General features: G+C 71.4%; 43 protein-coding genes (1 of these 43 only partly in view). 14 read left to right on the plus strand and 29 right to left on the minus strand.

Features of this window, described 5'->3' with window-relative positions; translation table 11 throughout:
* Positions 1-113: 113 nt before the first annotated feature.
* From AB0N02_RS21820 to AB0N02_RS21840, 5 genes are all read right to left on the minus strand, one after another.
* Complete coding sequence (locus AB0N02_RS21820) at positions 114-362, minus strand: hypothetical protein (protein ID WP_363949333.1); 249 nt, start codon at positions 360-362, stop codon at positions 114-116.
* A 270-nt stretch (positions 363-632) separates the two neighbouring features.
* Complete coding sequence (locus tag AB0N02_RS21825) at positions 633-1,550, minus strand: cation diffusion facilitator family transporter (protein ID WP_363949336.1); 918 nt, start codon at positions 1,548-1,550, stop codon at positions 633-635.
* Entirely contained in the window at positions 1,550-1,936 is a 387-nt protein-coding gene (locus AB0N02_RS21830) for a metalloregulator ArsR/SmtB family transcription factor (RefSeq protein WP_363949338.1), read from the minus strand. Before AB0N02_RS21830 ends, AB0N02_RS21825 begins: the two co-directional genes overlap by 1 nt.
* A gap of 209 nt (positions 1,937-2,145) precedes the next feature.
* On the minus strand, positions 2,146-2,823 hold the full coding sequence (locus tag AB0N02_RS21835; protein ID WP_363949341.1) for a copper resistance protein CopC: 678 nt from the start codon (positions 2,821-2,823) through the stop codon (positions 2,146-2,148).
* A complete protein-coding gene (locus AB0N02_RS21840) occupies positions 2,708-3,469 on the minus strand; it encodes a hypothetical protein (protein WP_363949343.1) in 762 nt (253 codons plus the stop codon). Before AB0N02_RS21840 ends, AB0N02_RS21835 begins: the two co-directional genes overlap by 116 nt.
* A gap of 159 nt (positions 3,470-3,628) precedes the next feature.
* Between AB0N02_RS21840 and AB0N02_RS21845 the strand changes: the two genes are divergently transcribed.
* From AB0N02_RS21845 to AB0N02_RS21855, 3 genes are all read left to right on the plus strand, one after another.
* Positions 3,629-4,066, plus strand: a complete 438-nt coding sequence (locus AB0N02_RS21845; protein ID WP_363949346.1) for a hypothetical protein — start codon at positions 3,629-3,631, stop codon at positions 4,064-4,066.
* A gap of 117 nt (positions 4,067-4,183) precedes the next feature.
* The gene (locus AB0N02_RS21850) at positions 4,184-5,362 is read left to right on the plus strand and encodes a PLP-dependent cysteine synthase family protein (RefSeq protein ID WP_363949349.1); all 1,179 of its coding nucleotides are present in this window, start codon (positions 4,184-4,186) and stop codon (positions 5,360-5,362) included.
* Positions 5,359-6,654, plus strand: coding sequence for an MFS transporter (locus AB0N02_RS21855; protein ID WP_363949352.1), 1,296 nt, complete (start codon positions 5,359-5,361; stop codon positions 6,652-6,654). The genes AB0N02_RS21850 and AB0N02_RS21855 overlap by 4 nt, the downstream gene beginning before the upstream one ends.
* 114 nt (positions 6,655-6,768) lie before the next feature.
* On the opposite strand, the gene AB0N02_RS21860 is transcribed toward AB0N02_RS21855, so the two are convergent.
* The gene (locus tag AB0N02_RS21860) at positions 6,769-8,175 is read right to left on the minus strand and encodes an aminotransferase class V-fold PLP-dependent enzyme (RefSeq protein WP_363949355.1); all 1,407 of its coding nucleotides are present in this window, start codon (positions 8,173-8,175) and stop codon (positions 6,769-6,771) included.
* Positions 8,176-8,350: 175 nt separating this feature from the next.
* On the opposite strand from AB0N02_RS21860, the gene AB0N02_RS21865 reads away from it, so the two are divergent.
* The 4 genes from AB0N02_RS21865 to AB0N02_RS21880 all read left to right on the plus strand — a co-directional run bounded on the left by AB0N02_RS21865 (position 8,351) and on the right by AB0N02_RS21880 (position 10,719).
* A complete protein-coding gene (locus AB0N02_RS21865) occupies positions 8,351-8,506 on the plus strand; it encodes a CopG family transcriptional regulator (RefSeq protein ID WP_363949357.1) in 156 nt (51 codons plus the stop codon).
* A gap of 22 nt (positions 8,507-8,528) precedes the next feature.
* Positions 8,529-8,873 carry a VOC family protein gene (locus tag AB0N02_RS21870; RefSeq protein ID WP_363949360.1) on the plus strand — a complete coding sequence of 115 codons (345 nt, stop codon included), beginning with the start codon at positions 8,529-8,531 and terminating at the stop codon, positions 8,871-8,873.
* Between the two features lie 123 nt (positions 8,874-8,996).
* The gene (locus tag AB0N02_RS21875; RefSeq protein WP_363949363.1) at positions 8,997-9,461 is read left to right on the plus strand and encodes a MarR family transcriptional regulator; all 465 of its coding nucleotides are present in this window, start codon (positions 8,997-8,999) and stop codon (positions 9,459-9,461) included.
* A gap of 28 nt (positions 9,462-9,489) precedes the next feature.
* Positions 9,490-10,719 (plus strand): epoxide hydrolase, encoded by a 1,230-nt coding sequence (locus tag AB0N02_RS21880; protein ID WP_363949366.1) that lies wholly within the window; start codon positions 9,490-9,492, stop codon positions 10,717-10,719.
* A 93-nt stretch (positions 10,720-10,812) separates the two neighbouring features.
* Here the strand turns inward: AB0N02_RS21880 and AB0N02_RS21885 are convergent, their stop codons facing one another.
* On the minus strand, positions 10,813-12,024 hold the full coding sequence (locus AB0N02_RS21885; protein ID WP_363949369.1) for an FAD-dependent monooxygenase: 1,212 nt from the start codon (positions 12,022-12,024) through the stop codon (positions 10,813-10,815).
* 235 nt (positions 12,025-12,259) lie between these two features.
* Here AB0N02_RS21885 and AB0N02_RS21890 point away from each other — a divergent pair, with 235 nt between their 5' ends.
* Positions 12,260-12,904 (plus strand): hypothetical protein, encoded by a 645-nt coding sequence (locus AB0N02_RS21890; RefSeq protein ID WP_363949372.1) that lies wholly within the window; start codon positions 12,260-12,262, stop codon positions 12,902-12,904.
* Positions 12,905-12,948: 44 nt separating this feature from the next.
* On the opposite strand, the gene AB0N02_RS21895 is transcribed toward AB0N02_RS21890, so the two are convergent.
* The 10 genes from AB0N02_RS21895 to AB0N02_RS21940 all read right to left on the minus strand — a co-directional run bounded on the left by AB0N02_RS21895 (position 12,949) and on the right by AB0N02_RS21940 (position 23,992).
* A complete protein-coding gene (locus AB0N02_RS21895; protein WP_363949375.1) occupies positions 12,949-13,686 on the minus strand; it encodes an SDR family NAD(P)-dependent oxidoreductase in 738 nt (245 codons plus the stop codon).
* Entirely contained in the window at positions 13,683-14,900 is a 1,218-nt protein-coding gene (locus tag AB0N02_RS21900; protein WP_363949378.1) for an acetyl-CoA C-acetyltransferase, read from the minus strand. Before AB0N02_RS21900 ends, AB0N02_RS21895 begins: the two co-directional genes overlap by 4 nt.
* A 105-nt stretch (positions 14,901-15,005) precedes the next feature.
* Positions 15,006-15,968, minus strand: coding sequence for an amidohydrolase family protein (locus AB0N02_RS21905; protein ID WP_363949381.1), 963 nt, complete (start codon positions 15,966-15,968; stop codon positions 15,006-15,008).
* Positions 15,969-16,007: 39 nt separating this feature from the next.
* Positions 16,008-17,081, minus strand: a complete 1,074-nt coding sequence (locus AB0N02_RS21910) for an ABC transporter permease (protein ID WP_363949383.1) — start codon at positions 17,079-17,081, stop codon at positions 16,008-16,010.
* A gap of 3 nt (positions 17,082-17,084) precedes the next feature.
* Positions 17,085-18,644, minus strand: a complete 1,560-nt coding sequence (locus tag AB0N02_RS21915) for a sugar ABC transporter ATP-binding protein (protein WP_363949386.1) — start codon at positions 18,642-18,644, stop codon at positions 17,085-17,087.
* A complete protein-coding gene (locus AB0N02_RS21920; protein WP_363949388.1) occupies positions 18,641-19,840 on the minus strand; it encodes a substrate-binding domain-containing protein in 1,200 nt (399 codons plus the stop codon). Before AB0N02_RS21920 ends, AB0N02_RS21915 begins: the two co-directional genes overlap by 4 nt.
* Before the next feature lie 17 nt (positions 19,841-19,857).
* The gene (locus AB0N02_RS21925; RefSeq protein ID WP_363949390.1) at positions 19,858-20,691 is read right to left on the minus strand and encodes an SMP-30/gluconolactonase/LRE family protein; all 834 of its coding nucleotides are present in this window, start codon (positions 20,689-20,691) and stop codon (positions 19,858-19,860) included.
* On the minus strand, positions 20,688-22,187 hold the full coding sequence (locus AB0N02_RS21930) for a bifunctional 3-(3-hydroxy-phenyl)propionate/3-hydroxycinnamic acid hydroxylase (protein WP_363949392.1): 1,500 nt from the start codon (positions 22,185-22,187) through the stop codon (positions 20,688-20,690). Before AB0N02_RS21930 ends, AB0N02_RS21925 begins: the two co-directional genes overlap by 4 nt.
* Positions 22,188-22,208: 21 nt before the next feature.
* Entirely contained in the window at positions 22,209-23,138 is a 930-nt protein-coding gene (locus AB0N02_RS21935) for a VOC family protein (protein ID WP_363949394.1), read from the minus strand.
* Between the two features lie 8 nt (positions 23,139-23,146).
* Positions 23,147-23,992, minus strand: a complete 846-nt coding sequence (locus tag AB0N02_RS21940) for a fumarylacetoacetate hydrolase family protein (protein WP_363949397.1) — start codon at positions 23,990-23,992, stop codon at positions 23,147-23,149.
* A gap of 117 nt (positions 23,993-24,109) precedes the next feature.
* Between AB0N02_RS21940 and AB0N02_RS21945 the strand changes: the two genes are divergently transcribed.
* From AB0N02_RS21945 to AB0N02_RS21955, 3 genes are all read left to right on the plus strand, one after another.
* Positions 24,110-24,808: an FCD domain-containing protein gene (locus AB0N02_RS21945; protein ID WP_363949400.1), complete on the plus strand. Its 699-nt coding sequence runs from the start codon at positions 24,110-24,112 to the stop codon at positions 24,806-24,808.
* 32 nt (positions 24,809-24,840) lie between these two features.
* Positions 24,841-26,802 carry an acetoacetate--CoA ligase gene (locus AB0N02_RS21950; RefSeq protein WP_363949403.1) on the plus strand — a complete coding sequence of 654 codons (1,962 nt, stop codon included), beginning with the start codon at positions 24,841-24,843 and terminating at the stop codon, positions 26,800-26,802.
* 75 nt (positions 26,803-26,877) lie between these two features.
* Positions 26,878-27,639, plus strand: coding sequence for an SDR family oxidoreductase (locus tag AB0N02_RS21955; RefSeq protein WP_363949405.1), 762 nt, complete (start codon positions 26,878-26,880; stop codon positions 27,637-27,639).
* Between the two features lie 679 nt (positions 27,640-28,318).
* Here AB0N02_RS21955 and AB0N02_RS21960 read toward each other — a convergent pair.
* On the minus strand, positions 28,319-28,522 hold the full coding sequence (locus tag AB0N02_RS21960) for a hypothetical protein (RefSeq protein WP_363949407.1): 204 nt from the start codon (positions 28,520-28,522) through the stop codon (positions 28,319-28,321).
* Positions 28,523-28,938: 416 nt separating this feature from the next.
* Positions 28,939-29,373 (minus strand): MarR family transcriptional regulator, encoded by a 435-nt coding sequence (locus AB0N02_RS21965; RefSeq protein ID WP_363949410.1) that lies wholly within the window; start codon positions 29,371-29,373, stop codon positions 28,939-28,941.
* 279 nt (positions 29,374-29,652) lie between these two features.
* On the opposite strand from AB0N02_RS21965, the gene AB0N02_RS21970 reads away from it, so the two are divergent.
* Positions 29,653-35,133 carry a carboxyl transferase domain-containing protein gene (locus AB0N02_RS21970; RefSeq protein ID WP_363949412.1) on the plus strand — a complete coding sequence of 1,827 codons (5,481 nt, stop codon included), beginning with the start codon at positions 29,653-29,655 and terminating at the stop codon, positions 35,131-35,133.
* 153 nt (positions 35,134-35,286) lie between these two features.
* Here AB0N02_RS21970 and AB0N02_RS21975 read toward each other — a convergent pair whose 3' ends face one another.
* Genes AB0N02_RS21975 through AB0N02_RS21990 form a run of 4 tightly spaced genes read right to left on the minus strand, consistent with a single transcriptional unit; the run spans position 35,287 to position 41,645 of the window.
* Positions 35,287-36,336 carry a glucose 1-dehydrogenase gene (locus tag AB0N02_RS21975; protein WP_363949414.1) on the minus strand — a complete coding sequence of 350 codons (1,050 nt, stop codon included), beginning with the start codon at positions 36,334-36,336 and terminating at the stop codon, positions 35,287-35,289.
* A gap of 60 nt (positions 36,337-36,396) precedes the next feature.
* Positions 36,397-36,903: a MarR family transcriptional regulator gene (locus AB0N02_RS21980; RefSeq protein WP_363949417.1), complete on the minus strand. Its 507-nt coding sequence runs from the start codon at positions 36,901-36,903 to the stop codon at positions 36,397-36,399.
* The gene (locus AB0N02_RS21985; protein ID WP_363949419.1) at positions 36,900-39,872 is read right to left on the minus strand and encodes an FAD-binding and (Fe-S)-binding domain-containing protein; all 2,973 of its coding nucleotides are present in this window, start codon (positions 39,870-39,872) and stop codon (positions 36,900-36,902) included. Before AB0N02_RS21985 ends, AB0N02_RS21980 begins: the two co-directional genes overlap by 4 nt.
* Positions 39,873-39,878: 6 nt before the next feature.
* Positions 39,879-41,645, minus strand: coding sequence for a thiamine pyrophosphate-binding protein (locus AB0N02_RS21990; protein WP_363949422.1), 1,767 nt, complete (start codon positions 41,643-41,645; stop codon positions 39,879-39,881).
* A 144-nt stretch (positions 41,646-41,789) separates the two neighbouring features.
* On the opposite strand from AB0N02_RS21990, the gene AB0N02_RS21995 reads away from it, so the two are divergent.
* Together AB0N02_RS21995 and AB0N02_RS22000 are read left to right on the plus strand one after the other, a co-directional pair.
* Positions 41,790-42,887: an enolase C-terminal domain-like protein gene (locus AB0N02_RS21995; RefSeq protein WP_363949425.1), complete on the plus strand. Its 1,098-nt coding sequence runs from the start codon at positions 41,790-41,792 to the stop codon at positions 42,885-42,887.
* 44 nt (positions 42,888-42,931) lie between these two features.
* Positions 42,932-44,740 (plus strand): glycoside hydrolase family 15 protein, encoded by a 1,809-nt coding sequence (locus AB0N02_RS22000; protein WP_363949428.1) that lies wholly within the window; start codon positions 42,932-42,934, stop codon positions 44,738-44,740.
* A gap of 94 nt (positions 44,741-44,834) precedes the next feature.
* On the opposite strand, the gene AB0N02_RS22005 is transcribed toward AB0N02_RS22000, so the two are convergent.
* The 6 genes in view from AB0N02_RS22005 to AB0N02_RS22030 are tightly spaced (at most 35 nt apart) and all read right to left on the minus strand, a layout consistent with a single transcriptional unit that may run on beyond the window.
* A complete protein-coding gene (locus AB0N02_RS22005) occupies positions 44,835-46,133 on the minus strand; it encodes a PLP-dependent aminotransferase family protein (RefSeq protein WP_363949431.1) in 1,299 nt (432 codons plus the stop codon).
* Positions 46,130-47,242, minus strand: coding sequence for an alpha-hydroxy acid oxidase (locus AB0N02_RS22010; protein WP_363949434.1), 1,113 nt, complete (start codon positions 47,240-47,242; stop codon positions 46,130-46,132). The genes AB0N02_RS22005 and AB0N02_RS22010 overlap by 4 nt, the downstream gene beginning before the upstream one ends.
* Positions 47,239-48,303: a 4-hydroxyphenylpyruvate dioxygenase gene (gene hppD, locus AB0N02_RS22015; protein ID WP_363949436.1), complete on the minus strand. Its 1,065-nt coding sequence runs from the start codon at positions 48,301-48,303 to the stop codon at positions 47,239-47,241. The genes AB0N02_RS22010 and hppD overlap by 4 nt, the downstream gene beginning before the upstream one ends.
* A gap of 35 nt (positions 48,304-48,338) precedes the next feature.
* Positions 48,339-49,328, minus strand: a complete 990-nt coding sequence (locus AB0N02_RS22020; RefSeq protein WP_363949438.1) for an aminotransferase class I/II-fold pyridoxal phosphate-dependent enzyme — start codon at positions 49,326-49,328, stop codon at positions 48,339-48,341.
* Positions 49,329-49,330: 2 nt separating this feature from the next.
* Positions 49,331-50,356, minus strand: coding sequence for a hypothetical protein (locus AB0N02_RS22025; RefSeq protein ID WP_363949441.1), 1,026 nt, complete (start codon positions 50,354-50,356; stop codon positions 49,331-49,333).
* Between the two features lie 25 nt (positions 50,357-50,381).
* A protein-coding gene (locus tag AB0N02_RS22030) for an amino acid adenylation domain-containing protein (RefSeq protein ID WP_363949444.1) crosses the window boundary here: on the minus strand, positions 50,382-57,671 show its 3' portion. The gene runs 6,075 nt beyond the window's last position; 7,290 of the gene's 13,365 nt are visible here — the last part of the coding sequence; the start codon falls outside the window, past its right edge; the stop codon is at positions 50,382-50,384.

The following is a 57,671-nucleotide window of genomic DNA, read 5'->3' on the forward strand; positions in this document are numbered from 1 at the left end:
GACCCTGCCCCGGCGCACTCAGCGTCGGTGAGGGGGGGCGTGGCGGGGTCGGGCCGCATGCAGGCCCCCCCCCCCCCCCACGGCCGCGAGCCACATGCGTTGCCGGAGCGTGTTCACCGCCGGGCCCGCAGCAGTTCAAGACGCTGCTTGTACTCCTCCGAGTCGATCTCACCGCGGGCCAGCCGTTCGGCCAGTATCTCGTCCGGCCGCGTCCGGCCGCCCGCCGTGAACCAGCCTGGCTGCCGCCCGCCGCCGATGTAGCGGAGCAGAGCGACGATCCCAGCGATGATCAGCCCCCACAGCAGGATCGTCGTTATGCCCATGACCAGCCAGGAGCCGATCCCGTAGCCCCACATCATCATCTGGCCCCCTTCCCTGAGAGGTCACTTCAGCCTCTCCCCGTCGGCCCCGGCCGGAAGAGGGCCATTGGTCCTGCGGCGTGTGCCGATGGTCCTGCGGCGAAGCCGGGCAGTTCCTCCGGGGTGTGCAGCACGTACACACCGAACGGCGGCGGGAACGGCCGGGCGGTGTGCGCGTCGGGGACCTCCGGCAGGCGGGCTGGACGAACGGAGGCGGAAGAGGGCGTCACGAACTCCGGTCGGCACGAGTGAGGGGGCGGGAGACGGGAGCCACTACCAGCCGAGCTCGTCACAGCCCTGGTGGTCGGCCGGTTCAACCTGCAAGGTGGCGTGGGCGACGCCGTAGCGGGTGCTCAGCAGATGACGGGCGCGATCCAGTACGGCGTGGTTGTCTGCGAGGTCGGTGGCCACCAGATGGGCGGTGGCCACGTTCATGCCGGAGGTCAGCGTCCACAGGTGCAGGTCGTGCACACCGCGCACGCCGTCGATGGCGGCCAGGTCGGCCGCCACCGCGGCGGCGTCCATGCCCTCGGGCACGTGCTGGCCCAGTACGGCGAAGACCTGACGGCCCAGCCCCAGGGCGCGCACCGCGACGAAGGCGCCGATGGCCAGCGCGACGACCGTGTCCCACAGCGCCTGGCCGGTGGCCGCCACCAGCCAGCCGGCGACGATGACGCCGACCGATCCGGCGGTGTCGGCCACGACCTCCAGGTAGGCGCCCTTGACGTTGAGGCTCTCACCGGCGCCCGAGCGCAACAGCAGCAGCGCGGCCAGGTTGACGAGCAGGCCGAGGGCGCCGACGACGAGCATCGGCCCGGAGGAGACCTCGGCGGTCTCGCCGATGCGGCCGATCGCCTCGGCCACCACGTACACCGCCACCCCCAGCATCAGCAGCACGGCCAGCAGGGAGGCGAACACCTCGGCCCGGTAGGAGCCGTAGCTGCGCCGGCCGGTGGTGTCGGGGCGGGCGGCGATTTTCGTGGCCACCAGCGCCGCTCCCAGGGTGACCACGTCGGCGGCCATGTGCCCGGCGTCCGACATCAGCGCCAGCGATCCGGAGATCAGCCCGTAGCCGAGCTCGACGACGAAGAAGGAGCCGATCAGGACGAAGGAGACGGCCAGCCGCCAGCGGTGACGGCCGCCCGCGTGCCCCTGTGCCTGTCCGTGACCGTGCCCGTGTCCGGTGCCCATCACCAGACTCCACCGTGCTCGGCGGGGTGCGGGACCCGGGGGTGCCCGATGTGCGTCGGCGCCACGTCGAGCAGCATCCGCACGTGCGGGTCGGCCGGCCGGTAGTGGACCATCCGGCCTGCGCGCCGGGTGGTCACGACGCGGTGGGCGCGCAGCAGCCGTAGCGCGTGTGAGGCGGCCGACTCGCTCTGCCCGGTCACCGCGGCCGGATCGCACACGCACATCTCACCTTCCAGCAGGGCGGCCAGCAGCCCCAGCCGGTTGGTGTCCGACAGCAGGCCGAAGACGTCGGCGGCGCCGGAGAGGTCACCGGGTGCGGGCATGCGCTCGCGTACGGCGGCGACCCGGCCGGGGTCGACCTCTCTGACGGCACAACCGTCTACCAACACATGATTATCTGAATAAGTATTCATATGAGCAGGTTAGTGGGTGATGGTGTCGAGGTGTCAACCGGCCCCGCGTTCTCCGGCCCCGCCGTACCGGCCGGCGGGTTTCCCGGCTTCCCGGCGCGTCGTCAGCGGCGGGGTGGCCCGCCGGTGTGATGGTCCGTACCGGGCGGCGAGGCCTTCACGAGCGCGGTAAGGACACGGCGGTCCTATCCGCGCTCGCCGGAAGTTCCTTTACGGCGCGTGGCCAGCCAGGTGGCCGCACCGGCGAGCACGGCGGCCGCGCCGAGCAGCCACAGCCACCCGGGCAGGCCGGAGGTGCCGCTTTGCGCGGGCGCGGCGGCCGAGGGGGCGGCGGCGGGCACGGCCGGTGCGCTCGAGGTCGTCTCGGTGGGAACCGGCTGCGCGTCGGACGAGGACGAGGACGAGGACGACGGCGAAGGCGATGGTGAAGCCGGGGCCGGGCTGGGATCGGTGCTGTCGGGACCGGCGGTGTCTGCGGCGGTGACGGTGAAGGGGATCTGGCCGGTGATGGGATGACCGTCGGAGGAGAGCACCCGCCAGGCGATCCGGTAGCGGCCCGGGGCCAGCGGAGCGGGCACCTCGGCGCGCACTGTGCGCCCCTCGCTGGGCGTCCCGAGCTTGACCGGCTTGTCGCCGGGACCGGTCAGGACGACCTTGGCGAAGCGCATGCGTGAGGTGAATTCCAGGGTTATGGCCTGCAGGTCGGTCACCTTGGCGTCGGCGGCCGGTGAACTGCTCTCGAGGCGGTCATGGGCCAGTGCGGGCGAGGCGGTGCAGATCAGCGCCAGCAGGCAGCCGACGACGGCCCCCAGGGCGGTACCGACGGCTCGCGGCAGTGATATCGATGAGGTCGGGGATGTCAAGATACGGGCTCCCGAAGACGGCCCGGCGGTGGCCGGGACAGAGGCGATGCCCGAGCGTGCGGGCATCGACGACACCGGTGTGCCGCTCCCCGGTGGGGGCGGCGCCGTCTGCGGGAGGTCCGCGGCGGTGGATCGCGAAAGCGAGCCACCGCTGGGTGTGGCAGGAAGAAGGCCGCGGTGCCGGGGTCGGCGGCCGGGGCGTCGGCAGGTCGTCGGGGGCGGCGGTCGGCGGCCAGGGCAGGCGGGGCCGCGAGGGCCGCAGCAGGTGCAGCATGAGCCAGAAGGCGTTTTCGCCCCGGTGCAGCCACCAGCCGCTCACCGCCCCCACCGCGAGATGGATCAGCGCCATGCCCAGTGCCCGGTGTCCGTGGCCGTCCTGGGCGGCGAACCCGTCGGAGGTGCGGGCGAACAGCTCGTGCAGCAGCGTCTGGGCGCCGATCGTGGTGCCGACCACCACCGCCGGTGAGTGTTCACGGCCGACGAGCGGAAACACCACGGCCAGAAGGCCTGCCGCGCCGGCCGCCAGGGCCGTCGCGGGAAGGGATTCCCCCGCGCTGAAGGCGTGCCCGCCGGCCGAGATCACCAGACAGACCGTGGTGAACGCCAGTGCCCGCAGCAGGCGCAACGTCATCGGCAAAGGCGGCACATGCACCATCTTGCCCGTCGACACCCCACAGTGGGAAAACCTGTAAAAACCGCCGCCGTAAGACGCGGGCGTTCATCCCGGCGCGCCCGCAGCGGCCCCGCCCGCCGAAACAACTCCCCGCAATCAGGCAATAACACAGGGTGATGTACGGTTGTGGGTGTGATCGCACCGATGCGACGAGCCGTACAGCGCGCGGGCTTCTGCCTCGTGCTGTGCCTGGCCGTGCTCGCCCACCTGGTGCTGTCCGCCGCTCACGCTCAGGCGGCACACCATCATCACGGGGTCGGCCTGTGGCCGGGCACCTCCATCGCCGCCGGGCCCCTTGCCGGGCGCCAGGCCGGCCCACGGCAGGAACGGGTGCCGCAGCGCTGTCCCGTCCCCACCCCTCCGGAACACGATCATCGCCTGTGCGGGGCGGCGACGGCGCCGCCCGGCACCGAGGCGCGGCCGCTGTCGCCGCCGGGCCCCCTCACCGGCCTGTCGGCCACCACGACGTCGTCGTCGGCCGCATCGGCGCAGACGACGCACCACGTGCAGCCGGCCCGCGCCCTGCCCGGCACCACCGTGCTGATCTCCAAATCCGTCTGCCGCATATAGGCCGCCCCGTGCGGGCGCGCCCGCCGACGACTCATCCTCCGGCATGGACCGGCCTGAGCCGTGGCTTTGGCGTGCCCGAAAACGAGCCGATCACCTCACGACCACGGGAAACGGATCATGACAGACACACTCAGCGCACCACAGACCATCACCCCCGTCCTCAGCCGGTTGATCACCGGCGGTACCTGCCACACCCCCGAGCACGTGGTCGGCAACACGCCGACGCTGTGGATACCGGACATCACCGCCGACACCGACCGCGGATTCTGGGCCAAGCTGGAAGGCCGCAACCCCGGTGGCATCAAGGACCGCTCCGCCCTGTACATCGTCGAGCGCGCCCGCGAACGCGCACAGCTGACTCCCGGCAGGCCCATCATCGAGTCCACCAGCGGAACCTTCGGACTGGGGCTGGCCCTGGCCGGCATCGTCCACGGCCACCCGGTCACCCTGGTCACCGACCCGGGCATGGAGGCGCCGATGCGCCACCTGCTGGCCGCCTACGGCGCCCGCGTGATCACCGTCACCCAGCCCGATCCGGTGGGCGGCTGGCAGCAGGCCCGCCGCAGTCGCGTCCGGGAACTGCTGGCCGAATCCCCCGGCGCCTACTGCCCCGACCAGTACGCCAACCCCGACAACGTCGCCGCCTACGCCACACTGGCCACCGAGCTGGCCGGGCAACTGGGCCGCATCGACGTCCTGGTCTGCGCGGTGGGCACCGGCGGCCACAGCGCCGGAACCTTCCACGCGCTGCGGCGCTTCTACCCCGACCTGCGCCTGGTCGGCGTCGACTCCATCGGCTCGACCATCTTCGGCCAGCCCGCCCGAGGCCGCCTCATGCGCGGCCTGGGCAGCAGCATCCACCCGCGCAACGTCGACTACGCGGCCTTCGGCGAGGTCCACTGGGTCGCCCCCGCCGAGGCCGTGTGGGCCTGCCGGCGCCTGGCCGCGATGCGGTACGCCACCGGTGGCTGGAGCGTCGGCGCGGTGGCCCTGGTGGCCTCCTGGCTGGCGCGCACCCTGCCCGGCCACACCCGGATCGCGGCCGTCTTCCCCGACGGCCCCCACCGCTACGCCGAGACCGTCTTCAGCGACGACTACTGCGCCGCCCACGGCCTGCACGGCGCACCCGCGACCACCCCCGACCGGATCGGCCATCCGGCCGAGCGGGAGGTGACGCGCTGGACCCGGTGCACGAGCGTGCTCGACCCCGCCGGCGCCCCCGTCGGCACCCCGACCGGTGCCTCCGTCGGCGCCTTCGCCGGACCGGCGCGCCCGGCCGAGGGAGCCCGGCGATGAGGACCACCTTGGCGCTGGCCCGCTCCTTCGACCGTCCGGTGCGGCTTCTGCTGGTCAACCAGCTCACCATCAACACCGGCTTCTACATGCTGATGCCATATCTGGCAGGCCACCTGTCGACCACCCTGGCCCTGCCCGCGGCGCTGGTCGGCCTGATCCTGGGCGTGCGCAACCTCAGCCAGCAGGGCATGTTCCTCATCGGCGGCACCCTGGCCGACCGGCTGGGCTGCAAGCCCCCCATCGTCGCCGGCTGCGCTCTTCGCACCGTGGCCTTCGCCCTGCTGGGCGTCGCCGACTCCCTGCCCGTGCTGCTGATCGCCTCGGGATTGACCGGGCTGGCCGGCGCATTGTTCAACCCCGCCGTGCGCGCCTACCTCGCCGCCGAGGCCGGTCCCCGCAAGGTCGAGGCCTTCGCCGCCTTCAACGCCTTCTACCAGCTGGGCATCCTGATCGGACCGCTGATCGGCCTGTTGCTGAACGCGATGGCCTTCAGCCTGGTGTGCCTGACCGCGGCGGCGATGTTCGCCGCCCTGACCGTCGCCCAGGTGCGGGCCCTGCCCGCGCGGGCGCCGTCCTGCCCCGACCGGCGGCGGCAACGGCCCGGCGTGCTGCACGGCTGGCGCACCGCGCTGACCAACCGGCCCTTCCTGCTGTTCTCCCTGGCCATGACCGGCTCCTACGTGCTGGGTTTTCAGGTCTACCTGGGCCTGCCGCTGGAGATCCGCCGGGTGAGCGCGAGCGAACTCGGCGTCACCGGCGTCTTCGTGGTCTCGGCGGTGCTGACCGTCACCCTGCAGGCCCGCCTGACCGCCTGGGCACAGGCACGCCGGCGGCCGTCCCAGGCCATCGCCCTGGGCCTTGCCCTGATGGGCGCCTCCTTCGTACCCGTCGCCCTGAGCGCGCCCTGGCTGAAAGGCGTGACCACGGTGCCCGGTCCCGCGGTGTGGGTGCTCACCCTGGCGCCGGCCCTGGCGACGGCGGCCCTGCTGAGTGTGGCCACCATGATCATCTATCCGTTCGAGATGACGACCATCGCCGCCTTCGGCGGCCACCACGCCGTGGGCACCTACTACGGCCTCTACAGCACCCTGGCCGGCATCGGCATCGCCGCGGGCAACCTGCTCACCGGATGGGCCCTGGACGCCGGTGCGCGCACCGGTCTGCCCGCCCTGCCCTGGCTGGCCCTGACAGTGATCGGCCTCCTCTGCGCCGCGGCCGTGGCCGCCCTCGACCGGGCGGCAGGCCTGCCCCATCCCGCCCAGGCCGCGGTGGCACCGGCAGGCGCGCCGTAGGAACAGCGGCAGGAACACCGGTGTGGGGCGCATGCCACGATCGTGCGCCCCACACCGGGCTCCGGATCGGCCGAGGGGCCGGAACCGGCCGGCATCCGGCCGGGCCGTACGCGCTCAGATCCGCATCCGGTGCGCCAGGTCGCGCACCGCCCGGGCCAGCAGGTCCACCTCCTCGCATGCGGTGAACAGCGCCGGGGTCACCCGCACGCAGTCGCCCCGGGCCAGTCCGCCGCGGTGCACCGTGAAGATCCGGTACCGCTCCATCAACTCGGTGGTGATCGCCGTGTTGTCCGCCTCGGAGGTGCGGCCGGTGATCCGGAAGGCGGTGATGGCACCGTACATGCCGCTCTCCTCGGGGGTGAGAACCTCCACGTTGGGCACCTCCAGCACCTGGTGCACCCAGCGGTCCCGCAGAAAACGCAACCGCGCCTGCTTGACCGCGGCGCCCAGCCGGTCATGGAAGTCCAGGGCGGCGCCCACCGTCAAGGCAGGGGCGACGTCCTGAGTGCCGGAGTGCACCCGGGAACGGATGTCGCCGGCCGGATAGGTCTCGTCGCAGAAGGCCGGGTCGATGTCGGCCAGACGGTCCTTGCGGATGTAGAGGAAACCCGCACCCAGCGGCACGCCCATCCACTTGTGCAGGGAGAACACCCCGAAGTCGGCCCCCAGGTCGGCCATGGTGAAATCCAGCTGCCCCCAGGAGTGGGCGGCGTCCACGATCACGTCCACGCCGCGCTCGCGCGCCATCGCGACGATTTCCGCGACCGGCGTCACCAGGCCGGTGCGGTTGTTCATGTGACTGAGCAGCAGCAACCTGACCCGCGCATGCTCCTTCAGCGCCGTGGCGTAGGCCTCCAGCACCGCCTGGCGGGTCGCCGGTTCCGGTATCGTCAGCCGCTCCACCCGCACTCCCCGCCGCTGCCGCAGCCAGTTCATGGCGTACTGCCCGCTGTGGTAGTCCAGGTCGGAGTACATCACCGCATCCCCCGGCCGCAGCCGCCGATACCCGGCGATCAGCAACTGCAGGGCCTCCGTGCCGCCCCGGGTCAGGGCGATCTCCCCGGCCTCCACCCCCACAACGGCCGCCACACGCCGCCTGACCCGCTCGGCCTCGCTCTTGTAGGCCGTGCGCAGCAGGTGGGAATTGTACTCGTTGAGATGATCGGTGGCCCGGTGGTAGGCCCGGCGCACCGGCTCAGGCATGATCCCGTAGTAGCCGTTCTCCAGATTCACGAAGTCGGCGCTCACCCGGTACTGCCGCGCCACCGACCGCCAGAAACCCTCCTCCCGGGCGAGCCGTCCGGGAGCGACACCGGCCGGAGCGACCGGCGGCTCACCGGACGGCGGCTCGTCGACCGGTGACACCCGGGCCGCCGGGACCGGGGTGCCGTTCCGGCGGCCGGTGGAGGACACGGCGAAAGGCGCGGTGAGGGGTGCGGCGAGAGGTACGGCGACGGGCGCCGCCAGCGCGCCCAGACCGGCGATCATCCGCCGCCTCGACAGGCTCCCCGACAGGCTCATCGCCACCTCCGCACCGACCGGTCCACGCCGGACCGCTTCAGGCCAACCCCGCACCCCCACTGTGCAACCGACTTCCCCCGCAGCCGAGCACCCGCGCCGCACGGGCGTGGCGTGGACGCCAAGGAGCCGCCGGTCAGGTTTTCTCGCTAGTGGGCTAGAATGCTAGTATCGAGCCATGGGTGACGAGGATGTCAAGCAGTTCAACGTGTACTTGCCGATAGGGCTGATCAAGCAGGTCAAGCACCACGCCATCGAGTCGGACATGTCTCTGTCGGCGTTGGTCGCCGCCGCGTTGCGCGCCTACCTCGACGCCCAGGAACAGCGACAGTGATCGTCTGGGAAGGGAACCTGACATGACGACAGAGGGCATCGAGGGTGTGTACCTGGAGACCCACAACTGGGGCAGGGCGGCCGGGTTCTTTCGGACACTGGGCTTCGAAGTGGAGTTCTCGACCGACCACGGCTCCGGCGTGCTCCGCAACGGCGACGGCCCCTACCTCGTCCTCTCCGAGATTCCCGAGGGCCGGGAACCCCGGGTGCAGATCCTTCTGAAGGTCGCCGACGCGGACGCCTTCCACCCCGATCCCGCCGTCGACGTGGTCACGCCGTTCGAGGACACCCACTACGGGGCCAAGGAGATGACCGTCCGCGACCCCGACGGGCGCCTCTGGAGTCTCCAGGCCCCGGCCAAGGGCTGAGGACGGCGGGGACTTCGCGGTCTCCCGGAGTCCGCCCCGGCGCGCCGGCCGCCGTGGTTCCACGGCGGCCGTTTCGCCAAAATACATAAGCAACTTAAATAAGTTGCTGATACAGTTTGGCCCATGTCCTCCCAGGAGTCGCCTGACGGTCTCGATGTGGAAGCCCTCGCCCTCGCCGTGGAAAGGTTCACCGGGATCTTCATCCGCCTGGCATCGGTGGAGAAGATGGGCTTCACCACGCTGGGAGTGCTGCACACCCTGGCCGGCAGGGGCCCGCTGCGCCTGTCGGAGCTGACGGCGAGCGAACAGGTCACCCAGCCGGCGATCACCCAGCTCGTCACCCGCCTCGAACGCGACGGCCTGGTCCGGCGGCGGCCCGACCCCACGGACGGCCGGGCCGTGCTGGTGCACCTCACTCCCGAGGGCGCCCAGGTGGTCGACAGGCGTCGCAGGGACCGCATCGACCGTCTGTCCGCGCTGACCCGGCACCTGAACACCTCTCAGCGGCAGGCCATCGCCGCGGCGCTGCCCGCGCTGTCGGAGATGGCCGCCCTCGGCACCCGGTTCCTGGACGAGCCGCCCTCGTAGTCTCTCCTCCCCGGTAAGGAATCAAGGCATGGCCACCGACGCCTTCCCCCTGGAGCCCACCCCGATCCACGTGCCCGACCAGGTCCTGGACGACCTGCGGACACGCCTGAGCCTGACCCGCCCGCCACTGGACGAGGCCAACGAGGACTGGTCCTACGGCGTCCCCCGCGCCTACGTGCACGAGCTGATCACCTACTGGCGTCAGGAGTACGACTGGCGCAAGGCCGAGGCCGCCATCAACGCCTACGAGCACTACCGGGTGACCGTCGACGGCACGCCGGTGCACTTCATGCGCAAAGCCGGGGTGGGGCCCCGCCCGGTCCCGCTGATCCTCACCCACGGCTGGCCGTGGACGTTCTGGCACTGGTCGAAGGTCGTCGATCCGCTCGCCGACCCGGGCGCCTTCGGCGGCGACCCCGCGGACGCCTTCGACGTCATCGTTCCCTCCCTGCCCGGTTTCGGATTCCCCGGACCGCTCACCGGCCGTCCGGACATCAACTTCTGGAAGGTCGCCGACCTGTGGCACACCCTCATGACCGACACCCTCGGCTACTCCAGGTACGCCGCGGGCGGATGTGACATCGGCGCCCTGATCTGCGGGCAGCTCGGCCACAAGTACGCCGGCGAACTGCACGCCGTCCACATCGGCTCCGGCCAGAAGCTCACCCTCTTCAACGGCGAGCGGGCCTGGGACCTCGCCCAGGGCAATCCCATTCCCGACGACCTGCCCGCTCCCGTCCGCGAACGGATCATCGCCCTGGACCGGCGCTTCGCGGTCCACCTGGCCGCGCACGTCCTGGACTCCGCCACCCTCGCCCACGCGTTGAGCGACTCACCGGCCGGCCTGCTGGCCTGGCTGCTGGAGCGCTGGGCCGCCTGGAGCGACAACGGCGGTGACGTCGAGACCGTCTTCAGCAAGGACGATCTGATCACCCACACGATGATCTACTGGGTCAACAACGCCATCGGCACCTCGATGCGCTACTACGCCAACGCCAACCGCTATCCCTGGACCCCCTCCCACGATCGCCGGCCCGTCATCGAGGCCCCCACCGGCATCACCTTCGTCGGCTACGAGAACCCTCCTGGCGTCAGCACCGACCGGCGCGTACAGAGCTTCCTCGACAGCGACAGGGCCGGCTGGTACAACCACGTCAACCTCACCGCCCACGACCGCGGCGGCCACTTCATCCCCTGGGAGATCCCCGACGCCTGGGTTCGGGATCTTCGCCGGACCCTCCGCGACCATCGATCCTGAAGCCCACCGGCATGAGACAGGCGGGACGGGCTCCCCGGCGGAGCTCCGCCAGGCGGCCAGGACGGTGACCGAAGCCGGTCATTCCGTCCTGGGCTACCGGTGTGCGTGCTTCCGCGTGGCCTTCGAGCCCAGCCACTGCTTGAACTCGCGCAGTGCGTTGAACCGATCGGCCGTTCGGTAGTACAGCCGCGGCGGGACGTGCGGGAGCAGCGAGGAGTGCCGCTGGCAGAGCAGCGCGAACATCTGCCGCGGTGGAAGGTCGATGTAGCGCGGAAGGTTCTCGTACCACCGGGCGCTGTTGCGGGCCGAGCGCTGGAAGGACAGGATCAAGGACTTGCGTTCCCGCTCGTAGCGGGCGAGGGCGGGCTGGAGCTGCACGTCCCCGCGCAGCGCGTCGGCCAGGAAGGCGGCGTCCCCCAGCGCGAGGGCGGTGCCCGTGCCGATGGAGTAGTGCGTGGTGTGCGCGGCGTCCCCGATGAGGACGAGGTTGTCGCGGTACCACGTCCGGTTGGTCAGGGTGCGAAAGTGCAGCCAGTGGGCGCTGCCGTCGGTGTGCGCCCGGCCGATCAGCGGGTGCCCGTCCAGCATGACGGTGAAGAGCTTCTCCAGGAGGGCCAGGCTGTCGGCCTCGTTCGCCTGGTGGAACCCGAGTCCCCGCCAGGTCTCGGGGGAGCACTCGATGACGCAGGTGCTGTGCTCCTCGCTGAATCCGTAGCCGTAACACCAGATCCAGCCGTGCTCGGTCTCCACGAAGGAGAAGGTGAAGGAGTCGAAGGTCTTGGTGGTGCCAAGCCAGATGTAGATGTTTCGCCCGGTCACGAACTCGGTGCCGAAGTGGTCGGCGTGGCGCTCGCGCAGCACGCTGTTGACGCCGTCGCCGGCGACGACGAGGTCGGCGTCGGCCAGCTCGTCCTCGTCGGCGATCTCGCGCTCGAACTCGATGCGCACACCGAGGGAACGGGCCCGCTCGGTGAGGATGTCGAGCAACCGGTGCCGGCCGATGCCGAAGCCCCTGCCTTCCTCCCCGTGATGCAGCATCACCGTCGTGCGGTCGCGAATGTGCGCGACCTCGCTGTCCCAGTGGACCGAGTTCTCGCTGATGACACGCGCGGACTCGGGGTCGGCAGCATGGAGACTGCCGAACAGTTCATCCCAGTAGGTCACCCCCCAGCCATATGTCGACCCGGCCGGGTTGCGCTCGTAGACGGTGATGTCATGGGACGGATCCACCCGCTTCATCAGGATCGAGAAGTACAGGTTGGCGGGTCCGCCGCCGACGCAGGCGACCTTCACGCGAACTCCCACTGTCACTCAGTGTAATTAATATGTCGCATACGGTAGCAGATGGAGTGTATGGCGGGGCTATCTCAGCTAGTTGAGTCATTGGTCAGGAGATGGCCAATTGGTCGAAGCGGCTCCGGTTTCGGGGAGGCACCGAACCGGCGGGCCCGGACCGGTCCGGGGCACACGGTTGTCGGTGTTTGGGTAAAACCCGTGGGCGTTTTGAGTTTTTCCGAAACGACGTGCCTACGGTGGAGGCGTGGCGGAGACAAACACTGCCGAGCCGTCCGAGCAGGCACCTCGGCCCTGTGGCTACTCCCGCTGCGGGCGCACCGTCACCCGCACGGGGTCGAGCCGGCCTCGCGAGTACTGCGGTCCGCCGGACCGGGTGTGGGAGGACGGAAGGACCTGCCGGCAGAAGGCCGCCGAGGAGCGGCGTGCCAAGGCGGGCGCCGGGGTCGAGGAGGCGCTGTCGGCGTATGCCACGGCCGGTGCGCCGGTACTGGCCGCCACCGCCGCTCTCGGCGAGAACCTGGCGGCCCTGCGCGAGGCCTTGACCGCGCACGCCGACCGCGTCGAGGATGTGCGCGCCGCCGCCGTGGCCCGCGTCCGGACCGCCGAGACGGAGGTGGCCGACGCCCTGCGGCGGGTCACGGACGCGGAGCGGCGCGCCGCCGAGCGAACGGCCGCCGCCGACCACGCCCTGGCCATGCAGCGACTCGAAGCCGAGCGCGCCGAAGCGCTGGCCACGGCCAACAGGGAACTGGAGAGGAACAACCGGGGCCTGGAACGGGATCTGGCCGCCGCACGGGCCGAGGCCGACGCGACAGGCGAGGCCCTGGCCCACGAGCGGACCCAGCGGGCCGCCGCCGAGGCCGCGCTGCGCGCCATGGGGAGGCGGTAGGCCGTGACACGGCCCCGTGCTGTCCGGTCTTCACGGCGGGGTCGTCACATCGACATCCCTCCGTCCACGGTGAGCACCGTACCGGTGATGTAGCCGGCCTCGGGGGAGGCCAGGAACCCTATGGCGGCGCACATCTCGGTGGGGTCCGCGAAGCGGCCCATGGGGATGGCGGCCGTCATCTCCTCCCGCTTCGGCCGCGGTATGGAGGCGATCATGCGGGTCTCGGCGTTCGGTGAGATGGCGTTGACCGTGATCCCGAAGCGGGCCGTCTCCTTGGCCGCGGTCTTGGTGAAGCCGACGATGCCCGCCTTGGCCGTGGCGTAGTTCGCCTGCCCGACGTTTCCACGCAGCCCGGAGTAGGAGGTGACGTTCACGACCCTGCCGTAGTGGCGTGCCCGCATATGGGGCACGCACGCCCGGGTCATGCGGAAGGTACCGCCGGCGTGGACGGTCATCACCTGATCCCAGTCGTCGTCGGTGAGCTTCCACAGCACCGCGTCCCTGAGGATTCCCGCGTTGTTGACCAGGACGTCCAGCCGCCCGTCCCGTTCCACCACCGATTCGACGGCGGCGTTCACCGAGGCGGTGTCGCCGACGTCGCAGCGGGTCCACCGTGCGCCGAGCTCGGCCGCCGTCGCGGCGACGTGGTCGCCGTCGAAGTCGAGTAGGTGGACGTTCGCACCGGCCTCGACGAAGAACCGGCCGATCGCGCGGCCGATTCCCCGTGCTCCACCGGTCACCAGGACCACCTGTCCGGTGTAGTCGAAGGAGAGTACGGTCACGAGAGACGCTCCAGGATCATCGCCATTCCCTGTCCTCCGCCGACGCACATGGTCTCCAGGCCGATCTCCTTGTCGTGGAACCGCAGGGAGTTGATGAGCGTGGTCGTGATCCGGGCCCCCGTCATTCCGAAGGGATGCCCGAGGGCGATGGCTCCGCCGTTCACGTTCAGTTTGTCCTCGCCGATTCCGAGGGCCCGCGCGGAGGGGACCACCTGGGCGGCGAACGCCTCGTTGATCTCGACGAGGTCGATGTCGTCGATTCCCATGCCGGCCAGGGCGAGCGCCCTGCGACTGGCCTCGACGGGACCGAGCCCCATGATCTCCGGCGAAAGGGCCGACACGGCGGTGGCGACCACCCGGGCCAGCGGGGTCAGGCCCAGCTCGGCGGCCTTGACGTCGCTCATGACGACCACCGCGGCCGCGCCGTCGTTGAGCGGGCAGCAGTTGCCCGCGGTGACGGTGCCGTCAGGGCGGAAGACCGGCTTCAGCGCGCCCACCGCCTCCAGGGTGACGCCGGATCGCGGCCCGTCGTCGGTGCTCACCACGGTGCCGTCGGGAAGCGTGACCGGGCTGATCTCCCGCTGGAAGAACCCGTCGCCGATCGCCTTCTCGGCGAGGTTCTGGCTGCGGACGGCGAACTCGTCCTGGTCGCGCCGCGACACCCCGGCGTACCGGGCGACGTTTTCGGCGGTCTGTCCCATGGCGATGTAGAGGTCGGGCAGCCCGCCGGTCTCGCGGGGGTCGCTCCAGGGCGCCGCGGCGCCGATGCGCTCCCGGGTACGGCGTTCGGCGTCGTCCACGCACGGGTTGTGCGTGCCGGGAAGGTCGTCGGCCATGCCGAGCCCGTAGCGGCTGACCGTCTCCACGCCCGCGGAGATGAAGACGTCGCCTTCACCGGCCTTGATCGCGTGCATCGCCATCCGGGTGGTCTGCAGGCTCGATGAGCAGTAGCGGTTGACCGTGACCCCGGGAAGATGGTCCATGCCCGCCAGGACGGCCACCGCGCGTGCGAGGTTGTGACCCGACTCGCCGGCCGGCTGGGCGCACCCCAGGACCAGGTCGTCGATCTGACGCCGGTCGAGCTCGGGAATCTTCGCCAGCGCCGCGTCGACCATCTGGACGGTGAGATCGTCGGGACGCATCGTGGCCAGCGACCCCTTACGAGCGCGTCCGATCGGCGACCGGGCGGTCGCGACGATCACTGCTTCGGGCATGGGCGTTCCTCCTGGGAGTCGGTGAGAGCTGGAAGTCGGTGAGAGGCCGCCGGGGCGGCCGGAGGCCGGGCGAGCGGGTGCGCGTCGGCGGCGGCTGCGGTGGGGTCAGATGCCGAGCAGGCGGCGGGCGTTGCGGTGGGCGATCTGTTCCTTGACCTCGCGGGGCAGGCCGGTCTTCTCGATCGAGGCGACCGCGGCGGCGGTGTCCTCGTAGGGGTAGTCGATGGAGAACATGACCGCGTCGGCGCCGGCGGTGAGCACCGCCGCCTCGATCGCCTCCGGCGCGAGCACGCCGCTGGTGGTCAGCACGATGTTGGTGCCGATGTACTCCGACGGCATGCGCCGTAGCGGAGCCTCCACCCGCAGCGTCCGGTAGCGGGAGTCCAGGCGGGAGCGCTGGAAGGGCAGGAACTCGCCCAGGTGACCCAGGATGAGCCTCGCGCGTGGGTGCCGGTCGAACACGCCCGCGTAGACCAGCCGCATCGCGTGACCGCCGGTCTCGGCCTGCCAGCTCCAGCTCGCGCCGTACATCTCGGGCCGCCCCCGCATGACGTGCCAGTCGTCGGCGGGGATCGAGCCCGGGTGCAGGTAGAGCGGCACCCCGAGATCCTCCAGCGCGCCCCACACCTCCTCGTAGGCCGGGTCGTCCAGGTAGCGGCCCTGGGTGTGGTCGTTGACCAGGGCGCCCACGAAACCGAGCTGCCGTACGCAGCGTTCGAGTTCGGCCACCGCGGCCCGGGGATCCTGCATCGGGAGGGCGGCGAACCCGCGGAACCTGGCCGGGTGCCGGCTCACGGCCTCGGCGAGGAAGTCGTTGGCGAACACGGCGTTGTCCACGGCTTTTCGCGGGTCGGTGTCAGCCTGGATGCCGGGAACCGTCAGCGACAGCACCTGGATGTCGATGCCGTGAGCGTCCATCTCGGGAAGGCGGTGGTTCTCGAAGTCGACGAGTCTGCGGCCGCACATCTCGGCGTACTCGCCGGTGACGCGGATGCGCATCGGGGTGGTGGGCTGGCGTTCGGCCAGTTCGGGGATGGCGAACGCCTCTTCGAGAGCGATGTAACGCACTGTGGTGCTCTTTTCTCAGGTGTGGCTCGTGCGGTCTTCTCAGGTGGAGGCCGTGCGGCGGCGGACGACGGTGGCGACGGACACGGCGATGATGAGCGCGGTGCCGTAGAAGACGTTCTCGATCCACCCGGTGTAGCCGAGCATCTGCAGCCCGAGGATCCCGGTGGCCAGGAAGTAGATCGCCACCAGTGTGCCGATCGGGTTGAACCGGCCGGGCCGGATCACGGCGGTGCCGAGGAAGGTCGCGGCGAAGGCCGGCAGGAGATAGGTCGGGGAGACGGTGGAGTCGTAGCCGCCGACCGAGGCGACCAGCAGGACCCCGCCGATCCCGGCCAGCGTACTGCCGGCGACGAACGCGCCGAGCCGGATGCGGTCCACGGCGACGCCGGCCAGCCGGGCGACCTCCCGGTTGGCGCCGACGAAGGTCATGTGCCGGCCGAGCGGGGTGAAGGTGAGCACGTAGCCGATCGCCAGTGCCAGGGCCAGCCCGTAGAAGAAGCTGATCGGCAGACCGGCCACCTCGTACAGGGCGATGTCGGCGAAGCCGGAGGACAGACCCGAGACGGTCGTCTGGTGGGAGACCAGCGAGGCGATCCCGAGCAGGAGGGTGGAGCTGCCCAGGGTCACGATGAGCGCCGGGACGCCGACCTTCACCACCAGGAAACCGTTGACCAGCCCGCCCAGGGCGGCGGCGAGCACGGCGGCCAGGCAGGCCAGTGCCAGGTTCCAGCCGTGCAGGATGGCCAGGACCGGTACCAGGGTTGCCGACAGGCCCAGCGCCGAGGCGATCGACAGGTCGAACTCACCGACGACGAAGGTCATCATCGCGGCCAGGGCCAGGAACACCAGGGCCTGCTGCGAGGCGAAGACGCTGCGCAGCGTCGAGCCCTGGAGGAACGTGCCGGGCATCAGCACGGCGTACAGGCCGCACATGAGGATCCAGATCCCGACGATGGCGTAACGGCTGGCGAACCGCTGCCAGTCGAGACCGCCGCCGGTGGCGGGGGAGGGCCGGGCCTCCGCTTTCCGGGCGTCCCGCTGTCCGGGTGTCTGCTCGGGGGGCGGCTGGCGGTTCGGTGCCGCGACGCCGCTCGGCGGTTTCGTCTGGGACACGGGTCAGCCCTTTCTACGCGGGGAGGAAGAGGAGGAGGCGAGGGTGGCGGCGTACACCGCCTCGACGATGGCGTCCTCGGTGGGGGCGGTGATCTCGCCGGTGATCCGGCCGTCGCGGAAGATCAGCACCCGGTCGCAGACCGCGGCCAGATCGGCCGGCTGGATGGAGGCGACGAGGACGGCGACGCCGCGCTGGGCCGTCTCGGAGATGGCCCGCAGGATGTCCTCGCGGGCGCCGACGTCGACCGCCTGCGTGGGCTCGTGCAGGATCAGCACCCGCGGCCGGCCCGCCAGCCACTTGCCGAGCATCACCTTCTGCTGGTTACCGCCGCTGAGCTGCCCGACGGGGACCTCGGGGCGGCGTGGCCGTACATCGAGCTCGTCGAGGACCGTGGTGATCTCGGCCCGCTGCCAGTCGTGGCCGATGTTCCACCATCGGCCCCGGCGCCGTACCCGGGGCAGGGTGATGTTCTCGCCCACCGGCAGGGTGAGCGCCAGGCCGTCGTCGATGCGGTGCTCGGGCAGCAGCGCGACACCGGCCGCGATGCAGTCGGAGCTCCGGGCACGGGCGAGGTCGACGGTGGCGGTGCCGGTCGTGATGGAGCCGCGGGCGGGGCGGCGGGCGCCGGAGATCAGGTAGGGCACCTCGTCCCAGCCCGCCCCCGCCACTCCGGTGAGCCCGACGACCTCACCGGGACGGATCTCCATCGACACCTCCCGAACCGTGCGGCCGGTCAGGTCGCCGACCGTGACCGATGCGCCGGATCGGGCTGTGTCGTCGCGGGTGTGAACGCGCTGTTCCACGATCCGGCCGAGCATCCGGCGGGCGATCTCCTGTTCCGAGGTGTCGGCCGTGCGCATGCTGCCCTCGACGACGGCGCCGTCGCGCAGCACGGTCACCCGGTCGGTGACCTGTCTGACCTCCTCCAGGTTGTGCGAGACCATGAGCGCGGCACCGCCCTGGCGCACCACGCCGCGCAGGACCCGGTAGAAGTCCTCCAGCCCGTCCTTCGGCAGTGCCCGGGTCGACTCGTCCAGCACGATCAGCCCCTGGCCGGGACGCTGGATGCGCAGCGCGCGGGCGATGGCGACGATCGAGCGGTCGGCCGGGCCGAGCGCCCCCACCGGCCGGCCTGGATCGATCCAGGTGGCCTCGAGACGTTCCAGGAGCTCGGCCGCACGCCTCTCCTCGGCGCGCCAGTCGACCCGCCGAGTCCACCGGGTGGTGGTGAACGATCCGACGGCGATGTTCTCGGCGACCGATTTCTCGTGCACCAGGCCGAAGTCCTGGTGCACGATGGCGATCCCGGCCGCGCGCAGATCACGCAGCCGGATCGGGGTGGCCGGCGCCCGGCCGTCGATGAGGATCCGGCCGCCGCGGTCCGGCGTGTGGTACCCGGCGAGGATCTTGACCAGGGTGGACTTGCCGCAGCCGTTCTGGCCGACCAGGCCGTGGATCTCACCGGGGGCGACGGTCAGGTCCACCTCACGCAGCGCGCGGAACGCGCCGAAGGACTTCGACAGGCCCACCAGTTCCAGGCGTGGGGGTGGTGCGGGGGTCACTTCGCGCCCCACAGGCCGGTGAAGGCCTTCTGGTAGGCGGCCGGGTCACCGAACCACGCCCCGCTGACCTCGGCCTGCGGCGTCAGGTCGAGCCGGCCGATGTTGTCCTTGGTGAAGGCCCGCACCAGCGGCGGATACTCCGCGGGCGGCCGCTGGGCGGCCAGCATCCGCAGCACCGAGTCGGCCATGGTCCAGGCCAGGTAGGGCGGGTTGACGCCGACCACCGCGATCAGCTGGTCGTTGGTCTTGACCTGCTGTACCGCGGCCAGGGTCGCGCCACTGGTGGCGATCTTGACGCTGCGGGCCTTGCCGCTGGACTGCAGACCGGTGGTGGCCGCCGCCAGGTAGGTGTCGTACTGCGGGAGCACGTAACCGATGGACGGGTCGGTCAGCAGCGCGCTGCTCACCAGGGAGGGCACGTCCTTCATCCGGCTCAGGCTCACCTCCTTGACGGTGAGCTTGCAGCCGGGGCAGGCCTGCTTGAGGTGCTCGACGGCGCGGGCGCCCGCACGGCGGGTGCTGGAGCTGTCGGTCACCGACAGGAAGAGGATGTTCGCCTTGCCGCCGGAGTCGGCGATGGCCGCGTCACCGATCCCGTCCATCAGGACGAACGCCTGCGGGTCGGGGTCGCCGAAGGCGAAGGCGGCCGACTGCTCGGTGCCCTCCGGGGCCGCGGTGCCCGCGAGAAACACCGGGAGGCCGTTCTTGCGCACCCGCTCGATGGCGGTCGGCACCATCTCGTAGGGGATGTAGTCGGTGACGACGGCCGCGGGCTTGGCCGCGATCGCCTGGTCGAGACAGGAACTGATCCCGGACGGGTTGCCCTGCCCGTCGCAGACGTAGAGCTTGACCCCGGCGCGGCCGAGGGCGTCGGTGAGGTTCTTCTCCACGAGCGGGAAGTGACCGACCTTGAGCGCGATCGGTATGTAGTAAACCGTCTTGCCCGCCAGCGCGGCGGTGTCGAAGGGCGTGCCGAGCGTGGGCACCTGCCCGAAGGGCTGCACCAGCTTGGTGAGTGCGGTCTTCGCGGCCGTGCCCTCCCGCGACGCCGGTCCGGCCGGCTTCGAGGTCGTGGTGCTGTCGCCGCCGCACGCCGCGAGCCCGGTCATGAGGGCCGCGGTGAGGCCGACGCCCGCCAGGCCGCGACGGAACGAGGAGAGGGTGACGGCCGTTCGGTTGATGGCAGTGGTGTTCATGCGGGACTTCCAAGGATTCAGCGTCGGGGGGTGGGGGGAACGAGAACAGCCGTGGTGGTGACCGCTCTGCGGGCGAGCGCGTCGAACAGGGGTGCTCCTTCGGTGTGCGCGACGGTCACCAGGAGGCGGCCGCGGTCGTCGAGGCAGCACGCGATCGGATAGCCGGGCGAGGTGTCCACCGACTCGGCGAGCTCGCCTTCGCGGAGCCGTGCGACCACCTGCCCCGTCGTGGTGGCCACCCAGATGCCGTCATCGGTCGGCCAGATGCCGTCGGGCCTGGCCTCGTGACCGACCAGGGTGGCGACGTCGGCATAGGTGCGCCGGTCGTGCAGGGTGCCGTCCGCCGCGACCCGGAACGCCGTGAGCCGCTGCCGGGAGGTCTCGGCGACGACGAGGGTGGCGCCCCCGTCGACGAACGCGAGCCCGTTGGGGAACTCGACGTCCTCGGCCGCGACCGCGGCGGTCCCGTCCGCGCGGACGAGGATGATGCGCCCCGGGCGGGGTGACTCCCCGCGGGCGGCGGCGAAGGCGACGTCGTCGACGTAGAGGTTGCCCTCGGAGTCACCGACGATGTCGCCGAGCGGGCCGACCCCGAGCTCGGCGAGGTCGGCGTAGGTCTCCCAGCGCTCGCCGTTCCACACGCCGATCCGCTTCTCCTCCATCATGGCGCCGGCCAGGCGGCCGTCCGGCAGGAACCACAGACCGTTGGACACCGACTCCAGCGGCGTCGCGGTCCACGCGCCACCGGCGTCGGTCCACAGCAGGCGCCCCTGGGTGTCGGACAGCCACAGCGCGCCGTCGTGCCACCGCGGTCCCTCTCCCCAGGTCATCCCGGCGGCGTAGGTCTTCATGCCGCCGCCCGGACGGGAAGAAGCCACTCGCTCAGCTCGAGCGTCGCCTCATCCAGCGCCGCGGAGCCGGAAACGGCGGCGTGGGTGTACCGGTCGGGCCGGATGATCACGGCGTCGGCGCCGTGGGAGGACAGCCAGGCGGCCATCTCCGCGGGTGGATCGTCGAGTACGGCGAATCCCAGCCGTGACCACGTCGCGCGGGTCGCGTCCGACACCCCGCCGATCGTCGGCTCGTTACCGGCGACGAGGAACCGGTAGCCGACCAGGTCGTCGAGGAGCGTTCCATCGGCGGTGCGCGGCTGGGGGCTGAGCTGCCCGACGGGTTCGGCCGGCTCGGGCGCGAGACCGCGTCCGAGCAGCGGGCGGTGGCGCACCAGGACCTGCGCCGGTCCGGGAGCGGGACGCGCCGCGGGATCGGCGAACGCCTCGATCATGTTCGCCTGCCGCGCCGACTCCACGATGTAGGGGCGCACGTGCGGCGAGCGCTCGCTCTCGTAGGTGTCGAGGAGCGCCTGATCCGCCCCGGCGAGGACGGCACTGAGCTTCCACGCCAGGTTCGTCGCGTCCCGCAGGCCGGAGCACATCCCCTGGCCGAGCATCGGCGGCATCTCGTGGGCGGCGTCGCCGGCCAGCAGTACGCGCCCCTGACGCCAGCCGTGCACCAGCCGGGCGTGCCACTCGTAGACGTCGGTGCGCAGGATCCGGTAGGAACCCGGCGTCAGCCACCGCGAGAGCAGGTCGTAGGTCCGGGCGGGGTGCTCGAACGCGCGGGCGTCGTCGCCGTCCTTCAGCATGAACTCGAACCGCAGCTTCGGCGGGAAGGTCGGCACGTAGGTGACGGGCCGCTCGTCCTCGCAGATGATGAAACCGCTCCTGTCGGGCAGGCTCCGCGGGTGCTCGTAGGGGTGGATGTCGATGATGAGCGAGCGCTGGGTGCCCTGGAGGTCCTCCACCTCGACGCCGGTCGACCGGCGGACGAACGAGTTCGCCCCGTCGCTGCCGATCATGTACGCCGCCTCGATGAGACGCTCCTCACCGCTGAACCGGTCGAGCAGCCGTATCGACACGGCGTCGTCGGTCTGGGTGAAGCCGGTCAGCTCGGTTCCGAGCAGCAGATCGACGTGCTCGTCGACCAGCAGGCCCCGCAGCCGGGACTCGAAGTCGGGCTGGTGGAACTGGTAGTCCGCGAGCCAGCCCTGGTCGGACTCGTCGCCGGGCATCGCGAACTCGAGGAACACCGAGCCGTCGGCCGATCGCAGTTGCCAGCCTTCCTGACGCAGGAAGCGCGGCTCGAGGTCGGCGGCGCCGAGCGTCTGCAGGGCGCGCATCGTCTCGTCGTCGAGGTGGGTGGCCCGCGGGTGCTGGCACACGATGCGGTTGGGGTCGACGAGCGCGACACGGTGACGCCTCATCGCCAGCAACCGGGTCAGGGCCAGTCCGACCGGCCCGGCACCGACGACGACGACGTCGTAGCTCGCAGCGGTGCGGTGAGTCATGGCAGCTCCTCCTGGGGCTGATCAGGGGGTTTGGTGGGCGCCGGCCATCAACGCGGCGAGGTCGTCGGGGTCGATGAAGGACGGGGGCGGCGGCGGCCCCCAGCTGTAGAGGCTGTGCGCGGCGTCCCACACCTCGGGCTTCCAGAGCGCGTCGTCGATGATGCAGTCGAGGTCGGAGTAGTACTCCGCGAAGTTCCCGGCGGGGTCCTTGAGGTACCAGAAGAAGTTCGACCCGATGTGGTGTCTGCCAAGGCCCCAGACGTGGCGTTCCGGGTGCTCCCGGAGCATCGCGGTGGCGCCGCGGCCGATCTCGTCGATGTCGTCGACCTGCCAGGAGGTGTGGTGCAGGAAGTTGACCGGGGCCCGGGTGACCAGAACGTTGTGGTGGTCGCTCGAGCAGCGCATGAAGGCCGCCGTCCCGGGCACCACGTCGCTGACCTTGAGGCCGACGCCGTCGGTGAAGAAGCGTTCGGTGGCGGGCTGGTCGACCGAGCCGATGACGACGTGGCCGAGCTTGCGGGGACGGACCGGTGTCTCGCGGAGGATCCCGGGAGCCCGCGTCGAGCCGCGCGCCGGGTCACCGGGCGTGTTGTACGGCGGGGCGGGGACACGGGGCTGGACGAGCCGGCCGGTCACCCGGGCCGCGACGCGCACGCCGCTGATCGGCTCCAGGACGGACAGCCGGTCCTCGCCCGCGTCCACGTCGAGGTCGAGGTCGAGAGCCAGCAGACGTCGCGCCATCCGCCCGATGTCGTCGGGGTCGTCCACCCCGATCTCGAGCTCGACGAGCCGGCGTGTCGGCGTCGCGACCAGGCGGAGCTGACGGCCGCCGTCGCGGGTGGACAGCCACCCGCCGGTCTCCGGCAGCAGGCCGAAGTCCCGGTAGTACTCCACCGTCGGGGCGAGGTCCGGGACGCCGACGGTGATGGAGTTGAGCCGGTGAAGTGCCATGTCCTCTCCTAGGCGGAGACGAAGGTCTGGGTGAGCCGGCCGACGTTCTCCACGTAGGACACGAGCGTGTCCCCGGGCGCGAGGAACCGCGGCGGCCTGCGGGCGCCTCCGACACCGGAGGGCGTGCCGCTGAAGACGACGTCGCCGGGCAGCAGGGGCGCGACGGCCGACAGCTTGGCCAGGAGCACCGGCACCGAGAAGATCATGTGACGGGTGCGTGACCCCTGGACCGTCTCGCCGTTGATCGAGCAGCCGATGACCAGGTCGTCGGGATCCTCGAGCTCGTCGACGGTCACCAGGAACGGTCCGGTCGGGCCGAATCCAGGATAGGACTTGGCCAGGCTGAACTGTGGCAGCTGGCCGACGTGCTGGAGCCTGCGCTCGGAGAGGTCCTGGCCGACGGTCACGCCCGCGACGTACTCCCAGGCGTCCTCCCGCGAGACGTTCCGCGCCTCGCGGCCGATCACCACCACGAGCTCGACCTCCCAGTCCACGTTGCCCTCGGGCAGGGTGACCTCGGTGACCGGCCCCGTCAGCGAGGTGGGGAACTTCGTGAACACCGCCGGCTCCTCGGGAACGGCGATGCCCGACTCACCCGCGTGCTCGGCGTAGTTGAGCCCGATCGCGAAGACCTGCCGCGGCGAGGGGGCCGGGGCGTCGAGCTCCTCCGCGGTGAAGTGGCGCACTCCGGTGTCCAGCGGCGCACGCTCCGCCCAGGCGCGGAACTCCGTCCACCGGTCGTAGAGCGTCTGCATGGACGGGCCGAAGGCGCCTTCGCTGGCAGTGGCGATGTCGATCCCGGTGTCGTCCTCAGTGATCAACAGCGCTCGTCCCCCGACGTTTCCGATGCGCATCGGTGCTTCCTCTCGTCCTCAACGGCCTAGGTCACACACCATGCGTACTGAGTTTCGTAAATGTCAAGAGAGATTCGAATGTTGTGTGCTGTTTCGTATCCAGCTAGGCTTCGCTCCATGCCTCAGCAGAACGGCGCCAAGAAGACACGGACCGACCGGGTGTACGAGCAGATCCGGGCCGACATCTTCGCGGCACGCCTCCAGCCCGGTGCCCGTCTGAAGTTCCCGGCCCTCTGCGCGACCTATGACACCAGCGTCGGGGTCGCCCGCGAGGCGCTGGCCCGGCTCGCCTCGGAGCGCCTGGTGCGGCCACAGCCCCACCAGGGCTACACCGTCGCCGAACTCTCGCGGGACGAGCTGACCGACCTCACCGTGGCGCGGGTCGAGATCGAGGCGACGACGTTCCGCCAGGCCGTCGCGCACGGCGACATGGCCTGGGAGGGCGACGTCGTGGCTGCCCACCACGTCCTGTCCCGGATCGACACCCAGGAGTTCACCGCCTCCGCGGAGGTGCTGGAGGAGTGGTACACCGCCCACGAGGCCTTCCACCGCGTGCTCCTCCAGGGCTGCCCCAGCCGGCGCATGGTCGACATCGCGCTGGGCCTGCGCGACGAGGCCGAGCTCTACCGCAGATGGGCGGGGCCGCTGGGCAACGAGAAGGACCGGGACGTCGCCGGCGAGCACCGTGCCATCCTCGAGGCGGCGCTCGCGCGGGACGCCGACCGGGCCGCGCGACTGCTGCGCGACCACATCGCACACACCACCCGGATACTGATCTCCGGTGTCGAGTCCTCCGACGCGCTCGCTCGTGAGTGAACGCCTCATCCGCCCGGGAAGGAGCCACCGCCATGCCCCCCGTCCTTCCGGACTGGTCCCCCTCCGAGGAAGTCGTCGCCGGCGCCCGCATCACCGAGTTCGCCGCGCACGCCTCCGCGCTGGCCGGGCGTGACCTGACCACCGGCTACCGCGACCTGTGGCGCTGGTCGGTGGAGGACCTCGACGGCTTCTGGTCCGCCGTATGGGACCACTTCGACATGCCGCCCCGCCCCGCCGGGGCGCCGGCGCTGTCCCAGGAGCACATGCCCGGGGCCGTGTGGTTCCCCGGCGCCACGCTGAACTACACCCGCGAGGTGTTCCGCGGCCGGCCCGACCACGACGTCGCCGTCATCGCCGTCGAGGAGTCGGGCCACACCCGCGAGGTCACCTGGGCCCGGCTGCGCGCCCAGGTGGCCTCCCTCGCGGCCACGCTCACCGAGCTCGGTGTACGCCCGGGGGACCGGGTCGTCGGCTACCTGCCCAACGGCGTCGAGGCGGTGGTCGGCTTCCTCGCCACGGCGAGCCTCGGTGCCGTCTGGGCGATGTGCGGACTCGACTACGGCTCGGCGGCGGCGATCGCGCGCCTGTCCCAGCTGGAGCCGGCCGTGCTCGTCGCGGCCGCCGCCTGCGATTCGGCGGGCCGGCGCATCGACCGGCGTCGCGAGTTCGACGAGCTGCGCACCGGTCTGCCCGGACTGACGGCGACGGTGTTCGTCGGCGACGGGGAGGTCCCGGGCACCCTGCCGTGGGCCGAGGCCGCCGGGCGTACGGATGTCACGCTGACCCCGGCCGACGTGCCGTTCGACCATCCGCTGTGGGTGCTCTTCTCCTCCGGCACCACCGGGCGCCCGAAGGGCATCGTGCACGGCCACGGCGGCGTCGTGCTCGAACACCGCAAGCACGCGGCCCTCCACCTCGACCTGCGTGCCGGTGACCGCATGTTCTGGTACACCAGCCCCAGCTGGATGATGTGGAACTTCCTGGTCGGCGGCCTCCTGCTCGGCGTCACCATCGTCTGCTACGACGGCAGCCCGGCCTATCCCGAGCCCGACCGGCTCTGGCGCATCGCCGCGAGCACCGGCGTCCGGGTGCTCGGCACCAGTCCCGGTTACCTGGCGGCGTGCCACAAGGCCGGGGCCGACCCCGGCGCCCACGACCTGGGCGGCCTCCGCTGCCTGGCGGTCACCGGCTCGACCTTCCCGGCCGACCTCCACCGATGGGCCGCCCGGAGTGTTCCCCCGGGGGTCCCGGTGATCTCCACCAGCGGGGGCACCGACGTGGTGACCGCGTTCGCCGGTGGGGTGCCGACGGTGCCGGTGTGGGCGGGCGAGCTGTCGGCGCCGTGCCTGGGCGTGGCGCTCGGCGCCTTCGACGCCCTCGGGGCGCCGGTGGAGGAGGTCGTCGGAGAACTCGTCGTACGACGGCCGATGCCGTCGATGCCACTCCGGTTCTGGAACGATCCCGACGGCGCGCGGCTGCGCGACGCCTACTTCGAGACCTTCCCGGGGGTCTGGCGGCACGGCGACTGGATCACGGTCACCGAACGCGGATCGGTCGTCATCCACGGGCGCTCCGACGCCACCCTCAACCGCCGCGGTGTCCGGATGGGCAGCGGCGACATCTACGCCCCCGTCGAGGAGCTTCCGCAGGTGGCCGAGGCACTTGTCGTCGGGCTCGAAGAAGCCGACGGGGGGTACTGGATGCCCCTGTTCGTCACCACGGTTCCCGGTGTGGAGATGGATGACGAACTCCGCGACGCCATCCGGGCCGCCATCAGGACCCACGCCTCACCCCGGCACGTTCCCGACGACATCATCGCCGCCCCCGGCATTCCGCACACCCGCACGGGCAAGAAGCTGGAGGTGCCGGTCAAGCGCCTCCTGCGCGGCGACGACCCCGCGAACGTGGTGGACCCCGCGAGCATCGACCGGCCGGACCTCCTCGCGTGGTACCAGGAGGTCGGTGCCCGGCGCCGGCGGCACGCGACCGTCTGAGCCGCGCCCTCCCGATCCGTGCCCTCCCGAACGCCCGCCGGGCCCCGGCACCGGCACCTTTCCCCTGGAGTCACCGTGAGCATTCTCGACAGGTTCCGTCTCGACGATCGCGTCGTCCTGGTGACCGGGGCCTCGTCCGGGCTGGGCGTCGGGTTCGCCCGCGCCTTCGCCGAGGCCGGCGCCGACGTCGCGATCGCCGGACGGCGTGCCGACCGGCTGGAGCGTACGGCGGAGCTCGTGCGCCAGGCCGGACGCCGGGCGTTGCCGGTCACCGCCGACGTGTCCGACCCGGAGCAGGCCTACGCCCTCGTCGAGGAGGTCGTCGCCGAGTTCGGGCGGGTCGACGTGCTGGTGAACAACGCCGGTGTCGCCAGCGCGCACCCGGCGCTCAGGGAGACCCCCGAGCAGTTCCGCCGTGTCGTCGACACCAACCTCAACGGCTGTTACTGGGTCGCCCAGGGGTGTGGACGCGTCATGCGGCCCGGTTCCTCCATCATCAACGTCTCGAGCATCCTCGGCGTGACCACGGCCGGTCTGCCGCAGGCGGCGTACTCGGCCAGCAAGGCCGCGCTGATCGGTCTGACCCGGGATCTCGCGCAGCAGTGGAGCGGCCGCAGGGGCATCCGTGTCAACGCCGTCGCGCCGGGGTTCTTCGCCTCCGAGATGACCGAGCAGTACGCCCCCGGTTATCTCGAGGACATCATGCCGCGCGTGTTGCTTCGCCGTATGGGCCGTGTCGACGAGCTGGCCGCCACCCTCGTGTGGATGGCGTCCGAGGCCGGCGGGTATCTGACGGGGCAGACGGTGGTGGTGGACGGCGGGTTCACGGTGACCTGACATCCTGCCCGGCCGGAGAACCGGAGCCCCAGCCGGCCGAGCCCCGCCGCATCGGCATCGCCGAGGAGCACCGGCCGCCGGGCAGGCGCCGCCCGGTTCCCCGGCGAGGGGCCGGTCGAGTACCGCGGCCGGTCCGTCGACTGATTCGCCGCCGCACCGGCGCTACGGGCCGTGCCACTCGCCGCGGCCCGTAGTGCGGTCCACCGGTGGCGGCCTGCCCTAACCATGACATTCCGTCAATTCTTCAAATAAAGTACAGATATTTCTTGCTGTTCACCTAACAATCAGCAAGAGCGATCTAAAGGCGCAAACCGCCACTGTTCCTGGTTGGGTGTCGCCCTTTCCTTCGTTGCCGCGTGCCGGCAGGCCCGGAGGTCCCGCACCAGACTCCGCCCACCGGTAGTGGTCACCGGGAAAGAAGGTGAATCCCATGAGGAAGCCGTTGCGCCGGGTTACCGGCCGCCGGGCCAACCGGCAGGCATGGCACGTCTGGTAAGTCTTCCCCCACCGGCCGCGCCGGGCCCGAGGGTCCGGTGCGGCCCCCGAATTCAGACCCGGCTGACAAAGATGCCTCTGTGGGAGGCTGTCTCCCTGTTCTGCGAAGACATCGGGTTCGCGGTCGGCGACGTGTTCCCTGACGGCACCCCGAGGTGTTCGGAATGCGACTTCTCATCCTTTCTCATCCACTACGGGCACTGCCGCTACTGCCGTTGGCCGCGCCGTTGGCGCTGCCGCCGTCGCTTCGGACGATGAGAGTGGATGCGGCGGCGGTGGTCCCGGCCACGGTGTCGGCGCCGGCGGACTGAGCCGCCACCGTCACGGGCGCGATGAGGGCGAGAACCGCCACTGTTCCGGCTGCGAGAGCGTTCTTCAGATTGATCATTGAGATCACTTCGGATCGGTTGTGCCCCGGGCCAGGCCCGGGCTCGTTTCTCGGCATTGTCCGGACATGTGGTGCCACAACCTTCAATCATCCGGAGCTATTCCGTGACTTCCGCCGATTTCCGATAGAGGGACATGCGCATACCTTTCTTTGGCGTGGGCGCCGTTTCCGAGAAGGGATCGATCGGCGCGCAGATGAACAACGGCGCACCTGTGCGACCGCTGCCCGCGAAACAGAACAGGCATTCGTCTCTTCGTGCCGGGAGGGGCGCGCCGACGCCGTCAGCCCGTCGATCGTTCTCGCCCGCCGAGCGGCGCCCGATCCGCGTCACCGAGAAACCCGGTCGGGGCTCGCTCGTCCGATCCGGGCGGGCCCGCGGCCGATGCGGCCGGTCCAGCCGGCTCGCGCGTCGCCCGTCATCGGCTCTCCCTGCCGGTCACGTTGGCGCGGACGCGCCTTAGCACGCGCAGCACGACTTCCTGCTCCTGTGCGGTGACACCGTCGAGCAGTCGCCTCTGATACGCCTGGTGCGACCGTTCCAGGTCGGCCGCCACCCGCTCGCCCGCGGGGGTCAGCGCGGCCAGGGTGTAGCGGTTGTCCGCGGGGTCGAGGCGACGACCGGCCAGCCCTTCCGCCTCCAGCTCCTTCACCAGCCGGGTGATGCTCGCACCGTCGACGCCCAGTGCCCGGCGCAGGTCGCTGTGGCTGGTCTCACCCTCACGCCACAGCCGGAGGAGCACCTGCACCCGGTGGGCGCTCGTCCCCACATGCCGGGCGAACGCCTGCCGCAGCTCGGCGCAGGTGCCGCCGAGCTCACGGAAGAACCTGTCCTCGCTCGTCTCTCCATGCACGATCCATTTATAAGCTCAACTATTGATATCATCAAGAAAGTGTGAGTGTTCCTGCTTTGCGGCACCGCCAGAGTGTGGCGAAGCGTGTCGCCGCCCCGTTCGCACATACCCTGGTCAGGCGCGGGCGGCCGATGGCTTTTGGTCGTTTTCCACAGCTGGAGCCGTCCAGCGTGCGCTGTCTGCTACATGGCGCCGCCGGGCCGGTAGACGGAAAGGTGAATACTGCCGGGGTCGTCGTGCCGCGGCGCACATCATTGGTCTACAGGAGGGCTAGGTCGGGTGTTCAGTCGTGTCGCCATCGTCAACCGTGGTGAGGCCGCCATGCGGCTCATCCACGCCGTACGGGACATCGCCGCGGAGACCGGAACACGGATCGAGACCGTCGCCCTGCACACCGACGTCGACCGTACGGCCACCTTCGTTCGCGAAGCGGACCTGTCCTACGACCTCGGTCCGGCCTCCGCGCGCCCGTACCTCGATCTGAAGGTGCTGGAGCGCGCCCTGGTGGAGACCGGGGCCGACGCCGCGTGGGTCGGCTGGGGCTTCGTCGCGGAGGACCCGGCGTTCGCGGAGCTGTGCGAGAGGGTGGGGGTCACCTTCGTCGGGCCGAGCGCGGAGGCCATGCGCAAGCTCGGCGACAAGATCGGCGCGAAGCTGATCGCCGAGGAGGTCGGCGTGCCGGTCGCCCCGTGGAGCCGCGGTGCGGTCGAGACCCTGGACGACGCCTTGGCGTCCGCGGCCGAGATCGGCTACCCGCTGATGCTGAAGGCGACCGCGGGCGGCGGTGGGCGCGGCATCCGCGTGGTCACGAACGAGGCCGAGCTCGCCGACGCCTACGAGCGCACCATCCAGGAGGCCGCACGGGCGTTCGGCAGCGGCATCGTGTTCCTGGAGCGCCTGGTCACCGGTGCCCGGCACGTCGAGGTCCAGGTGATCGCCGACGGCGAGGGCACCGCGTGGGCGCTCGGCGTCCGCGACTGCTCGGTGCAGCGTCGCAACCAGAAGATCATCGAGGAGTCGGCGTCGCCGGTGCTCAGCCCCGCGCAGACCGCCGAGCTCAAGGCGTCGGCCGAGCGGCTGGCCGTCGCGGTCGGGTACCGCGGTGCGGCGACCGTCGAGTTCCTCTACCACCCCGGCGACAAGCTGTTCGCGTTCCTCGAGGTCAACACCCGCCTGCAGGTCGAGCACCCGATCACCGAGTCCACCACCGGATTCGACCTGGTCAGGGCGCAGCTGTGGGTGGCGTCCGGCGGCAGGCTCGAAGGCGAGCCGCCGATGGAACGCGGACACGCCATCGAGGCCCGGCTGAACGCCGAAGACCCCGACCGCGACTTCGCGCCCTCCCCGGGCCGCATCGTGCGGCTGGACCTGCCCGCCGGGCCGGGCATCCGCGTGGACACCGGCGTCAGCGAGGGCGACACCATCCCCGCCGACTTCGACTCGATGATCGCGAAGATCATCGCCTACGGCCGCAACCGCGACGAGGCGCTCGGCAGGCTGCGCCGGGCGATGGCGCAGACCACGGTGATCATCGAGGGCGGCGCGACGAACAAGAGCTTCGTGCTCGACCTGCTCGACCAGCCCGAGGTGATCGACGCCAGCGCGGACACCGGCTGGATCGACCGCGTCCGCGGCGAGGGCAGGCTCGTCTCGCACCGGCACTCCGCCGTCGCGCTGGCGGCCGCCGCCATCGAGGCGTACGAGGAGGAGGAACGAGTCGAGCGGCAGCGGCTGCTGTCGACGGCGTTCGGCGGACGCCCGCAGGTGCAGCACGAGAGCGGCCGGCCGCTTGACCTCAAGCTGCGCGGCGTCGGCTACCGCGTGCGCGTCGCGCGGATCGGCGCGCATCGGTTCCGCGTCGGCGTCGAGGCGGGTGACGACGTACGCACCGCCGACGTCGAGCTCGACCGCTTCGACCGGCACACCGGGCAGATCATCGTCAACGGCACCCGGTACCGCCTGCTCACCGGCACGCACGGGCCGATCCACCTGGTCGAGGTGGACGGCGTGACGCACCGGGTCAGCCGCGACGAGGGCGGCGTCGTCCGCTCGCCCGCGCCCGCGCTGGTCGTCGCCACGCCGCTGGCGATCGGCGCCGAGGTCGAGGCGGGCGCACCGGTGCTGGTGCTGGAGAGCATGAAGATGGAGACGGTGCTGCGGGCGCCGTTCAAGGCGCGCCTGAAGGAGTGCGCCGTGTCCGTGGGCAGCCAGGTGGAGACCGGTGCGCCGCTGCTGCGGCTGGAGCCGCTCGCCGACGACGCCGAGGCCGAGGACACCTCGGCCGCCGGGGCCGTCGAGCTGGACCTGCCCGCCGCGCCCGGGAGGATCCCGGCGCGGGAGCGCACCACGCGCGGCCAGGAGGACCTGCGCAGCCTGCTGCTGGGCTTCGACGTCGACCCGCACGACGAACGCCGTGTGCTCGACGACTATCTCGCCGCGCGCCGGGCGGCCACCGAGGACGGTCACCGGCCGCCGGCCGAGGAGCTCGGACTCGTCGAGGTGTTCGCCGACCTCGCCGAGCTGAGCCGCAACCGCCCGGCGGGTGAGGACGGCGGCGACGGTCACGTGTACAGCGCCCGCGAGTACTTCCACACCTACCTGCAGAGCCTCGACGTCGAACGGGCCGGGCTTCCTGAGACGTTCCAGGCCAAGCTCGCCAAGGCGCTCGGGCACTACGGTGTCACCGAGCTGGAGCGCTCTCCCGAGCTCGAAGCCGCGGTGTTCCGGATCTTCCTCGCCCAGCAGCGCGCGTCCGCCGACGCCACGGTCGTGGCGACGTTGCTGCGCGCGTGGCTGCAGGAGCCGCCGCCGGACGAGACGCTGCGCGAGCCCGCCGGTCTCGCGCTGGAGCGGCTGGTGGCCGCGACGCAGGTCCGCTTCCCCGTGATCTCCGACCTCGCGCGCGGCGTGGTGTTCGCCTGGTTCGCCCAGCCGCTGCTGCGCCGCAACCGCGCCCGCGTCTACGCCGACGTCCGCAAGCACCTGCGTCACCTGGACGCCCACCCGGAGGCGCCGGACCGCGCCGAGCGCGTCGCCGAGATGGTGCGCAGCACCGAGCCGCTGGTACGGCTGCTCGGCCAGCGGCTCACCCGCGACGGCCTGGACAACGCGATCATGCTGGAGGTGCTGACCCGGCGCTACTACGGCAACAAGGGTCTCACCGGCGTCCGCACCCGCGAGGTCGCGGACTGCACCTTCGTGGTCGCCGAGCGCGCGGGCTCGTGCGTGGTCTCCTCCGCGGTGAGTTTCGAGGCGCTGGGCGACGCGCTGAGCGGGCTCGCGGAGCTGGCGAGCGGAGAGGAGGCCATCGACGCCGACATCTATCTCTCCTGGGAGAAGCAGCCCGAGGACTCCGACGCGATGGCGGCCGCGCTGCACGAGGTCGTCAGCGTGCACCCGCTGCCGAAGCAGGTCCGCAGGCTCACCACCACCGTCGCGGGCAGCGGCGGCGCGGTGATGCACCACCACTTCACCTTCCGCCCGTCGGCCACCGGCATGGCCGAGGAGCGGCTGATCCGCGGCCTGCACCCGTACATCGCGCAGCGGATGCAGCTGGAGCGGCTGAGCAAGTTCGACCTCACCCGGCTGTCGTCGTCGGACGAGGAGGTCTATCTCTTCCAGTGCGTGGCGCGGGAGAACCCGTCGGACGAGCGCCTCGTCGCGTTCGCACAGGTGCGTGACCTGACCGAGCTGCGTGAGCACGACGGCAGGCTGGTCGCACTGCCGACGGCCGAGAACACCGTCGCCACCTGCCTCGACTCGATCCGCCGCGCGCAGTCGCGGCGACCGTCGAGGAAGCGCTTCAACACCAACCGCATCGTGATCTACGTCTGGCCGCCGAGCGACCTCACCCGCGCGGAGCTGGAGATGATCGTCGGGCGCGTGCTGCCGACGACCGCGGGCGCCGGGCTGGAGGAGATCCTGTTCATCGCGCGGCAGCGCGACCGGAAGACCGGCGAGCTGAAGAAGATCGTCGTGCGCATCTCCTTCGACGCCACCGGCGGCACCGAGCTGACCGTCGGCGAGCCGTCGGTCGAGCCGGTCGAGCCGCTCGACGACTACCGGCAGAAGGTGCTGCGCGCGAGCAGCCGCAACACGGTGTACCCGTACGAGCTGACCGGGCTGCTCGGCGACTTCGTCGAGCACGACCTCGACGGCGGCCACGCGCTGGTGCCGGTCGACCGGGCGAAGGGGCGCAACACCGCGGCGATCGTCGCGGGCGTGGTCACCACGCCGACCCGGCGGCACCCGCAGGGCGTCACCAGGGTCGTGCTGCTCGGCGACCCGACGAAGTCGCTCGGCGCGCTGTCGGAGCCGGAGTGCCGCCGCGTGATCGCCGCGCTGGACCTGGCCGAGCGGATGCGGGTGCCGCTGGAGTGGTACGCGCTGTCCGCCGGCGCCCGGATCTCCATGGAGTCGGGCACCGAGAACATGGACTGGGTGGCCGCGGCTCTCAAGCGGATCGTCGAGTTCACCCAGGACGGCGGCGAGATCAACATCGTGGTCGCGGGCATCACCGTCGGCGCGCAGCCGTACTGGAACGCCGAGGCGACGATGCTCATGCACACCAAGGGCATCCTGGTGATGACGCCGGACTCGGCGATGGTGCTCACCGGCAAGCAGTCGCTCGACTTCTCCGGTGGCGTGTCGGCCGAGGACAACTTCGGCATCGGCGGCTACGACCGGGTGATGGGCCCGAACGGGCAGGCGCACTACTGGGCGCCGAACCTGGCCGCCGCGCGGGACGTGCTGATGTCGTACTACGACCACACCTACGTCGCCCCCGGCGAGGAGGGGCCGCGGCGGGCGAGGACGTCCGACCCCGTCGACCGCGACGTCTCCGGATTCCCGCATGTCGTGGAGGGCAGCGACTTCACCACCGTCGGTGAGATCTTCTCCGCCGCGGCCAACCCGGACCGCAAGAAGCCGTTCGACATCCGGACCGTGATGCGGGCGCTCTCCGACCAGGACCACCCGGTGCTGGAGCGCTGGGCGGGCATGGCCGACGCGGAGACCTCGGTGGTGCAGGACGTGCATCTCGGCGGCATGCCGGTGTGCCTGCTCGGCATCGAGTCACGGTCGGTGCCGCGGCGCGGTTTCCCGCCCACCGACGGCCCGGACACCTACACCGCGGGCACCCTGTTCCCGAGGTCGTCGAAGAAGGTGGCGCGGGCGATCAACGCGGCCAGCGGCAACCGGCCGCTGGTGGTGCTGGCCAACCTGTCGGGCTTCGACGGCTCACCGGAGTCGATGCGGAAGCTGCAACTGGAGTACGGTGCCGAGATCGGCCGCGCGATCGTGAACTTCCGCGGGCCCATCGTGTTCTGTGTGATCTCGCGCTATCACGGCGGCGCGTTCGTGGTGTTCTCGAAGGCGCTGAACCCGAACATGACCGTGCTCGCGCTGGAGGGCTCGTTCGCCTCGGTGCTCGGCGGAGCCCCCGCCGCCGCGGTGGTGTTCTCCGGTGACGTCAACGCCCGCACCGCGGCCGATCCGCGCGTGCGGGACCTGGAGGCCCGCGTCGCGGCCGCCTCCGGCACCGACCGCGCCGCGCTGGCCGCGGAGCTCGACGAGCTCCGCTCGTCGGTCCGCGCGGAGAAGCTCGGCGAGGTGGCAACGGAGTTCGACCGCGTGCACGACATCCGGCGCGCGGTCGAGGTCGGCTCCGTCGACGCCGTCATCCGCGCCGCGGAACTGCGCCCACGGATCATCGAGGCCATCGAGTCCCGCCTCACCGGCTCCACCCCGGCGTCACGGTGACGACCTCGCCGTAGCGTTCCGAGCCGCCCGCTCGTCCACGAGGCGTCCGGTGCGCGGTGCGGACGCGTTCCGCACCGCGCACCTCGCCGACGGTGGGCGGGCCGACCGGCCTGGCCGCCTTCGGTCCCGTCCACACCGGCCCGCCGGGGGAGGTCAGCCGAAGGTGATGACGAGCTTGACGTCGTCAGGGCCGGGGGTGAAGGCTTCGGCGAATCGTTCGAGCGGCACGCGGCGGGAGATCAGCCGGCCGAGCCACTCCAGGTCGGCCTTGGCCAGTGCCTCGGCGGCGGCGGTGTAGTGACCGAGGTTGGCGTTGACGGAGCCGACCACCACGTCGTTCTCCAGGACGATGTCCCGGTTCAGGATGCCGGCGTCGATCGTGAGCCTGTGACCGGCCGAGGAGACACCGGTCAGGCAGACGACGCCGTAGGAGGCGATGGCGTCGATCGCGTCGAAGATGACCTGGCCCGCTCCGGTGGCCTCGATCACGATGTCGGGCCTGGTGCCGGCGGTCGCGGCGGCGACGTCGCAGCAGTGGTAGGTGGCGCCGAGATCGGTGACGAGGTCCGGTTTGGGGCCCTCGGTGACCCGGTCCAGGACGTGGACGTCCAGGCCGCGCTGTACGCCGAACAGCGCGGCCAGCAGCCCGATCGGGCCGGCGCCGGTGATCAGGGCGGTGCGGGGCTGGAACCACGCCCGTGCGCCGATCCTCTCCACCTGTTCCCAGGCCTTGGCCACCACGCTGGCGGGTTCGACGAGCACGCCGACCTCGGCGAGGGCCGGGTCGAGCCTGACCGCGTATCCGGGTTCGACGCGCCAGAGCGGGCTGGCGTATCCGTCGAGCTCCTTGATGCCGCGTTCGGTGTAGCGGCCGTTGCGGCACATGTCGAACTGCCCGTGCGCGCAGGCGGGGCAGGGCACCGGGTCGGGGCGCCGGACCACGCCGGTGACGAGGTCTCCGGGGGAGAAGCCGCTGTCGTGCGGGGCCCGCCGTACGCGGCCCAGGGACTCGTGGCCGATCACGAGCCTGTCGCGGCCGGGCGGTGCCCAGCCGTAGTCGCCGGAGGCGATCTCCCTGTCGGTTCCGCAGACACCGACGGCGAGTGCCTCGACGAGGAGATCGTCCTCGCTCGCGTCGGGCTCCGGGATGTCGGTCACCGCCAGGGAGTTCTCGTGGCGGGGGACGACGGTCAGCGCGCGCATGGCCGGCACCTTCTTTCCGGGAGACCCGATGGGCGGTGTGGACGGGCGATGTGAGTCGGGTCAGGCCGCCTCCGGGCCGGTGGGGGGAGGGCTCTCGTCGGTCTGCGCGGCGGCGGTGAACTCCAGCAGGGCACGGGCGAGCACCTGCCGGGTGCCGGGCGGCAGCCGTTTCAGGGTGGAGGTGATGTGCCGGCGGCGGGCGGCGCGAAGGCGTCCGATGGCCCGGTGACCGAGGGGGGTGACGTCGATGCTGATCTCGCGGCGGCTGTGCGGCGACAGGAGGCGGGCGAGCAGTCCGGCGGCGTCGAGCCGGGCGACCAGACGGCCGGTCGCGGAGACCGACATGGAGAGGTGAGCGGCCAGGGTGCTGAGGTTGAGCGGGCCGTGCCGGTCGACGGCCAGCAGGACGCGCAGCCGGGTGACCGACAGGTCGCCGTGCTCGGCGGCCGCGTTGAGCGTCATCTCGACCAGGGCGAGCGATGCGGCCTCCACCCGCCAGGCCGCATCGGTGAGGTCGTCGCCCGGGCCGGCCGCGGTGTCGTGATCCTGGATTTCGTCGGTGTTCATCTGCCTGGGATCCGGTGTTCGGGCCGAGGGCCGAGGAGTTCGTCCCGCTGGGCGGCGGCGAGGATCTCGGCCAGGTGCAGCGCCCGGCGGCCGACGCCGGCGTGCTCGATCTGGGTGCGGCAGCTGAACCCGTCGGCCAGGATCAGCGTGTCCGGTGCGGCGGCGCGTACGGCGGGCAGCAACTCGTCCTCGGCGCAGGCCATGGACACCTCCATGTGACCGGCGGTGAAGCCGAAGTCCCCGGCCAGGCCGCAGCAGCCGCCGACCGCCTCCAGGCGGACTCCGGCGCGCTCCAGCAGGTCGCGGTCGGCGTCGTAACCCAGGACGGCGTGCTGGTGGCAGTGCGGCTGGGCCAGCGCGGCCCGGTCGATGCGCGGCGGCTGCCAGCCGTCGGTGCCGGCGAGCAGTTCGGCGAAGGTGCGGGTCTGCTCGGCCAGCCGAGCCACGTCCCGGTCGTGCGGGAACAGGCCGGCGGCGTCGTCGCGGAACACGGCGGTGCAGCTCGGTTCCAGGCCGACGATGGGGACGCCGCGGCGCAGCAGCGGGGCGAGGGTGCGCAGGGTACGGCGCAGCACCCGTTCGGCGATGCCGAGCTGGCCGGTGGAGATCCAGGTCAGGCCGCAGCACAGGGTGCGGGGCGGCAGGATGACGCGGTATCCGGCCCGCTCCAGGACCTCGACCGCGGCCCGGCCGATCCGCGGGGTGAGGTTGTCGGTGAAGGTGTCGGGCCACAGCAGCACCACCCCGCGTCCGCCGTCGCCGTGCGGGCCGCGCCTGCGGTACCAGTCCGTGAAGCGGGTCGGGGCGAAGAGGGGCAGCGGTCTGGCCGGTTCGATGCCGCCCAGCCGTTTGACGAGGCCGCCCAGCCCGGGGGCGTGCGTCAGCGTGTTGACGGTACGAGGGGCGAGTGCGGCCAGGCGCGCCCACAGCGGCAGCCAGCCCAGCGCGTAGTGGGCGGCGGGCCGCAGCCGCCCGGCGTAGTGGTGGGAAAGGAACTCGGCTTTGTAGGTGGCCATGTCGACGTTCATCGGGCAGTCGTGCTTGCATCCCTTGCAGGCCAGGCACAGGTCGAGGGCGTCGTGGACGGCCGTCGACCGCCAGCCGTCGCCGATGGTGGAGTCTGCGTGGCCGTCCAGCATCTCGAACAGCAGCCGGGCGCGGCCCCGGGTCGAGTGCTCCTCCTCGCGGGTGGCGCGGTATGAGGGGCACATGACGCCTCCGGTGTGGCTGCGGCACTTGCCGACGCCGACGCAGCGCATGACGGCGCGCTGGAAGCTGCCCTCGTCGTCGGGGTAGCCGAAGCGGACGGGCGGGTCGGCGGGGGTCCAGGCGCTTCCCAGCCGCAGGTTCTCGTCGATCCCGTAGGGGGCGACGATCTTTCCGGGGTTCATCATGTCGTCGGGGTCGAAGACGGCCTTGACCTGCTCGAAGGCCTCCATGACCGCGGGGCCGAACATCTTGGGCAGCAGCCGCGCGCGTGACTGCCCGTCGCCGTGCTCGCCGGACAGCGATCCGCCGTAGGAGACGACCAGGTCGGACGCGCGCTCCAGGAAGGCCATGAAGGAGGCGATGCCGTCGGCGGTGACGAGGTCGAACGGGATGCGGGTGTGCACGCATCCCTGCCCGAAGTGCCCGTACAGCGAGGCCCCGCCGTAGCCGAACTCGTCGAAGAGCGCGCGCAGGTCCCGCAGGTAGTCGCCGAGCCGTTCCGGCGGGACCGCCGAGTCCTCCCAGCCCTCCCAGGTGTCGTGCATGCCCGGCACGCGCGCGGTCGCCCCGAGGCCGGACTCGCGCAGCTCCCACATGTCCTTTTCGACCTTCTCCTCATCGAAGAAGGCGATGTGCGGCGCGTGCTCGGTGCCCTTGAGCGCCTCGACGAGACTCCGTGCCCGCTCGTCGGCCTCACGCTGGGAGTCGGCGCCGAAGGAGACCATCAGCCAGCCGCCGCCCTCGGGCAGCCTGGCCACGGCCGCGGGGTGCATGCCCTTGCGCCGCTCGAAGTCGACCAGCCTGTCGTCCACGCCCTCCAGCTGGAGCGGGTGGTGGCCGACGATGCGCGGTACCGCGTCGGCCGCGGTGGCGATGTCGTGGTAGCCGAGCAGGACGAGGCTTTCGGCCTTCGGGGCGGGCACCAGGCACAGCTCGGCCCGCAGCACGGTGACCAGCGTGCCCTCCGAGCCGACCAGCGCCCTGGCCAGGTGGAACGGGCCGCCGGGCAGGAGCTGGTCGATGTTGTAGCCGGAGACCCGGCGCGGGATGTCGGGGAAGCGGTCGCGGATCTGCTCGGCGTGGGCGTCGACGATCTCGCGCAGCTCCCGGTAGATCTCCGCGCGCCGCCCTCCGCCCGCGAGGACGCGGTCGTACTCCTGCTCGTCGGTGGCGCCGACCCACATCCGGGTGCCGTCGTAGGTGAGGATCTCCAGCCGGGAGACGTTGTCGGAGGTCTTGCCGTACGCCTGCGCGGTCGACCCGCAGGAGTTGTTGCCGATCATCCCTCCCAGGGTGCACTGGGGGTGGGTCGACGGGCGCGGCCCGAACATCAGCCCCGTCTCCGACAGCCGCCCGTTGAGCACGTCGAGCACGATTCCCGGCTCGACGACGCAGGTCCTGGCCTCGGTGTCGACCGAGACCAGCCGGTCGCAGTACTTCGACCAGTCGATCACCACCGCGACGTTGCAGGTCTGCCCGGCCAGGCTGGTGCCCCCGCCCCGCGAGGTGATCGGGGCTCCGTGCTCGCGGCAGACGGCGATCGCCTCGACGGCCGCCTCGACGTCACGGGGGACGACCACGCCCAGCGGGACCAGCCGGTAGTTGGAGCCGTCGGTGGAGTAGGCGCCGCGGCTGCCGGGGTCGAACCTGACCTCGCCGTCGACCCGCGCGGCCAGGTCGTGCTCCAGGTCGCCCAACCGCACGTACGGCCGGCCAGGCCGGACGGCGGCCGGGGCGGGCGGGGAAACCTGTCGGCTCACCGGAGCTCACCTCCCCAGCTGGGAGATCTTGTCCTTGAACAGGGTCGTGGCGATCGCCACCCGGTGCGGCTGCCCCCTCAGGAAGGCCTCGGCGAAGTTCTTGGCCTGCTCGTAGCCGACCTTGCCGGGCAGCGGGGGCTCGTTGGGGTCGACGTCGACGTCGACCAGAGCCGGGCCGTCGTGGGTCAGCGCCTGGGCGATCGCCATCGGCACGTCGTCGGCCTTGGTCACCTTGGCGCCGTAGCCGTCGCAGGAGCGCGCCCAGGCGGAGAAGTCGGAGGAGGGCTCGCCGAACCGGACGCCGTGCTCGGGATAGCCGAGCACCATCTGCTCCCACAGGATCTGGCCCAGCGCGTTGTTGTTGTTGACCACCACCTTGATCGGCAGCCTGTGGCTGGCGGCGGTGAGGAACTCGGCCATCAGCATCGCGAACCCGCCGTCGCCGACGAAGGCGATCACCTGCCGCCCGGGGAAGGCGTGCTGCATGGCGATCGCGTACGGCAGGCCGGGCGCCATGGTGGCCAGGTTGCCCGACAGGTAGAACCGCCGGTCGCCGCGGATCGTCCAGTGCCGGGCCGCCCAGGTGGCGATGGTGCCGGAGTCGCAGGTGAGGATCGCGTCGTCGGCGGCCTGCTCGTCGATGACCGACATGAGGTACTGCGGGGCGATCGGATCCCGGTCGGGGTTCTCCAGGGACGCCATGTCCGAGCGCCAGGCGGCCATCTTCTCCTGGTACCTGCGCAGGTGGGCGCGGTCGTCGTTGCGGTCCAGCAGGGGCAGCAGCGCCCGCAGGCCCTCCTTGGCGTCGCCGATCATCGGCACCTCGGTGGGCATGCGCACCCCGGCGCGGGTGGGGTCGGCCTCGATCTGCACCACCTTCGCCTTACCCGGTTCGGGCAGGTGCTTGGTGTAGGGGAAGTTCGTGCCGACCATGAACAGCGTGTCGCAGTCCTCGACGAGTTCCTCGCCGGGGCGGGTGCCCAGCAGCCCGATCCCGCCGACCGCGTACGGCGAGTCGTCGGGGATGACGGCCTTGCCGGGCAACGTCTTGATCACCGGCGCCCCCAGGGTCTCCGCGACGGCCAGCACCTCCTCGCGGGCGTGCAGGGCGCCCGCGCCGACCAGGATCGCGACCCGCTCTCCGGCGTTGAGCACCTGGGCCGCGGCCTGCAGGTCCTCGTGCCGGGGAAGGCCCGGGGGAGCCAGATAGATCGGCGCGGTCTCGGGGGGCCTGGCCGGGGCGACGTGCTGGTAGGGGTCGGCGCCCGCCGGGGCGACCTGCACGTCGTTCGGCAGGGACAGGTGGGCGACACCGCGCCGGGCGTAGGCGGTGCGGATCGCGATGTCCACCACTCCGGGCAGCTGAGCGGGGTTGTCGACGACGAGGTTGTAGTCGGCGACGTCGGCGTACAGCCGGTCCAGGTGGACCTCCTGCTGGTAGCCGGTGCCCAGCACGCTGGTCTCCTGCATGCCGGTGATGGCCAGCACGGGCTGGTGGTCGAGCTTGGCGTCGTAGAGGCCGTTGAGCAGGTGGATGCCGCCGGGCCCCGAGGTGGCCAGGCAGACCCCGATCCTTCCGGTGGCCTTGGCGTAGGCGGTCGCCATGAACGCGGCGGCCTCCTCGTGGTGGACCAGGACAAACCTGATCCGGTCGGCGTGCCGGCGCAGTGCCTCCATGATCCCGTTGATGCCGTCACCGGGCAGCCCGAAGACCGTGTCGACCCCCCAGGCGGTCAGCCGTTCGATGAGAAGCTCCGAAGCGATGTCAGTCATACCTGCGAACGTGCCCCGCTATGTACCACTAAATATGCAACAAATGGAAATTATGCACTTTTGAGAATTTTATCCTTTAGGTAAATGTTTGCGGGGTATGGGGGCTTTATTCCTGTCGAGGTGCCTTGATGCGAGGAGGGCATGATGACGGTGATCCGCGCGGTGCGCGCCGCGGCCTACCGTGTGCCGACCGACCGGCCGGAGGCCGACGGCACCCTCGCCTGGGACGCCACGACCCTGGTGACCGCCGAAACGGACGCGGAGGAGGTCACCGGCGTCGGCTGGACCTACGCCCCCGCCGTCGCGGCGTCCTTCGTCGCCGAGACCCTCGCCGCGACGGTGACCGGCGCCGACGCGCTGGACATCCCGGCCGTCTGGACGGCCATGGTCGGCCAGGTGCGCAACGCCGGACGGCCGGGAATCGCCGGATACGCGATCTCCGCACTGGACGTGGCCCTGTGGGACCTCAAGGCACGCCTGCTCGGGCTGCCACTGGGACGCCTGTTCGGCCTCGCCCGCCCGGACGTGCCCGTCTACGGATCCGGGGGGTTCACCACCTACGACGACGCCACCACCGAGGCGCAGCTGGGGCACTGGGTGCACGACCAGGGCATCCCCAGGGTGAAGATCAAAATCGGTGAGTCCCGCGGCACCGCCTCCGACCGCGACCTGCACCGCGTCCGCCTGGCCCGCCGGGTCATCGGCGGCGACGCCGCGCTCTACGTCGACGCCAACGGCGGCTACGGCGCCAAACAGGCGATCCGCCTGGCCGGCCGCATGCGCGACCAGGACGTGTCCTGGTTCGAGGAACCGGTCTCCTCCGACGACCTGCCCGGCCTGCGCCTGGTCCGCGACCGGATAGACGCCGACGTGGCCGCCGGGGAGTACGGCTGCGACCTGACCTACTTCGTCCGGATGTGCCAGGCGGGTGCCGTGGACTGCCTGCAGATCGACGCCACCCGCTGCGGCGGCTACACCGGCTGGTTCGGCGCCGCGGCCGTCGCCGACGCCCACCACCTGCAGGTCTCGGCGCACTGCGGCCCCAACCTCCACCTGCCAGCGGCCGCCGCGACCCCGAACCTGCGCCACATCGAGTGGTTCCACGACCACGTGCGCATCGAGAGCGAACTGTTCGAGGGCGCGGCCGACCCCGCGGGCGGCACCGTACGCCCCCGCCCGGACGTTCCCGGCCACGGCCTCACACCGCGGCGCGACGTCGCCGCCGAATACCGTGTCGCCTGAAGGAGGGCGACGCGGCCCGGACCCGACCCGTCAGGAGCCGCCACATGCGCATCGAGGACTACGCGCTGATCGGTGACATGCACACCGCCGCGCTGGTGGGACGCGACGGCTCGGTGGACTGGCTGTGCCTGCCCCGCTTCGACTCCGCGGCCTGTTTCGCCGCGCTGCTGGGAGACCCGCGCAACGGGCGCTGGCTGCTGGCCCCGGCCGGCGGGGGAGTGTGCACCGCTCGCGGTTACCGCGAGGACACGCCGGTGCTGGAGACGACCTGGGACGGTCCCGGCGGATGCGTACGCGTCGTGGACTTCATGCCGGCGCGGGACGAGGGAGCCGCCGTGATCCGGATCGTCGAGGGCGTCCGCGGCCGGGTCGAGATGACCACCGAGCTGATGCTGCGTTTCGACTACGGCCACGTCATACCGTGGGTCCGGCACGACGGAGATCAGCTGGCCGCCATGGCCGGCCCCGACGCCGCCTGGCTGCAGGGCCCCGTCGAGCTGTGCCCGGACTCGCAGGCCTGCCGCACCACCGCCACCTTCACCGTCGGCGAGGGGGACGTCGTGCCGTTCGTGCTGACCTGGCGGGAGTCGTGGCTGCCCCGGCCCGGTCAGATCGACGCCCTCGCGTCCCTGCGCGAGACGGAGGGGCTGTGGAGGCTGTGGCTGGAGCACTGCCGCTACGACGGGAGGTACGGCCAGGCCGTACGGCGCAGCCTCCTGACGCTCAAGACGCTGACCTACGCGCCCACCGGGGGCATCATCGCCGCCGCCACCACCTCCCTGCCCGAGGCGTTCGGCGGCTCCCGCAACTGGGACTACCGCTACGGCTGGCTGCGGGATGCGACCTTCACCCTGCAGGCCCTGATGCACGCCGGTTACGACACCGAGGCCGCCGCCTGGCGGGCCTGGCTGCTGCGGGCCGTCGCGGGCAACCCGGCCAACCTGCAGATCATGTACACCGTCGACGGCCGCCGCAGGATTCCCGAATGGATCGTCGACTGGCTGCCCGGCTACGAGGGAGCGTGGCCGGTGCGCGTCGGCAACGCCGCCTGCGAGCAGTTCCAGCTCGACGTCTACGGCGAGGTGCTCGACTGTCTGGAGGTGGCCCGGGACGCCGGGCTCGCCCCGGACGACGACGCCTGGGACGCGCAGCGCGCGCTCATGGACTATCTGGAGGGGGTGTGGAAGGAGCCCGACAACGGGCTGTGGGAGATGCGCGGATCCCCGCGCGACTTCGTCCACTCCAAGATCCTCGCATGGGTCGCGGCGGACCGCGTGGTCGCCGCGGTCGAACACCACGGCCTCGACGGCCCCGTGGACCACTGGCGGGCACTGCGCGCCGAGATGCACCGGGAGATCTGCGCACGCGGCTACGACCCGGACCGCGACACCTTCACCCAGTCCTACGGGTCGAAGAACCTGGACTCCGCGCTGCTGCTCATTCCCCGCCTCGGGTTCCTTCCACCCGGCGATCCGCGGGTCGCCGGAACCGTCGCCGCCATACGGCGCGAACTGATCGAGGGGGGCTTCGTCCTGCGCTACCGCCCCTGCGCCGAGGACGCGGACGATCCGCCGGAGAGGGAGGGCGTCTTCCTGGCCTGCTCCTTCTGGCTGGCCGACGCGCTGGCCCTGCTCGGCCGCCGCGAGGAGGCCCGGCGGCTGTTCGAGCGGCTGCTCGCGCTCCGCAACGACGTCGGCCTGCTGGCCGAGGAGTACGACATCGTCCGCCACCGCCAGGCCGGAAACTTCCCCCAGGCCTACAGTCACGTCTCGATCATCAACACCGCGGCCGTGCTCGCCGAGGACGGCGACACCCGCGTACAGCGCGCCCGCCACCACCCGTGCCGGTCGTGACGCGTGCCGATCATGACGCGTGCCGGTTGTGACGCGTGCCGGCGCCCTCACCGGCCGGCGGAGACGGCCGGGAGGCCCGCCAGGAGACGGTCCCTCAGAGCCGCTCTCCGATCAGGGCGGCCAGGCGGTCCAGCCCCGGGCCCGCCGTTTCCGGCGTGATCTGGCTCAGGGAGAGCCTGAGCCGCCGTTCACCACCACCGTCCGGGCAGAAGTGCGACATCGGCGTCCAGATGACTTCGTAACGGCTCGCCGAGTACTCCAGCAGCTCGTCGTCGACCGGGAAGGGAACGGTCACGACGACGAAGAAGCCGCCGGGAGGCGTGGTCCAGGTGACCCCGCTGCCCGGCGGGAAGCGTTCCGCCAACCCGTCGAGAACGAGCCGTAGATTCCGCTGATAGAGACTGATCTGCCGGGTGTTGGCCGCGCGGAGGCTGTAGTCGTGTTTGAGCAGGGCGCCGCCGATGACGGCCTGGGCGATCGGCGAGGTGTTCACCGTCGTCATGCTCTTGATCATCGCCAGCCGGTCGGCGAAGAGCGACCCGTCCGAGACCCGCTGGTCGGCCACGACGTAGCCGATCCTGGCGCCCGGCAGGGCGGTCTTGGCGAAGGAACCGAGGTGGACGACCCGGCGCTCGGTGTCCAGGGCCTTGAGGGTGGGCAGCGGCTCGCCTCCGCCGAAGAAGCCGTAGGGGTTGTCCTCCAGCAGGAGCAGGTCCTCCGCCGACGCCAGACGCAGCAACTCCTCCCGCAGCCACCGGGGCAGGCTGGCCCCGGTGGGATTGGCGGAGTCGGGCACCAGGTAGAGGGCGCGTGGCCGCAGGCCGCAGGACCTGGCGCGGTCGATCTGGGCGCGCAGGTCGGCCAGGTCGATTCCCTCACCTCCGTCGCGCACCGGCCAGACCGGCAGGCCGGCCAGGAGGGCGGCGCCGGTCAGGCCCACGTAGGTGGGCGAGACGGCCAGCAGGACGTCCTCGGGCGCCGCGGCGAGTGCCCGGAGCACGAGGAACATCGCCTCCTGGCAGCCGACGGTCACCACGATCGACTCTGCGGGCACGTCGATGCCCTCGTCCACCCGCAGGTGCTCGCGGATCAGGTCGTGGATGATCCCCTTGGTCCGGCCGTACTGGAGCAGCAGGCGCCGGGCCTCCCGCTCGGTCAGGCCCCGCTCGGCGCGCAGGTGGTCGTAGAAGATGTCCAGGTATTCGTGGACGTCGGCGACGTCGAAGAAGTCCTCGGCCGGCCGCCCGGCGGCGAAGGAGATCGCCGCCGGGTAGCGCATCGAGATCTCGTTGAGCAGGTTCATCGAGCTCATGGCCGGATCGGTCAGCGAGCCGTGCAGCTCCACCAGGCGCAGGTCGGTCAGGTCGTGCTGGGTGAGCGTCTGTACGGTCATGCGGTCTTCCCCGAGAAGTAGGGCATGGTGGCGACCCGCAGGCGCGACGCGGACCGGAGGTCGGGGCAGCCCGCCAGCCCCAGGGCGTTGCGCAGCTCGACCTCGAAGAGCGACAGCACCCGGGCGCAGCCGCTCTCGCCCCCGGCCGCCAGGCCCCAGATCACCGGGCGGCCGAGCAGGACGCCGGAGGCGCCCAGCGCGAGCGCGGCCAGGATGTCGGAGCCGCTGCGGATGCCGCTGTCCACCAGCACCTGGAAGCGCGAGTCCGGCAGTCCGGCCACCGCCTCGACGACGGCGGGCAGCGCCATGGTCGCGGGGACGGCCTGGTCGAGCTGGCGGCCGCCGTGGTTGGAGACGACGACGCCCTGTGCCCCCTCGGCGACCGCGCGTACGACGTCCCCGGGGTCGAGCACGCCCTTGAGGACCAGGGGCAGCCGGGTCTGGCCGCGCAGCCAGGCGATGTCCTGCCAGGTGACGGAGGGCGAGAAGATCTCGGCCGTGTGCGAGGCGATGGCGGACACGTCCTCGGTGCGCCGGTGGGCGCGGCCGGAGGGGCCCTCGTCCAGCAGGGCGGCGTGGACCGTGGGGGGCAGGGTCAGGCCGTTGGTCGCGTCGCGCAGCCGCCGTCCCATGAAGGGCACGTCGACCGTGATGATCAGCGCCTCGACGCCGGCCGCCTCGGCCCGCCGTACCAGCTCCAGGAGCCTGCCACGGTCGCGCAGCCAGTACAGCTGGAACCACAGGACCGCGCCGGTGGCGGCGAGCTCCTCCAGGCCGACGCTGCTCAGCGTGCCCACGGTGAAGGGCACGCCCGCCGCGGCGGCGGCCCGCGCGGTGGCCAGCTCCCCGTCCGGGTGGAAGAGCCGGTGGTAGGCCACCGGCGCGATCGCCACGGGCAGGCTCGCCCCGCTCCCGATGAGCGTCGTCTTGGTGTCGCAGTGGGAGACGTCGACCAGGACGCGGGGGATCAGGGCGATGCGGTCGAGTGCCGCCCTGTTGCCCGCGACCGTCCACTCGCGTTCGGCGCCTCCGTCGAGCCAGTCCCAGATCGGGGGATCCAGGACGGCCCGGGCCTCGGTGGCGAAGTCCGTCACGGCGAGCGGGGTCATTCCGCGCCCCCGTTGGCCTTGTTCTGCAGTTCCACCGCTTCGTACAGGGCACGCACGTTGTTGCTGCCGAAGGTCCTGGCGCGGACCCGTTCGATCACCTCGAAGAAAAGGGTGCCGCGCGGGTGCTCGGAGCGGGTGAAGATCTGGTACAGCTGGCCGTCGTGATCCTGGTCGGCCAGCAGGTCCAGGTCCTGGAGCTGCTGGATGGAGTGGCGCATCGGGGTGAGCCGGTCGAGCAGCCGGTCGAAGTAGGCCGCGGGGGCGGGCAGGAAGGGCACGCCCCGCAGGGCCATCGTGCCGACGGTGGCGACGATGTCGTGCGAGTCGAAGGCGACGTGCTGCACTCCGGCGCCGCCGTGGTCGGCGAGGAAGGTGACGATCTGGCCGCCGGAGTTCACCGACAGCGGCTCGATCAGCGTGAAGGTGACGGTCCGGTCGGCGCTCTGCACGACCGCGGAGTCCATGCCCAGCGCGCCGATCTCGATGCGCTCCTCGAAGATGGTGGAGAAGCCGAAGACCTCGTTGTAGCGGCGGACGGTCTTGTCGAGTTCCCCCAGCGGCAGGCAGATCGCGAAGTGGTCGATGGTCCGCAGGCCGACCCCGCCGGCGCCGCCGGGCAGTGGGTCGGGCAGCCCGGGAATCCGGTCGGCGGGCGTGCCGGGGGCGCGTTCGATCAGGGTGTGCGCGATGTCGCCGAAGGCGGAGACCGCGGCGACGACGCAACCGGACTGCTCGACCGGCCGGGACAGCCCGTCGGCGCCGCGCTCGATCAGCTCGGTGTAGACGGCGCCCGCGTCGGCCACCCGCAGCGCGATGCCGGCCACGCCGTCACCGTGCCGCCTCAGGTAGCCCCTGGCCGGGTGCGACGGGGAGAGCGGCTGGGTGAGCAGGATCCGGATGCCGCCCTGGCCGAGCAGCGCCGACAGCTGGTCCTTGTGGTTGGCGCGGGGGCTCGGCGGGATCAGCTGCTCGAAGCCGTAGCCGGCGGTGAGCCGATCGATCTGCGCCGCGATGTCCTCGACGTAGAGCTCGATGTGGTCCAAGGTGACGTCAACAGGCATGGGGCCCTCGTTCTTCGGGGTGGGAGGTGCGGTGATCACGGCAGGAGGGAGAGCGCGGAGATCACCGCGTCGTTCGCCACCTGGTCGCCGATGGCCAGCCGGATGGCCTGCCCGGGGTAGAACCGGGCGGCTATGCCGTTCTGCTCGAAAGCGGCCCGCGCGAGTTCGAGCCGGTCGGGATCGCCCGTCGTGATCCACAGGAAGTTGGTCCGGCTCGGCGTGACCGACCAGCCGAGCGTGATCAGCTCCCGGCGCAGCCGGTCGCGCTGATGGGAGATCCGCCGGATGCGCTGCCGTACCTCGTCGTCGGCGGCGATCGCGGCCTGGACGGCGGCGAGCTGGAGCTGTCCGGGGGTGTAGGGGACCTGGTGCGGGACGACCCGCTCGACGATCCCGGCGCGGGCCATCGCGTAGCCGATCCGCAGCGCGGCCAGGCCGTGCGACTTGGAGAAGGTGCGCAGGACCACGAGGTTGGGCCAGTCGGCCAGGCGCGCGGCCACCTCGGGCGCGCCCAGGTCGGGGGCGAAGTCCACGTACGCCTCGTCCAGCAGGATCACCGCCGACGGGGGAACCCGGGCGAAGAAGGCGGTCAGCTCGTCCCAGGTGTAGACGGTGCCGGTGGGGTTGTGCGGGTTGCACAGCACGATCAACCGGGTCCGCTCGCCGATCCGCCCGGCCATGGCCGTCAGGTCGTGCCGGGCGTCGCCGCCGAGCGGCACGGGAACCGATTCGGCCCCGGTCATCTCGCAGAGCATCGGGTAGACGTCGAAGCAGGGGTTGCTGTGAAGGACCTCGTCGCCGGGGCGCAGCAGGCCGCGGAACAGGTCGTGCGCGACTCCCGCCGAGCCGGTGCCCACGATCACCTCGGTGACCTCGACCCCCTGCCAGGCGGCGATCGTCCGGGGCAGCGAGACGGGCCGAAACTCGGGGTAGCGGTTGAGGTCGTCGATCGCCCGCTCCAGGGCGGCGCGGACGGAGGGCAGCGGTTCGAAGGGGTTCTCGTTCTGCGCCAGGAGATGTTTCATGATCACACCGCGTCGAGGACGTAGAGCCAGGAGTGCGGGGTGGCGAACGGCTCGACCCTGGCGATGCGCAGGCCCGCGGCAGTGAAGAGCCGGTCATAGGTGGACTTGGTGTGCAGGGGGATGCCCATCATGGCGTGGGCCAGTTCGAAGCCGACCGAGAAGATCGGCTGCATGCTCTCGTGGTCGATCCGGTCGCGGAGCATCGTGTCGCCGAGGACGAACCTGCGGGCGTTGGGGAACGCCTCACGCATCCGCGGCATGATGTCGGCACGGGTCTTCGGGTCGGCGAGCAGGTCGTGCAGGAGGAAGAAGCTCATCACCGTGTCCACCTCGCCGGTGATCTCCAGGCGCCGCTGCTCGTCGATGACGTCGAGCACGTCGGCCTGGACGGCCTGGACCCGGTCGCTCAGGCCGGCGGCGGCGATGTCGCGCCTGGCCATGAGCGTGGCGGGTTCGCTGATGTCGATGCCTAAACCGCGGGTGCCGGGATGCCGGCCCACGACCCGGCTGATCCGGGCGCTGTTGCCGCTGCCGAGGTCGGCGATGGTGCCGAACTCGATGTCGTTGAGCACCTCGTCCAGCAGCGCGGCGAACATGGACTGGTCGCACTGCGCGGAGCCGAGCGCGACCATCGCCTCGTCGCGGTGGATGTCGCTCGGGTCGTAGCGGCGCGAGCCCTGCGTGAGCTGCCCGGCGTTGGCGAACACCTCGTTGTAGCCGCCGACCGCCCAGGTGAAGTAGCCGCGCGAGCCGGCGATCTCACGGCCGGCCTCGGTGGGGATGTAGACGTTCTCGTCGGCCTTGAGGTAGCCGCAGCAGGTCGCGGCGCGCAGGATGGCCTCGGTCCGCCGGTCCTCGGTGTAGTCCTCGCTGTAGAGACTGTCGCCCCTGCCGATCCGCTCCATCAGTCCGAGACGGTCCAGCGCGAAGATCACATTCGCGGCGATGTATCCGTTGTAGGCGTCGGCCGGGGCGATCGGGGTCGCCGCCTGGCCGTGCCACTGCTCGGGGATGCCGTACTTGTTCATGTCCTTCGTCCAATCTCAGAGGTTCTCAGAGGTGGGAGTTCAACACGGGACCGATGATCGACAGCGCGGTCGCGCCGGTCAGCTCGCCATGTGTGGCGGGAACGTGGTGGATCTCAAGGCGGCCGGTCACGTAGGCGTGCCAGGCCGCCGGGTCGGGGGCGGAGGCGGGACGGTCCTTGGCGGCGAGGAAGAAGAGCACGTCGCCGTCGTAGGTCTGCTTCGGTTTCTCCGCGGCCAGCGCCAGGTTGGCCAGGAAGACCCCGATGACGCGGGCGACGCCTTCGCCGCTCAGCCCGGACAGCGGGCCCTCGCCGTGCCGGACGAGTGCGGCGTGGTCGTCGGGAGTGCTCGGCCAGGCGGGGATCTCGCCCACGGGCTGCCCGAGAGAGGTGAGGATGGCGGCGAGCAGGGCGGGGTCCCTGCGCGGGGGGTTCTCGTCGAGTTCCGGGTAACCGTCCAGGATGGCGAGCAGTTCGACCCGCTCACCCTGGGCCTGGAGCTCGGCGGCGATCGCGTGCGCGACCACCCCGCCGAAGGACCAGCCCAGCAGGGCGTAGGGGCCCGACGGCTGGACCGCTCTGATCTGCTCGACGTAGGTCAGGGCCAGCTTCTCCACATCGGCCGGGTGGAGGGACAGGTCGCTCAGGCCGGGTGCCTGGAGTCCGTAGATCGGGCGGTCGGCGTCGAGATGCCCCAGCAGGCCGGTGTAGACCCAGCTGATGCCGACCGCCGGATGCACACAGAACAGCGGGTTGCGCGTACCGCGTGCCCTGATCGGCAGCAGCACGGGGAAGGTCTCCTGGTTCGGCGATCCTCCCAGCGCGGCCAGTTCGGCGACGGTGGGTGCCTGGAACAGGTCACGGACGCCGAGGTCGAGCCCGGTCCTGGAGCGGATCTCCGCGACCAGCCTGGCCGCCAGCAGCGAGTGCCCGCCCAGATCGAAGAAGTTGTCGTCGATGCCCACGCGGGCCAGGCCGAGGGCTTCGGCGAAGAGCTCGCAGAGCACCTCCTCTCGAGAGTCGCGGGGATCTCTGCCGCCTTCGGCGGCGGAGTATTCGGGGGCCGGCAACGCCCGGTGGTCGAGCTTGCCGTTGGGGGTCAACGGCAGCGCGTCGATGACGACGAGCGCGGTGGGCACCATGTGATCGGGCAGCGTCGCGGCCAGTGCGGCGCGCAGCGCGGCCAGATCGGGCCCGGTCCCGGCTCCGGCCTCACCCGAGGTTCCGGTATCGGCCCCGGCCCCGGTATCGGCTCCGGCCCTGGCAGCGGTTCCGGTCCCGGTCTCGGTCCTCGGGACGAGGTAGCCGACGAGCCGGTCGTCGCGGACGACGACCGCGCTGTGGGCGACGCCCGGCTGGGCGCCGAGAACCGCGTTGATCTCGCCGAGCTCGATGCGGAAGCCCCGGATCTTGACCTGGTCGTCGATCCGGCCCAGATATTCGAGCTCCCCCTGCCCGTTCCAGCGGGCCAGGTCGCCGGTGCGGTACATCCGGGTGCCCGGCTCCCCGTACGGGTCGGCCACGAACCGCTCCGCGGTCAGCGCCCGCCGGTTGTGGTAGCCGCGCGCCAGGCCCGCGCCGGCGACGAACAGCTCGCCCGCCACGCCCGGAGGGGTGGGCCGCAGCGTGGAGTCCAGGACGTAGACGCGCAGGCTGGGGATGGCGGTCCCGATGAGCGAGCGGCTCTGCCCGGCGGCGATCCCGGCGTCCAGGGCCCGGTAGGAGACGTGCACCGTGGTCTCGGTGATGCCGTACATGTTGACCAGGACCGGCGCGTCGTCGGGGTGGCGGCCGTACCAGTCGGCCAGCCTGCCCAGGTCGAGCGCCTCGCCGCCGAAGATGACGCTGCGCAGCGCCAGCTCCGAGCCGATCTCCCGGTTCTCCCCGTCGGCCTGCATGAGCTGGTAGAAGGCCGAAGGGGTCTGGTTGAGCACGGTGACCCGCTCCCTGGCCAGCAGGCCGAGGAACTCCCGTGGCGAGCGGCTGACCTCGAAGGGCACCACGACCAGGCGGCCGCCGTACAGGAGGGGACCCCACAGCTCCCAGACCGAGAAGTCGAAGGCGTAGGAGTGGAACAGGGTCCACACGTCGTCGGGCCCGAAGGAGTAGTGCCGCTCGGTGGCGGCCATCAGCTGGACCACGTTGCCGTGCGGGATCACCACGCCCTTGGGCCTGCCGGTCGAGCCTGAGGTGTAGATGACGTAGGCGGGGTGTTCCTGTGTCAGCTCCGTCGCAGGGCTGGTCCCGGCGCAGGCGCCGAGGTCCAGGTCGTCGAGGAGCAGGTACGGCAGCGCGCAGGCGGGCAGCCCGGCCACGGTCGAGGTGGTGCCGATCAGCAGGACCGGGGCCGCGTCCCGGAGGGTGTAGGCGATGCGCTCGGCCGGATATCCGGGGTCGATCGGCACGTAGGCGCCGCCCGCCTTGAGGATCGCGATGATCGCCACCACCAGCTCCGGCGAGCGCGGCAGCGACAGGGCGACGAAGCGCTCGGGCCCGACCCCGTGCGCGACCAGCAGGTTCGCCAGCCGGTTGGCCCGGACGTCCAGCTCCGCGTAGGTCAGCTGCTCCTCGCCGAAGGTCAGCGCGACCCTGTCGGGGGTGCGGGCCGCCTGCGCCTCGAAGAGGTCCTTCAGCGTCCCCGCCGCCGGAGTGAACTCCGCGCCGCGCAGCGGCTGCTCGCGCTCGGCGGCGGTCAGGACGTCCACCTGGCTGACGCGCAGGCCGGGGTCTGCGGCCACCGCGTCGAGCACCCGGACGAACCGCTCGGCGAGCCGCTCGGCCGTGGCCCGGTCGAACAGGTCGGTGGCGTACTCCAGCACCCCGGTCAGACCGGCGGGGGCACCGTTCTCGGCGTGGTTCTCGCACAGTCCGAAGGACAGGTCGAACTTGGCGGCGTCGGTCTCCAGCTCCATGAGCTCCGCCCGCAGCCCGGACAGCTCAGGGGTGTTCCCCGCGGTGTCGTGCAGCGTCAGCATCACCTGGAAGAGCGGATGCCTGCCCATCGAGCGGGCCGGGTTGAGCGCCTCCACCAGCCGCTCGAACGGCACGTCCTGGTGGCCGTAGGCGTCCAGGTCGAGCGCCCGCACCCGGCCGAGCAGCTCGGTGAATCCGGGGTCGCCCGACAGGTCGGTGCGCAGCACCAGCGTGTTGACGAAGAAGCCGACCAGGTCGTCGAGGGCGTCGTCGGTGCGTCCGGCGATCACGGTGCCGATGGGCAGATCGGTGCCCGCGCCGAGCCTGCCGAGCAGGGTGGCCAGCGCCGCCTGGATCACCATGAACAGGCTGGCGTTCTCCCGCCTGGCCAGGGCGGCGAGGGCGGCGTGCGTCGCGGGCCCGAGCCGCAGCTCGACCGAGTCGCCCCGGTTGCTGGAGACCGCGGGGCGGGGCCGGTCGCAGGGCAGCGTCAGCTCCTCGGGGGCACCCGCCAGCGCGCTCCGCCAGTAGGCGAGCTGCCCGCTCAGCAGGGAGTCGCCGTTCTCCTCCGAGCCGAGCAGCTCCCGCTGCCACAGCGCGTAGTCGGCGTACTGCACCGGCAGCGGTGCCCAGGCCGGCGCCCGCCCGGCCAGCCGCGCCCCGTAGGCCTCGCCCAGGTCGCGCAGGAGCGCTCCGATGGACCAGCCGTCCCCGGCGATGTGGTGCATGACCAGCGCCAGCACGTGTTCCCGGTCGCCCAGGGCGAAGAGCGAGGCCCGCAGCGGCAGCTCGGCCGACAGGTCGAAGGTGTGACCCTGGGCCTCCTTGAGGGACTCGCGCAGCTCCCGCTCGTCCCTGACGCTCCGCACGCGCAGCTCGGGACGCACCCCGCTCAGGACCTTCTGGTACGGCACGCCGCCCGCGACCTGGAACACCGTGCGCAGCACCTCGTGCCGCTCCACCACGTCGCCCAGCGCCGCCCGCAGGGCCGCAAGGTCCAGCGGGCCGGAGATCCGCAGTGCCAGCGGCGAGTTGTAGAGCCCGCCCGTGCCCTTCATCTGCTCGATGAACCACAGCCGCGACTGGGCGTGGGAGAGAGGCACCCGCTCCGGGCGGACGACCGGGAGCAGCAGCGGGCGGATGTCGTCCTGCCGGGTTTCCACCAGGTGGCGGCCGAGCCTGGCGACATCCGGGTGCTGGAAGAGCTCCCGGATGGACACCTCGGCGCCGAGGACGGTGCGGATGCGGCTGACGAGTTTGGTGGCCAGCAGCGAGTGGCCGCCCAGGTCGAAGAAGCCGTCGTCGATGCCGACCCGCTCGACGCCGAGGATCTCGGCGAACAGGCCGCACAGGATCTCCTCCTGGGGGGTGCGCGGGCCGCGCCCACCGGCCGCGCCGAAGTCCGGGGCGGGCAGTGCCCGGCGGTCCACCTTGCCGTTGGCGGTGACCGGTAGCGCGTCGAGGACCATGACCGCGGCGGGCACCATGTAGTCCGGCAGCCTGCTCGCGGCGTAGGCGCGTACCTGCTCGGGGTCGCCCTCACCGGTGACGTAGGCGACCAGGCGGTTCTCCCTGGCGATCACCAGTGCGCGCCGTACCGAGGAGTGGTCGGCCAGGACCGCCTCGACCTCGCCGAGCTCCACCCGGAAGCCGCGGATCTTGACCTGTTCGTCGGCGCGGCCGACGAACTCCAGCTCACCGGAGGCGTTCCAGCGCACCATGTCACCGGTGCGGTACATTCGCTCGCCCGGTTCGCCGAAGGGGCAGGCAAGGAAGCGTTCGGCGGTCAGGCCCGGCCTGCCGACGTAGCCGCGGGCCAGTCCGGTGCCGGCGATGTACAGCTCGCCCGCGATCCCGGCCGGGACCGGCAGGAGCGAGGTGTCCAGGACGTAGACCCGGGTGTTGCGCATCGGGCGGCCGATGGGGACCGTCGCGGGGACGCCGGTGGCGGCGGTCATGGTGTGGCAGGTCTTGATGGCCGTGGTCTCCGTGGGGGCGTAGACCGCGACGACCGTTGTCTCCGGACACGCCGCCATCAGGTCGCGGACCGCGGCGGGCGAGACCACGTCGCCGCCCGTCCACACCTGGCGGACCTCGCGGAAACTCTCCGGCGACTCCGCGGCCAGCACGCTGAGCAGCCCGGAGGGCGCCTGGACCAGGGTCACCCGGTGCTCGGCGACGGTCCTGGCCAGGGTGTGCGCGTCCAGCGCGCCCGGCGGAGCCAGGACGATCCGGCCTCCGGTGACCAGGGGCACCCAGATCTCCGTGGTGGAGGCGTCGAACGCGGTCGGCGAGTGCAGCAGCGTCCGCTCGTGGGCACCGGTCAGGAACTGCGGATTGGCCAGCAGGTCGACGACGTTGCGGTGGGTGACCCCGACGCCCTTGGGCAGACCGGTCGAACCCGAGGTGTGCATCACGTAGAGGAGCTGGTCGAGGTGGACCCGCCGGGCCGGATTCGCCGGGACGGCGCACGAGCCGGTGATCTCCAGGATGCTCCTGAGCGGGTCCTGCGCGATCGGATGCCCGGTGTGCGCGGTGTCGATCAGGACGAAGCGGGCGTCCGTGGCGTCCAGGACATGCCGGAGCCGGGGCAGCGGGTAGCGGGGATCGAGCGGCGCGTAGGTGCCGCCCGCCTTGGCCACCGCCAGGATCGCGGCGACCAGCTCCACGCTCCGCTCCATCAGCACGGCCACCGGCTCCTCCGCGGCCAGTCCTCGCTCCAGCAGGGTGTGCGCGATGTGGTTGGCGCGGGCGTTGAGCTCGGCGTAGGTGACGCGGGTGTCGCCGAAGACCACGGCGACCGCGTCGGGGTGAGCGGAGGTCCCGGCCTCGAACAGCTCGTGGACACAGCGGCCGAAGTCGGTGTCGGAGGCGGTGTCGTTCCGCGTGACCAGCAGCAGCTCCCGCTCCTCCGGAGCCAGGACGTCGATGCCGCCGATCGCGCGCCCCGGATCGTCGGTGATCGCCCGCAGCACCCGGATCAGCCGCTCGGCCAGGGCCGTCACGGTGCCGTGGTCGAAGAGATCACAGGCGTACTCGATCGCGCCGGTCAGGCCGTCGGCGGTCTCGGTGAAGGTGAAATTGAGGTCGAACTGGGCGTGCGCCTCGCCCACCGCCTCCATGACCCCGCGCAGTCCGGCGAAGTCCAGCTCCGCGCGAGTCTGGTTGTCGAAGGTGATGACGGTCTGGAAGAGGGGGTGTCTGGTGGGGGTGCGGGTGGGGTTGAGGTGTTCGACGAGTCGTTCGAAGGGGATGTCCTGGTGGGTGTAGGCGTCGAGGTTGGTGGTGCGGATTCGGGTGAGGAGTTCGGTGAAGGTGGGGTTTTGTGATAGGTCGGTGCGTAGGACGAGGGTGTTGACGAAGAAGCCGATGAGGTTGTTGAGTGCTTCGTCGGTGCGTCCGGCGATGGGGGTGCCGAGGGGGATGTCGGTGCCGGCGCCGAGGCGGGTGTAGAGGGTGGCCACGGCGGCTTGGAGCAGCATGAAGAGGCTGACCTGGTGCCGGGTGGCGATCCGGGTGAGCTCGGCGTGCAGCTCGGCGTCCACCTGGAATTCGGCGAGGTCGCCGCGGTGGCTGGGGGTGGCCGGCCGGGGCCGGTCGTAGGGCAGCGCCAGTTCCTCGGGCATCCCGTCGAGGGTGTGCTGCCAGTGGGTCAGTTGTTCGTCCATGAGGCCGCCGAGCAGGTCGCGTTGCCAGAGTGCGTAGTCGGCGTACTGGATCGGCAGGGGTCGCCAGGCGGGTGCTTGTCCGGTCAGGCGTGTTTGGTATGCGGTGGCCAGGTCGTCGAAGAGGGGTTTGAGTGACCAGCCGTCTCCGGCGATGTGGTGCAGCAGCAGTACCAGCACGTGCTCGTCATCGGACTGCGACAGCAGCCAGGCCCGGAGCGGGATGTCCACCGACAGGTCGAAGGTACGGCCGACGATCTCCTCCAGCTCACCCGTCAGGTTCAGCACCGGGCGGACGTCACCCAGGACTTTCTGGTACGGCACGCCGTCCATGGAAGGGAAGATCGTCCGCAGCGATTCGTGCCTGGCCACCAGGTCGGCCAAGGCGGCTTCCAGTGCCCCGGTGTCGAGGGGGCCGTTCAGCCGGACGGCGAAGGGGGTGTTGTAGAGGGCGCTGGGACCTTCCAGCTGTTCGATGAACCACAGGCGTTGCTGGGCGTGGGAGAGCGGTACCTGGCCGGGGCGGGTGGCCGGGAGCAGCGGGGGCCGTAGCGTGGTGGCTTGTTCGGTGGTCAGGTAGCGGTCCAGGCGGGCCACGTCGGGGTTTTGGAACAGTGCCCGGATGGGCAGTTCGACTCCCAGGACGGTGCGGATGCGGCTGACGAGTTTGGTGGCCAGCAGCGAGTGGCCGCCCAGCTCGAAGAAGCCGTCGTCGATGCCGACCCGCTCGACGCCGAG

The sequence above is a fragment of the Streptosporangium sp. NPDC051022 genome (assembly GCF_040683035.1).
GTDB lineage: Bacteria > Actinomycetota > Actinomycetes > Streptosporangiales > Streptosporangiaceae > Streptosporangium.

What these genes read in the sequence shown, in the direction of transcription:
- AB0N02_RS21825 (WP_363949336.1), bottom strand. Translation starts at nt 1,550, where the DNA reads ATGGGCACCGGACACGGGCACGGTCACGGACAGGCACAGGGGCACGCG.
- AB0N02_RS21920 (WP_363949388.1), bottom strand. Translation starts at nt 19,840, where the DNA reads ATGAACACCACTGCCATCAACCGAACGGCCGTCACCCTCTCCTCGTTC.
- AB0N02_RS22005 (WP_363949431.1), bottom strand. Translation starts at nt 46,133, where the DNA reads ATGACCGTACAGACGCTCACCCAGCACGACCTGACCGACCTGCGCCTG.
- AB0N02_RS21930 (WP_363949392.1), bottom strand. Translation starts at nt 22,187, where the DNA reads ATGACTCACCGCACCGCTGCGAGCTACGACGTCGTCGTCGTCGGTGCC.
- AB0N02_RS21870 (WP_363949360.1), top strand. Translation starts at nt 8,529, where the DNA reads ATGACGACAGAGGGCATCGAGGGTGTGTACCTGGAGACCCACAACTGG.
- AB0N02_RS21980 (WP_363949417.1), bottom strand. Translation starts at nt 36,903, where the DNA reads ATGAACACCGACGAAATCCAGGATCACGACACCGCGGCCGGCCCGGGC.
- AB0N02_RS22000 (WP_363949428.1), top strand. Translation starts at nt 42,932, where the DNA reads ATGCGCATCGAGGACTACGCGCTGATCGGTGACATGCACACCGCCGCG.
- AB0N02_RS21995 (WP_363949425.1), top strand. Translation starts at nt 41,790, where the DNA reads ATGACGGTGATCCGCGCGGTGCGCGCCGCGGCCTACCGTGTGCCGACC.
- AB0N02_RS22025 (WP_363949441.1), bottom strand. Translation starts at nt 50,356, where the DNA reads ATGAACAAGTACGGCATCCCCGAGCAGTGGCACGGCCAGGCGGCGACC.
- AB0N02_RS21950 (WP_363949403.1), top strand. Translation starts at nt 24,841, where the DNA reads ATGCCCCCCGTCCTTCCGGACTGGTCCCCCTCCGAGGAAGTCGTCGCC.
- AB0N02_RS22020 (WP_363949438.1), bottom strand. Translation starts at nt 49,328, where the DNA reads ATGAAACATCTCCTGGCGCAGAACGAGAACCCCTTCGAACCGCTGCCC.
- AB0N02_RS21820 (WP_363949333.1), bottom strand. Translation starts at nt 362, where the DNA reads ATGATGATGTGGGGCTACGGGATCGGCTCCTGGCTGGTCATGGGCATA.
- AB0N02_RS21865 (WP_363949357.1), top strand. Translation starts at nt 8,351, where the DNA reads ATGGGTGACGAGGATGTCAAGCAGTTCAACGTGTACTTGCCGATAGGG.
- AB0N02_RS21990 (WP_363949422.1), bottom strand. Translation starts at nt 41,645, where the DNA reads ATGACTGACATCGCTTCGGAGCTTCTCATCGAACGGCTGACCGCCTGG.
- AB0N02_RS21960 (WP_363949407.1), bottom strand. Translation starts at nt 28,522, where the DNA reads ATGATCAATCTGAAGAACGCTCTCGCAGCCGGAACAGTGGCGGTTCTC.
- AB0N02_RS21855 (WP_363949352.1), top strand. Translation starts at nt 5,359, where the DNA reads ATGAGGACCACCTTGGCGCTGGCCCGCTCCTTCGACCGTCCGGTGCGG.
- AB0N02_RS21935 (WP_363949394.1), bottom strand. Translation starts at nt 23,138, where the DNA reads ATGGCACTTCACCGGCTCAACTCCATCACCGTCGGCGTCCCGGACCTC.
- AB0N02_RS21975 (WP_363949414.1), bottom strand. Translation starts at nt 36,336, where the DNA reads ATGCGCGCGCTGACCGTCGTCCCCCGCCACGAGAACTCCCTGGCGGTG.
- AB0N02_RS21880 (WP_363949366.1), top strand. Translation starts at nt 9,490, where the DNA reads ATGGCCACCGACGCCTTCCCCCTGGAGCCCACCCCGATCCACGTGCCC.
- AB0N02_RS21940 (WP_363949397.1), bottom strand. Translation starts at nt 23,992, where the DNA reads ATGCGCATCGGAAACGTCGGGGGACGAGCGCTGTTGATCACTGAGGAC.
- AB0N02_RS22010 (WP_363949434.1), bottom strand. Translation starts at nt 47,242, where the DNA reads ATGACCCCGCTCGCCGTGACGGACTTCGCCACCGAGGCCCGGGCCGTC.
- AB0N02_RS21945 (WP_363949400.1), top strand. Translation starts at nt 24,110, where the DNA reads ATGCCTCAGCAGAACGGCGCCAAGAAGACACGGACCGACCGGGTGTAC.
- AB0N02_RS21925 (WP_363949390.1), bottom strand. Translation starts at nt 20,691, where the DNA reads ATGAAGACCTACGCCGCCGGGATGACCTGGGGAGAGGGACCGCGGTGG.
- AB0N02_RS21850 (WP_363949349.1), top strand. Translation starts at nt 4,184, where the DNA reads ATGACAGACACACTCAGCGCACCACAGACCATCACCCCCGTCCTCAGC.
- AB0N02_RS21900 (WP_363949378.1), bottom strand. Translation starts at nt 14,900, where the DNA reads ATGCCCGAAGCAGTGATCGTCGCGACCGCCCGGTCGCCGATCGGACGC.
- AB0N02_RS21875 (WP_363949363.1), top strand. Translation starts at nt 8,997, where the DNA reads ATGTCCTCCCAGGAGTCGCCTGACGGTCTCGATGTGGAAGCCCTCGCC.
- hppD (WP_363949436.1), bottom strand. Translation starts at nt 48,303, where the DNA reads ATGCCTGTTGACGTCACCTTGGACCACATCGAGCTCTACGTCGAGGAC.
- AB0N02_RS21860 (WP_363949355.1), bottom strand. Translation starts at nt 8,175, where the DNA reads ATGAGCCTGTCGGGGAGCCTGTCGAGGCGGCGGATGATCGCCGGTCTG.